This is a genomic window from Erythrobacter crassostreae (assembly GCF_019204045.1).
GTDB classification, from domain to species: domain Bacteria; phylum Pseudomonadota; class Alphaproteobacteria; order Sphingomonadales; family Sphingomonadaceae; genus Erythrobacter; species Erythrobacter crassostreae.
In genome coordinates, this window is the sequence record NZ_JAGSPC010000001.1 from 1,299,206 (window position 1) to 1,356,444 (window position 57,239).

The 57,239-nt window shown below is 57.1% G+C and carries 52 protein-coding genes and 1 other RNA gene (1 of these 53 cut by a window edge); 35 read left to right on the plus strand and 18 right to left on the minus strand.

The annotated features are described in order from the left end of the window. The first annotated feature begins 34 nt into the window (after positions 1 to 34). The 6 genes from KCG46_RS12620 (at position 35) to KCG46_RS06375 (ending at position 4,445) form a co-directional block, all read left to right on the plus strand. Complete coding sequence (locus KCG46_RS12620) at positions 35 to 736, plus strand: Mov34/MPN/PAD-1 family protein (protein WP_255551804.1); 702 nt, start codon at positions 35 to 37, stop codon at positions 734 to 736. A gap of 195 nt (positions 737 to 931) precedes the next feature. Continuing rightward, positions 932 to 1,585 (plus strand): histidine phosphotransferase family protein, encoded by a 654-nt coding sequence (locus KCG46_RS06355; RefSeq protein ID WP_218404440.1) that lies wholly within the window; start codon positions 932 to 934, stop codon positions 1,583 to 1,585. After that, positions 1,582 to 2,301: an N-acetylmuramoyl-L-alanine amidase gene (locus KCG46_RS06360; protein WP_218404441.1), complete on the plus strand. Its 720-nt coding sequence runs from the start codon at positions 1,582 to 1,584 to the stop codon at positions 2,299 to 2,301. The genes KCG46_RS06355 and KCG46_RS06360 overlap by 4 nt, the downstream gene beginning before the upstream one ends. Before the next feature lie 82 nt (positions 2,302 to 2,383). Next, positions 2,384 to 3,097, plus strand: a complete 714-nt coding sequence (gene aqpZ / locus KCG46_RS06365; RefSeq protein ID WP_218404442.1) for an aquaporin Z — start codon at positions 2,384 to 2,386, stop codon at positions 3,095 to 3,097. A 72-nt stretch (positions 3,098 to 3,169) separates the two neighbouring features. Beyond that, positions 3,170 to 3,593: RNase P RNA component class A (gene rnpB, locus KCG46_RS06370), an RNA gene on the plus strand. 63 nt (positions 3,594 to 3,656) lie between these two features. Beyond that, complete coding sequence (locus tag KCG46_RS06375) at positions 3,657 to 4,445, plus strand: TspO-related membrane protein (protein ID WP_218404443.1); 789 nt, start codon at positions 3,657 to 3,659, stop codon at positions 4,443 to 4,445. A gap of 14 nt (positions 4,446 to 4,459) precedes the next feature. Here the strand turns inward: KCG46_RS06375 and KCG46_RS06380 are convergent, their stop codons facing one another. After that, positions 4,460 to 5,944 carry an FMN-binding glutamate synthase family protein gene (locus KCG46_RS06380; RefSeq protein WP_218404444.1) on the minus strand — a complete coding sequence of 495 codons (1,485 nt, stop codon included), beginning with the start codon at positions 5,942 to 5,944 and terminating at the stop codon, positions 4,460 to 4,462. Positions 5,945 to 6,042: 98 nt separating this feature from the next. Further along, positions 6,043 to 6,846, minus strand: a complete 804-nt coding sequence (locus KCG46_RS06385) for a metallophosphoesterase family protein (protein WP_218404445.1) — start codon at positions 6,844 to 6,846, stop codon at positions 6,043 to 6,045. 316 nt (positions 6,847 to 7,162) lie between these two features. Between KCG46_RS06385 and KCG46_RS06390 the strand changes: the two genes are divergently transcribed. Next, entirely contained in the window at positions 7,163 to 8,086 is a 924-nt protein-coding gene (locus tag KCG46_RS06390; protein WP_218404446.1) for a TorF family putative porin, read from the plus strand. A gap of 102 nt (positions 8,087 to 8,188) precedes the next feature. Here KCG46_RS06390 and KCG46_RS06395 read toward each other — a convergent pair whose 3' ends face one another. Beyond that, positions 8,189 to 8,839 carry an SIMPL domain-containing protein gene (locus KCG46_RS06395; RefSeq protein ID WP_255551926.1) on the minus strand — a complete coding sequence of 217 codons (651 nt, stop codon included), beginning with the start codon at positions 8,837 to 8,839 and terminating at the stop codon, positions 8,189 to 8,191. 214 nt (positions 8,840 to 9,053) lie between these two features. Between KCG46_RS06395 and KCG46_RS06400 the strand changes: the two genes are divergently transcribed. Then, positions 9,054 to 9,491: a VOC family protein gene (locus KCG46_RS06400; protein WP_218404447.1), complete on the plus strand. Its 438-nt coding sequence runs from the start codon at positions 9,054 to 9,056 to the stop codon at positions 9,489 to 9,491. Between the two features lie 49 nt (positions 9,492 to 9,540). Here KCG46_RS06400 and nhaA read toward each other — a convergent pair whose 3' ends face one another. Continuing rightward, positions 9,541 to 10,797, minus strand: coding sequence for a Na+/H+ antiporter NhaA (gene nhaA / locus KCG46_RS06405; RefSeq protein ID WP_218404448.1), 1,257 nt, complete (start codon positions 10,795 to 10,797; stop codon positions 9,541 to 9,543). A gap of 89 nt (positions 10,798 to 10,886) precedes the next feature. On the opposite strand from nhaA, the gene KCG46_RS06410 reads away from it, so the two are divergent. From KCG46_RS06410 to KCG46_RS06430, 5 genes are all read left to right on the plus strand, one after another. Then, positions 10,887 to 12,296: a glycosyl transferase family protein gene (locus tag KCG46_RS06410; RefSeq protein WP_218404449.1), complete on the plus strand. Its 1,410-nt coding sequence runs from the start codon at positions 10,887 to 10,889 to the stop codon at positions 12,294 to 12,296. Positions 12,297 to 12,337: 41 nt separating this feature from the next. Next, positions 12,338 to 13,429, plus strand: coding sequence for a hypothetical protein (locus KCG46_RS06415; RefSeq protein ID WP_218404450.1), 1,092 nt, complete (start codon positions 12,338 to 12,340; stop codon positions 13,427 to 13,429). 64 nt (positions 13,430 to 13,493) lie between these two features. Beyond that, a complete protein-coding gene (locus KCG46_RS06420; RefSeq protein ID WP_218404451.1) occupies positions 13,494 to 14,408 on the plus strand; it encodes a sulfite exporter TauE/SafE family protein in 915 nt (304 codons plus the stop codon). Beyond that, on the plus strand, positions 14,408 to 15,184 hold the full coding sequence (locus KCG46_RS06425) for a TIGR02186 family protein (protein WP_218404452.1): 777 nt from the start codon (positions 14,408 to 14,410) through the stop codon (positions 15,182 to 15,184). Before KCG46_RS06420 ends, KCG46_RS06425 begins: the two co-directional genes overlap by 1 nt. Positions 15,185 to 15,316: 132 nt before the next feature. Further along, a complete protein-coding gene (locus KCG46_RS06430) occupies positions 15,317 to 16,993 on the plus strand; it encodes an ATP-binding protein (protein ID WP_439648834.1) in 1,677 nt (558 codons plus the stop codon). 153 nt (positions 16,994 to 17,146) lie between these two features. Here the strand turns inward: KCG46_RS06430 and KCG46_RS06435 are convergent, their stop codons facing one another. The 4 genes from KCG46_RS06435 to KCG46_RS06450 all read right to left on the minus strand — a co-directional run bounded on the left by KCG46_RS06435 (position 17,147) and on the right by KCG46_RS06450 (position 22,431). Continuing rightward, on the minus strand, positions 17,147 to 17,881 hold the full coding sequence (locus tag KCG46_RS06435; RefSeq protein ID WP_218404454.1) for a 7-carboxy-7-deazaguanine synthase QueE: 735 nt from the start codon (positions 17,879 to 17,881) through the stop codon (positions 17,147 to 17,149). A 217-nt stretch (positions 17,882 to 18,098) separates the two neighbouring features. Then, positions 18,099 to 18,914: a M90 family metallopeptidase gene (locus tag KCG46_RS06440; protein ID WP_218404455.1), complete on the minus strand. Its 816-nt coding sequence runs from the start codon at positions 18,912 to 18,914 to the stop codon at positions 18,099 to 18,101. A 98-nt stretch (positions 18,915 to 19,012) separates the two neighbouring features. Next, on the minus strand, positions 19,013 to 19,447 hold the full coding sequence (locus tag KCG46_RS06445) for a hypothetical protein (protein WP_218404456.1): 435 nt from the start codon (positions 19,445 to 19,447) through the stop codon (positions 19,013 to 19,015). A gap of 113 nt (positions 19,448 to 19,560) precedes the next feature. Further along, positions 19,561 to 22,431 carry a valine--tRNA ligase gene (locus KCG46_RS06450; protein ID WP_218404457.1) on the minus strand — a complete coding sequence of 957 codons (2,871 nt, stop codon included), beginning with the start codon at positions 22,429 to 22,431 and terminating at the stop codon, positions 19,561 to 19,563. Positions 22,432 to 22,583: 152 nt separating this feature from the next. On the opposite strand from KCG46_RS06450, the gene KCG46_RS06455 reads away from it, so the two are divergent. Genes KCG46_RS06455 through KCG46_RS06470 form a run of 4 tightly spaced genes read left to right on the plus strand, consistent with a single transcriptional unit; the run spans position 22,584 to position 26,143 of the window. Then, positions 22,584 to 23,696, plus strand: a complete 1,113-nt coding sequence (locus tag KCG46_RS06455) for an ABC transporter permease (RefSeq protein ID WP_218404458.1) — start codon at positions 22,584 to 22,586, stop codon at positions 23,694 to 23,696. Positions 23,697 to 23,699: 3 nt separating this feature from the next. Beyond that, entirely contained in the window at positions 23,700 to 24,509 is an 810-nt protein-coding gene (locus KCG46_RS06460) for an ABC transporter ATP-binding protein (protein WP_218404459.1), read from the plus strand. Positions 24,510 to 24,564: 55 nt separating this feature from the next. After that, on the plus strand, positions 24,565 to 25,512 hold the full coding sequence (locus KCG46_RS06465) for an MlaD family protein (RefSeq protein WP_218404460.1): 948 nt from the start codon (positions 24,565 to 24,567) through the stop codon (positions 25,510 to 25,512). 10 nt (positions 25,513 to 25,522) lie between these two features. Next, on the plus strand, positions 25,523 to 26,143 hold the full coding sequence (locus KCG46_RS06470; protein WP_218404461.1) for an ABC-type transport auxiliary lipoprotein family protein: 621 nt from the start codon (positions 25,523 to 25,525) through the stop codon (positions 26,141 to 26,143). A gap of 9 nt (positions 26,144 to 26,152) precedes the next feature. On the opposite strand, the gene KCG46_RS06475 is transcribed toward KCG46_RS06470, so the two are convergent. The 6 genes from KCG46_RS06475 to crcB are packed head-to-tail and all read right to left on the minus strand — an operon-like array spanning position 26,153 to position 29,978. Continuing rightward, positions 26,153 to 26,854: an ATP12 family chaperone protein gene (locus KCG46_RS06475; protein WP_369410173.1), complete on the minus strand. Its 702-nt coding sequence runs from the start codon at positions 26,852 to 26,854 to the stop codon at positions 26,153 to 26,155. After that, positions 26,851 to 27,102, minus strand: a complete 252-nt coding sequence (locus KCG46_RS12625; protein ID WP_255551805.1) for a hypothetical protein — start codon at positions 27,100 to 27,102, stop codon at positions 26,851 to 26,853. Before KCG46_RS12625 ends, KCG46_RS06475 begins: the two co-directional genes overlap by 4 nt. Beyond that, positions 27,099 to 27,755: an HAD-IA family hydrolase gene (locus tag KCG46_RS06480; RefSeq protein ID WP_218404463.1), complete on the minus strand. Its 657-nt coding sequence runs from the start codon at positions 27,753 to 27,755 to the stop codon at positions 27,099 to 27,101. The genes KCG46_RS12625 and KCG46_RS06480 overlap by 4 nt, the downstream gene beginning before the upstream one ends. After that, positions 27,752 to 28,351 (minus strand): FMN-binding negative transcriptional regulator, encoded by a 600-nt coding sequence (locus tag KCG46_RS06485; RefSeq protein ID WP_218404464.1) that lies wholly within the window; start codon positions 28,349 to 28,351, stop codon positions 27,752 to 27,754. Before KCG46_RS06485 ends, KCG46_RS06480 begins: the two co-directional genes overlap by 4 nt. After that, positions 28,351 to 29,574 (minus strand): RluA family pseudouridine synthase, encoded by a 1,224-nt coding sequence (locus KCG46_RS06490; protein ID WP_218404465.1) that lies wholly within the window; start codon positions 29,572 to 29,574, stop codon positions 28,351 to 28,353. Before KCG46_RS06490 ends, KCG46_RS06485 begins: the two co-directional genes overlap by 1 nt. Beyond that, complete coding sequence (gene crcB / locus KCG46_RS06495; RefSeq protein WP_218404466.1) at positions 29,571 to 29,978, minus strand: fluoride efflux transporter CrcB; 408 nt, start codon at positions 29,976 to 29,978, stop codon at positions 29,571 to 29,573. The genes KCG46_RS06490 and crcB overlap by 4 nt, the downstream gene beginning before the upstream one ends. Positions 29,979 to 30,226: 248 nt before the next feature. Here crcB and rpsU point away from each other — a divergent pair, with 248 nt between their 5' ends. From rpsU to KCG46_RS06565, 14 genes are all read left to right on the plus strand, one after another. Next, complete coding sequence (gene rpsU, locus KCG46_RS06500) at positions 30,227 to 30,433, plus strand: 30S ribosomal protein S21 (protein WP_006834591.1); 207 nt, start codon at positions 30,227 to 30,229, stop codon at positions 30,431 to 30,433. 127 nt (positions 30,434 to 30,560) lie between these two features. Then, positions 30,561 to 31,181, plus strand: a complete 621-nt coding sequence (locus tag KCG46_RS06505) for an FKBP-type peptidyl-prolyl cis-trans isomerase (protein ID WP_218404467.1) — start codon at positions 30,561 to 30,563, stop codon at positions 31,179 to 31,181. A 29-nt stretch (positions 31,182 to 31,210) separates the two neighbouring features. Further along, complete coding sequence (gene gatC / locus KCG46_RS06510; protein WP_218404468.1) at positions 31,211 to 31,513, plus strand: Asp-tRNA(Asn)/Glu-tRNA(Gln) amidotransferase subunit GatC; 303 nt, start codon at positions 31,211 to 31,213, stop codon at positions 31,511 to 31,513. A gap of 107 nt (positions 31,514 to 31,620) precedes the next feature. Next, positions 31,621 to 33,105: an Asp-tRNA(Asn)/Glu-tRNA(Gln) amidotransferase subunit GatA gene (gene gatA, locus KCG46_RS06515; protein WP_218404469.1), complete on the plus strand. Its 1,485-nt coding sequence runs from the start codon at positions 31,621 to 31,623 to the stop codon at positions 33,103 to 33,105. Continuing rightward, a complete protein-coding gene (locus tag KCG46_RS06520; RefSeq protein WP_218404470.1) occupies positions 33,102 to 33,242 on the plus strand; it encodes a hypothetical protein in 141 nt (46 codons plus the stop codon). Before gatA ends, KCG46_RS06520 begins: the two co-directional genes overlap by 4 nt. A 112-nt stretch (positions 33,243 to 33,354) precedes the next feature. Next, the gene (locus KCG46_RS06525) at positions 33,355 to 34,026 is read left to right on the plus strand and encodes a hypothetical protein (RefSeq protein WP_218404471.1); all 672 of its coding nucleotides are present in this window, start codon (positions 33,355 to 33,357) and stop codon (positions 34,024 to 34,026) included. Between the two features lie 85 nt (positions 34,027 to 34,111). After that, a complete protein-coding gene (locus KCG46_RS06530; RefSeq protein ID WP_218404472.1) occupies positions 34,112 to 34,324 on the plus strand; it encodes a hypothetical protein in 213 nt (70 codons plus the stop codon). Next, positions 34,317 to 35,816 (plus strand): Asp-tRNA(Asn)/Glu-tRNA(Gln) amidotransferase subunit GatB, encoded by a 1,500-nt coding sequence (gene gatB, locus KCG46_RS06535; protein WP_218404473.1) that lies wholly within the window; start codon positions 34,317 to 34,319, stop codon positions 35,814 to 35,816. The genes KCG46_RS06530 and gatB overlap by 8 nt, the downstream gene beginning before the upstream one ends. Before the next feature lies 1 nt (position 35,817). Further along, on the plus strand, positions 35,818 to 36,375 hold the full coding sequence (locus tag KCG46_RS06540; protein ID WP_218404474.1) for a hypothetical protein: 558 nt from the start codon (positions 35,818 to 35,820) through the stop codon (positions 36,373 to 36,375). Further along, complete coding sequence (locus KCG46_RS06545) at positions 36,372 to 37,175, plus strand: hypothetical protein (RefSeq protein WP_218404475.1); 804 nt, start codon at positions 36,372 to 36,374, stop codon at positions 37,173 to 37,175. Before KCG46_RS06540 ends, KCG46_RS06545 begins: the two co-directional genes overlap by 4 nt. 185 nt (positions 37,176 to 37,360) lie before the next feature. Further along, a complete protein-coding gene (locus KCG46_RS06550) occupies positions 37,361 to 38,089 on the plus strand; it encodes a hypothetical protein (RefSeq protein ID WP_255551806.1) in 729 nt (242 codons plus the stop codon). Further along, positions 38,089 to 39,255, plus strand: coding sequence for a M48 family metallopeptidase (locus KCG46_RS06555; protein WP_218404476.1), 1,167 nt, complete (start codon positions 38,089 to 38,091; stop codon positions 39,253 to 39,255). The genes KCG46_RS06550 and KCG46_RS06555 overlap by 1 nt, the downstream gene beginning before the upstream one ends. 5 nt (positions 39,256 to 39,260) lie before the next feature. Next, entirely contained in the window at positions 39,261 to 39,860 is a 600-nt protein-coding gene (locus KCG46_RS06560; protein WP_218404477.1) for a hypothetical protein, read from the plus strand. Between the two features lie 177 nt (positions 39,861 to 40,037). Next, positions 40,038 to 40,841, plus strand: coding sequence for an SDR family NAD(P)-dependent oxidoreductase (locus KCG46_RS06565; RefSeq protein WP_218404478.1), 804 nt, complete (start codon positions 40,038 to 40,040; stop codon positions 40,839 to 40,841). A 72-nt stretch (positions 40,842 to 40,913) separates the two neighbouring features. On the opposite strand, the gene KCG46_RS06570 is transcribed toward KCG46_RS06565, so the two are convergent. From KCG46_RS06570 to KCG46_RS06580, 3 genes are all read right to left on the minus strand, one after another. Further along, positions 40,914 to 41,216: a hypothetical protein gene (locus KCG46_RS06570; RefSeq protein ID WP_218404479.1), complete on the minus strand. Its 303-nt coding sequence runs from the start codon at positions 41,214 to 41,216 to the stop codon at positions 40,914 to 40,916. Positions 41,217 to 41,438: 222 nt separating this feature from the next. Next, a complete protein-coding gene (locus tag KCG46_RS06575; RefSeq protein WP_218404480.1) occupies positions 41,439 to 44,312 on the minus strand; it encodes a M16 family metallopeptidase in 2,874 nt (957 codons plus the stop codon). 69 nt (positions 44,313 to 44,381) lie between these two features. Further along, a complete protein-coding gene (locus KCG46_RS06580) occupies positions 44,382 to 46,613 on the minus strand; it encodes an acylase (protein WP_218405347.1) in 2,232 nt (743 codons plus the stop codon). Between the two features lie 185 nt (positions 46,614 to 46,798). On the opposite strand from KCG46_RS06580, the gene clpB reads away from it, so the two are divergent. From clpB to KCG46_RS06595, 3 genes are all read left to right on the plus strand, one after another. Next, a complete protein-coding gene (gene clpB / locus KCG46_RS06585; RefSeq protein WP_218404481.1) occupies positions 46,799 to 49,378 on the plus strand; it encodes an ATP-dependent chaperone ClpB in 2,580 nt (859 codons plus the stop codon). A gap of 339 nt (positions 49,379 to 49,717) precedes the next feature. Beyond that, positions 49,718 to 53,143: a TonB-dependent receptor domain-containing protein gene (locus tag KCG46_RS06590; RefSeq protein ID WP_218404482.1), complete on the plus strand. Its 3,426-nt coding sequence runs from the start codon at positions 49,718 to 49,720 to the stop codon at positions 53,141 to 53,143. Between the two features lie 153 nt (positions 53,144 to 53,296). Then, positions 53,297 to 55,291, plus strand: a complete 1,995-nt coding sequence (locus KCG46_RS06595; protein WP_218404483.1) for an alpha/beta hydrolase family protein — start codon at positions 53,297 to 53,299, stop codon at positions 55,289 to 55,291. Between the two features lie 96 nt (positions 55,292 to 55,387). Here the strand turns inward: KCG46_RS06595 and KCG46_RS06600 are convergent, their stop codons facing one another. Beyond that, positions 55,388 to 55,936 (minus strand): type VI secretion protein, encoded by a 549-nt coding sequence (locus KCG46_RS06600; RefSeq protein ID WP_218404484.1) that lies wholly within the window; start codon positions 55,934 to 55,936, stop codon positions 55,388 to 55,390. 275 nt (positions 55,937 to 56,211) lie between these two features. Between KCG46_RS06600 and KCG46_RS06605 the strand changes: the two genes are divergently transcribed. After that, positions 56,212 to 57,239: the 5' end (the start) of a TonB-dependent receptor domain-containing protein gene (locus tag KCG46_RS06605; protein WP_218404485.1), read on the plus strand. 1,897 nt of this gene lie beyond the right edge of the window; only the first 1,028 of its 2,925 coding nucleotides appear in the window; the start codon lies at positions 56,212 to 56,214; its stop codon lies beyond the right edge, outside the window.

The following is a 57,239-nucleotide window of genomic DNA, read 5'->3' on the forward strand; positions in this document are numbered from 1 at the left end:
TTGTCGAAGGACGAAACTGCGCTACGGTTCGGCCATGCCGTTCTACACCTACATGCTGCATTGCTCGGATGGGTCATATTACACCGGTCATACGGATGATCTCGAACGGAGAATTTCTCAGCACCACACCGGACATCTCGGTGGGTATACCAATTCTCGGCGGCCTGTGCGCCTCGTCTGGTCACAGGAATTCAGTGAACGATATGAAGCGTTGAACGCCGAAAGACAAATCAAAGGGTGGAGCCGAGCGAAGAAAGAAGCCCTTATCGATCGACGCTGGGATGAGTTAAGCCGATTGGCGCGCTCGCGGACGCAATCCACCCTTCGACAGGCTCAGGGTGAACGGGTTTCTGTCGTCGCAGATGTTCTTGAAGCGATGCAGTCAGCCGCCAAAGCCGCCCACCCGCTTGAATGCTGCGGGATATTGTTGGGCGAGGGGGGCTGCATCACCGGCGTCATCGAAACGCTCAATGTACATCCGACCCCGCAAACCCATTTCGAGATTGATCCGCAGGCTTTGATTGATGCGCACAAAGCAGAACGCAAGGGCGGTTTGCGCCTGATGGGATATTTCCACTCTCACCCAACGGGCGATGCGTACCCGTCTGAAACGGACAAAAAGATGGCGACGCATGATGGCAAAGTATGGGCAATCATCGCAGGAGGCGGCATGATGTTCTGGACGGACGACAAAGACGGGTTCCATGCGCTTTCCTACGATGTTGGAAGCCGCTAAGGTTTGTAAAATCAGAGGGTGCATACAGGCGATTTATTTGCTCTAGTTGCCTCTCTCAGCGCTAAAGTCACACTTGGTGCCGGTGGATTTGATGGGATTATAGCGATAACAATGACTTATCATTCATCGGCGACCAATTGGCGGCTGCGTTCTGTGTCACCCACCCCCTACAAAATTGTCCATGAGATTTCTTGAATGACCTCGCAAACCGATCTCGCTGCACTGCTGTGTTCGCGCCTCTGCCATGATATGCTTTCGCCTGTTGGTGCGCTTGCCAACGGTCTTGAATTGCTCGCTGACGAACAAGACCCTGAAATGCGCGCTCGCTGCGTCGAATTGCTTGAGCAAAGCGCCAAGATCAGCACCGATAAACTCAAATTCTTCCGCCTCGCATTCGGGGCGGCTGGTGGTTTCGGCGAAAACGTACCTGTCGAAGAAGCGCAGGATGTTGTGAACGCACTCGCCGCTGACAAAAAGCGGGTCGAGCTCAACTGGGCGCTTAATGACAGCAGCCTCCCAAAACCAGCTGTCAAAGTGATGTTGAACCTTTCGCAAATCGCGCTCGAGGCGTTGGTGCGCGGCGGGACGCTGGATATCGGTGCGGAAAAACGCGACGGGAATATTGAAATTGTGGCCCGTGCGACGGGACCCAAGATCGCATTTGACGAAGTGATCGGCAAAGCGCTGCAGGGCGACGTTACTGCGCCTGAAATCACCAGTCGCACGGCTGCGGCGCATATGATTGCGTTGCTTGCCGAAGAGATTGGCGGCGGTCTGCAATATGCCGTGACTGACGAGGCGCTGGTGCTGGGCGCTGTCTTACCGGAGCCAGAGGGCATGATTGGATGAGCGGAATGGAGATAAACGAGCTTGTTCATGCGGTGAGAGCATCACCGAATTTCAATGAGCGTGCGTCTCCGATTACGATGTTGGTGTTGCATTACACCGAAATGAAGCCGGTCGAGACTGCGCTAGACCGTTTGACCGATCCCGATGCGGGCGTTTCCGCACACTACCTGATCAGTGAAGAGGGTATCGTCACCCAGTTGGTGCCCGAAGAAAAACGCGCTTGGCATGCAGGCGTGTCGTTTTGGCGGGGCACAAAAGATGTGAATTCCGCCAGTATCGGGATCGAGCTGGATCATCCCGGCCATGCAGGCGGGTACCGTGAGTTTACCGACGCGCAGTTTGAGGCGCTTGTGCCCCTCGTCGCGCGGATTGTGAAAGAATACGATATTCCGCGGGCCAACGTCGTAGCGCATTCCGATGTCGCGCCATTGCGGAAGATTGATCCAGGCGAACTGTTCCCGTGGGACCGGCTCGCTGAATATGGCCTGTGTTTGCCCAAGCCGGAGAAGATCGAACAGGTCGATCCGTTCCACAATGAGGGCGCGTTTATCCTCGCGCTGGAACGCTATGGATACGATATTACCGAAGGCCGCAAGACGATCGAAGCGTTTGAAAGGCGCTGGCGGCCGGAAAAGATCGAAGGCCGCTATGACGCACAACTGGGCGCGATCCTGTGGCATTTGCTACTTGAACGGGACCGGGGGGCGGCGCGTTAGAGAGGAATTTACAGGTCTTTTCAGCAGGTGCGGAAGAAATGTGCTTTGATGATCGCCGGACGACCAGAGGGAGGGGTCTGCAATGATGAGAAAACTTGGAGCCGAATTTATCGGCACGTTTTGGCTGGTGTTTGGAGGTTGCGGTTCCGCAGTTCTCGCAGCAGCCTATCCCGAGCTGGGGATTGGTTTTGCCGGCGTTTCGCTGGCGTTTGGTCTCACCGTCTTGACCATGGCTTATGCTGTTGGAGGGATTTCTGGCGGGCACTTTAATCCGGCAGTTTCGCTTGGTCTTGCGTTGGGCGGACGATTTAGCTGGGGCGAGCTGGTTCCATATTGGATCGCGCAGTTGCTCGGCTCATTCACTGCTGCCGGTATGCTTTATCTGGTCGCGAGCGGCGTTTCCGATTTCCAAGCAGACGGTTTCGCTTCTAACGGATACGGCGAATTGTCGCCCGGCGGATTTTCGATGACGGCAGCGCTGATCATTGAAATCGTCCTTACGGCAGGGTTCCTTATCGTGATCCTCGGATCGACATCATCGAAAGCGCCGGCTGGATTCGCGCCGATCGCGATTGGTCTTGCGCTTACGCTGATCCACCTGATCTCGATTCCGGTGACAAACACTTCGGTTAACCCGGCGCGTTCGACCAGCGTGGCGTTTTATGCCGACACGGCGGCAGTTCCGCAGCTTTGGTTGTTCTGGGTCGCACCGCTGATCGGCGCGGCCATTGGCGCGATCATCTGGAAAATGATCTCGCCCGATGAGCCGATCGATAACATTGGCGGTCAAGAATAGGCCGAACCAAATATCGCAATAGTGAAGGGCCGGCTTTCCTAAAGCCGGCCCTTTCTGTATGCGCGGGCTGGTCAGGGGGCCGAGGCAGCCGCGAGCGTTCTCGTTCGAGGAAAGTCCGGGCTCCACGAAGCAAAGGTGGCGGGTAACGCCCGCCGAGTGCCCGCTTTCGGGCGGGCATTTAGGGAAAGTGCCACAGAGAGTGTACCGCCGATGGACCTAACGGTCACAGGCAAGGGTGAAAGGGTGCGGTAAAAGCGCACCGGGGCTGCTGGTAACAGCGTCCGCATGGTAAACCCCACCTGGAGCAAGGCCAAATAGGGGTCTCGCGCCTTTTAGGCAGGAGTGCATCGCTCCGAGAGATCCGGGTTGGCTGCTTGAGCCGTTCGGCAACGGACGGCCTAGACGAATGGCTGCCACCGCGCGGCCGGTCCCCCGAAGAGATTTGGGCGGATACCGCGTGCGGACACAGAACCCGGCTTATGAAGCCCCCTGACATTTCTTTTCTGTCTCGTGATGCAATGTAGATGGAACGGCCCATGCTCGGGATCGTTGAACGGCTATGCAAACTATACGCTCTGACGAACGAAGTATTCTGCAACGCGCTGCCCCGATCCTCGCGGTTATCTGTCAGGTTGGCTCGACATTCCTGCCTGCGCTCGGTTTCGGCGAACAGATTGGAGAGCGATCCGACTCGGTCAGGACACTTATCACGCCATCCGGCTGGGCTTTTTCTATTTGGGGCCCGCTCTTCTTAGGGTGTTTGATCTTTGCAATCTGGCAGGCGCTTCCAGCGCAGCGTTTCAACGCGCTCCTCAATCGCATCTGCTGGCCCGCATCTATTGCTCTCGCCGCGCAAGGAGTTTGGGCGGCATACACCCAGTTTAACAATCTGACGGTGGTCTCCGCTATCATCATTTTCGTTTCGCTGATAGGACTCCTGATGGTCCTTCGGACGTTGGTGAAACACACGGAATTCACGGCGAAAGAACGGTGGCTTGTTGCATTGGTCTTCAGCTCTCTCGCAGCTTGGTTGACCGCGGCGAGCATCGTCAACGTATCCGCCACCTTGCGCTATATCGGCGTGAGCGGAGAAATGACCTACCCGCTGGTCACTGCAGCAATGGTCGCAATTGGCGGTGTGATCGCGGCCCTTGCGACGGTGCGAAGCAGGGGCAACCCTTGGTATGCCCTCGTATTTTGCTGGGCGCTTACCGCGATATATTTTCGCGGAGGTCAGGAAGAAGGCATGATCGCTTTGGCATGCATCGCATCAGGCCTGCTTGTGGCGCTCGCGGCTCTGATTGGTATCGCTAACCCTCACAACCGTCGGCATTGGTTAGGAATTTGATCGCTTTGGCTGTCTTAGGCGGCTTGGGATACGAAGGTTGGGTACAGTTCATCAAGCGGGCGTGAACGGCCATCGGCGCAGACCAAGCGAACATGGTATCGCTTCATCCCGCGCGGATTTGTGACGCCAACTGAATGCGCAATCACACCAACTTCCTTGCGCATCTGCTTTACGAAATTGGCAACGCGCACAGCTTTGTTAGCTGGATCAAGGCCGCGTTGCAGGCTTGGATCGTGGGTTGTGATACCAGTCGGGCAGGTGTTCTTGTTGCACTTCATCGCCTGAATACAGCCGAGCGCGAACATGAAACCGCGTGCAGAAATGGTGAAATCTGCGCCAGCGCATAGCGCCCAAGCAACTTCGCTTGGGGTCACCAGTTTGCCGCTTGCAACGATACGAATGCGGTCTTTCAGGCCAGCCTTGTCACGCAGATCAACCAGCATGGGCAGCGCCTCTCTGAGGGTAAGTCCGACATTGTCGATAAGGGGCATTGGCGCGGCACCGGTCCCGCCATCGCCGCTGTCGACAGTTATGAAATCCGGCGCGCTTTGCGGACCGCGTTTGTTGATCTTAGCGAACAGGTCCTCCAGCCAGCCATAAGCCCCGATCACGGTTTTGAACCCGACCGGCTTTCCGGTGACTTCGCGGATGTGGGCGATCATATCGAGCAGTTCTTCGGTGCTGCCGATATCCGTATGACGATTAGGCGAAATCGAGGCCTCGCCCTCGGGAATACCGCGTATTTCAGCGATCTCTGCGTTGACCTTTGCTGCTGGCAGAATTCCGCCTTTGCCAGGCTTTGCGCCTTGCGACAGTTTCAATTCGAACATGCGGACTTGTTCGTGCGCTGCAACTTCGCGCAGTTTTGCGTCAGACAGGTTTCCATCCTCGTCGCGCACGCCATATTTTGCGGTGCCGATCTGGAAGACAATGTCGCAGCCGCCTTCGAGATGATATGGTGAAAGACCGCCCTCACCAGTGTTCATCCAGCAACCAGCCTTGGCCGCGCCATTCGATAATGCGCGTACGGCCGGTGTAGAAAGCGCACCGTAGCTCATACCGGAGATATTGAAGACCGAAGGCGCGTCATAAGGGATACGCGCCGCGCCTCCGCCGATCGGCATCGGGGGAGCCTTCACAGCATCACGCTCCAGTGTCGGCCAAGGGCAATTTACAAAAATAGGTGTGCCAACCGGATCCAAATTTCGGGTCGAGCCGAACGCAACATTGGTGGATTTGGCTTTCGACGCATCATCGACCCAATCACGCTGGGCCCGGTTGAACGGCATCTCTTCGCGATCCATGGCAAAGAAATACTGCCGGAAGAACTCGCCCAGCTCGGACAAGACGTGCCGCATCCGGCCAATCACGGGATAGTTCCGTCGGACTGTGTCGGCTGTCTGATAGCGATCGATCACGAACAACACGATCAATGAGAGGACCACTAGCCCTACGGCAAAAATGAATAGGCTGGTTAGCCCGTCAAGAACGGCGGTCATCGTGTTTCCTCCCAAAAGAACCTGTGAGCAGACGTTCGCTCACTGGAACTGAGTGGTTACACTATTGCCTCGCATGGGCCTGTCCACCTGCAAGTGGCTCAGCGCGTGCTTTCCGCAGATTGCACCGTGATCTGATCGCCCTCGGTCGCTGTCTGGATAATCCGGCGTTCGTCTCCTTCGAGAACAAGCGCGGTAAGGACGCCTGAGCGGAACGCTCCTGTATCGACGCCAATTCGGTTACCGCAATCCATAACGGTGTCGAAGATTGTGTGGCCGTGCACCACCACCTTTTCCAAGGGGCCTTCGTGGCTGAGGAAGCGGTCACGGATCCAGAACAGATCGCTGCGCTTTTGTGCATCCAGCGGCTGCGATGGATCGATTCCAGCATGCACGAAAACATAATCGCCAGCGATGATCATCTCTTCAAAAGATTCGATATAGTCCCGCTCGGACTGGGGCACGATCTGGGGAAGCAATGCGTGCATCTCGTCCAGCGTCATGGCGTTGAACTGTTTCTTGGATATCCCGTAGCTCAGGATGGTTTCGCGTCCGCCATGCTTTAAGAAATGCCGCAGGATATCCGGCTTTTCGAAAGACTGCAGAAACATCTCTTCATGATTGCCTGCAAGAACGCGAACATTGCGCTTCTTCTGCCATTTGCGAGTGCGCTCAATAACACCTGCACTATCAGGGCCGCGGTCGACCAAATCGCCCAGCAGAACGACGCGCGTATCCGCCGGTTTCGCGCCAGCGTCGTCTTCCTCGATCGCATCGATCAAAGCTGTGTACTGATCCAGGCAGCCATGGATGTCGCCAATCACATAATACCGCGTGCCATCGGGAACGCTGGGTAGCTGCGGGCGAGAACGCGGTGCGAAGATTTTGCTAAGTTTGTTCAGCATGACTCGGTTTTTGAATTGGCACAGCCATCATCGCCATAAGGATGTGACCGACCGAAATAGAGCGACCTTTGGTATTTCGAGATTTGCCCTCGACATAGACACGGCTCGGCTGAACCGCAAATGACGTATTTAGGCCGCCGAAACTGATGCAGAAATCACACAATCACGCGGTCCATAGTTCGGCGACGTAATTTCTCTTGTGCGCTGCATCAAATTTGTGCACGATTGTTTCGCATTTGGATGAGATCATCGACTAAAATGATGACCAGCGAATGTGCAGGTGGGACGAGGCAACAACAAAACTAAGGAAGTTGTAATGCTCACGTCCATCCGCGGTCTAACGGCCGCTACTCTCTCTGCGGGTATCCTCCTCTCTGCGGCACCCGCGCTCGCCTCTGACACAGTTTCTGATGAGGCAAACACTTTAATCGAACCCAGTGACGTTGAATTCAGTGATGAGCTGCTTGCGGCTGCTGCTGAACTGGATGTAGCCGAAACTGGTCTTGTTCTGACCCCTGCAACTGAACGCGCTAGCGCTCCAATTGCAGAAGGCGAAATCAGCAACATTCAAGGCGGAGAAGATGCGTCAAGTCCGCTGACGTTCTCTGCCAATGTGGCTTTCGCTATTGAATACCGTTTCCGCGGTGTTGCGCTGACTGATGGCAACTTTGCTGTACAAGGCGGCTTTGACCTCGCACATGACTCAGGCCTCTATGTCGGTACTTGGGCATCGAACCTTGACGAACAAACGGTTGGATATGGTTCAACCGAAGTCGACCTTTATGGCGGTTGGAGCGGTGATCTTACCGACGGCATCTCTGCTGATGTTGGCGGTATCTTCTACCTTTACCCTGATGCTGGCACCGGTGATTTCGATTATTACGAATTCTATGGCTCGCTTAGCTTCGGCCTCGGCCCGGCTTCTGTAACCGGCGGTGTCGCATACGCGCCCGATCAAGATTCGCTGGGCGGAACCGACAATCTGTACATTTATGGCGATGTCAGTTTCGGTATTCCGGACACTCCGATCACATTGAACGGCCATGTTGGTTATACTGACGGTTTCCTGACCTTCACGACCGATAGCGAAGCAATCGATTGGTCGGTTAGCGCAGATTTGGCGGTTGGCCCGGTCACGTTCAGCGCGGCCTATGTCGGTGTTGAAGGCGATGTTCTCGTCGATCCGACTGGCACGTTCACCGACGATGCATTCGTCGCTACTGTGAGCGCCAGCTTCTAAACAGTTGCACCGTCGCAGGAGCGAACGCCCTATCCGCGCATAAGCGGAATAGCGGGACCTCTAAAGAGACGCGGGATCGGAAACGGTCCCGCGTCTTTTCTTTTAGTCGAGGCTGAAATTGACGGTCGTGACGACGCGGACCTTTTTATACGGGCTGTCTGACTTGCCCCAACCGCCGCCATCACCGTCACGTGCCTCGATCGAGAAATAACCTTGCGTGGCATCCTTGATCGCGCCGACACCTGCGCCGGAATCCTGCGCAAATTGCTGCGCCGATGCGCGCGCATTTTTCGTCGCCTCTGCGACCATTTCCGGTTTGATGTCGTTGAGGCCTGTGAAGGTGTAACTCATCCCCGAGCCTTCTTCGAGGAACACACCGCGGCTCACCAGATCGAATTGCTGGGCAACTGCTTTTTGGGCCCGTTCTATATCTTGAGTTCTGAGCGAAAGCCGCTGGCGGACGGTGTAGGTCGTAACACCGCGATTGGTATAGCTAGCGACGTTTGCGCCCGTCGGTTGCAGCGCATCGTCGGGAAAGCCGAGGCCGTCGAAGAACGCTTCAATCGCTTGGGTATCGCTGCGGACCTTGCCTTGGGCCTCGCCCAGATCAGTGGCGCTCGCGGAATACGAAATCGTCCATGTTGCCAGATCGGCGGTGACATCACGCTCTGCCAATCCGCGCACGGTCACTGATCGTTCTGCTTCCTTCGCGCGAAGCAAGCCATCGCCCAGCAAATAACCGCCAACGATCATACCGATAGAGGCAATTGCGGCCGTGCCGAACCAGCGTGTCGTTGTCGCGCTAAGACTGCTCTTGCGTGATGGTGCCACGGGCTCCATGTCTGATTGTGTAGTTGTAGTGTCTCCGTTCATCACATCCTCCTAGTCGCTAAACCTACGATGAGTTGTGTGTCTCTGTCGATGAACCGAGTTTGAATTGCTGCGAGATGAACCCGAGGAAGTACAAATGGTCAAATATCTTCACACAATGATCCGTGTGACCGATCCCGATGCGACGGTGGATTTTTTCAAACTGATCGGTTTGGAAGAAGTGCGCCGATTTGATGTCGAAGCGGGGCGCTTCACACTTATTTTTCTCGCCGCTCCCGGACAGGATGGAGTCGCAGAGGTTGAGTTGACATATAACTGGCCGCCTGAAGATGGCAGTGCGCCAGAAACCTATGATGGTGGGCGTAATTTTGGCCATCTCGCTTACCGTGTCGACAATATATATGACACTTGCCAGAGGCTTTCCGATGCGGGCCACATCATCCACCGCCCGCCGCGCGATGGTCATATGGCGTTCGTCAAATCACCAGATGGGATTTCGATCGAATTGCTTCAGGAAGGCAATCTTGAACCGAAAAAACCATGGGCCAGCATGGAAAACACTGGCAGCTGGTAAGCCTCTTATAGCTGTGAACTGACGAAAAAGGGCGAAAGCCCGTTTTCGATCAGCGCAGCGGATCATCGGGATAGGGATCGATCGGCTGATCGCCTTGGTCGTCGCATTCTTCATCGGGATGCGTTGTCGTCAGCCTAAGGATAACAAAGCCGAGGATCGCGGAGATCGCGGACCCAAGCAGGATGCCAATTTTTGCTTCTTCGACGAAAGCGGGTTGATCCGGGAATGCCAGGCCACCGATGAAAATGCTCATGGTGAAACCGATGCCGCACAGGATCGAAACCCCCCATATTTCCGGCCAGCTCGCGCCTTCAGGGCGTTTGGCAAAGCCTGTCTTGTCGGCAATCCAAACCACCGTGAATATGCCAAGCTGCTTGCCGACAACAAGTCCAGCAGCCACAGCGAGCGGCAGCGCCGCGATCAATGCCTCTGGCCCCATACCGGCAAGCGATACGCCCGCATTTGCAAACCCGAATACGGGCACAATCAAATAGGCGCTCCATGGTGCAATGCTATGTTCGAGCCGTTCGAGCATCGAGTTGCCGTCTTTGCGGTGAAGCGGGATAGTGAGCGCGGCAACAACGCCTGCAATCGTGGCGTGGACGCCGGAGTTGAGAGCGCAATACCAAAGCGCTACTGCGAGCAAGATATAAGGCCAGAAAACCGACACCCGCATTCGGTTTAGTGCGAACATCAGACCGAAGACGACAAGCCCGGCCAGAAGCCATTCGGCATATAGAGACTTTGTGTAAAACAAAGCGATGACAACCACGGCCCCGATGTCATCAACGATAGCGACGGTTAGCAAAAACAGTCTCAGCGAAGCGGGAACGCGGCTGCCCAGCAGACCGAGCACGCCCATCGCAAAAGCAATATCGGTGGCAGCAGGAATTGCCCAGCCGCCGGTATATTCGCCGCCGCCGGTCACGGCCATGTAAACACCCGCTGGAACCAGCATGCCCGCCGCTGCGGCGAGCATCGGCAGGCGCCGGGCCGCAGGATCGGCAAGCTGGCCAGAAACAACCTCGCGTTTCACTTCCAATCCGACGACAAAGAAGAAAATCGCCATCAAACCGTCATTGATCCAATAGTGCAGATCTTTCAGTTTTGCGATCGGGGTCCACGACAGCTCTCCGTAGAACAGCTCACGATATTCGTTCGCATATGCGGAGTTCGCCGCGAGCATTGCTGCGGCAGCCACAATGATCAACAAGATGCCGGCAGACGCATCGCCAACGAAAAGCGCGCGGACCGGGGCAAAGATTCTGCGAAACGGTTTTGCGAGTGGAGGATTAGTATCAGACATGTTGCGCGTTCTCTTTGAGAAAACTTGAACCGGTTGCAAGGCCTATCAGAGCGCGTTAGTCTCTTTTTCTATCTGGGGTGGGGGTCGCCTTGACAGTATTTGGGTTTGATGCGTGGCAATGGCTGGCTTTGTTTCAGCTGGAATTGCTGTTGTTTGCCGGGGTCTTCTTTCTGATTGGTGCGGCGGACGACCTCGCTATTGATCTGACATGGATATGGCTGAAGCTGACGGGCCGTGCGAAAACCCGCGAAGTCGACCGGGCCGCGATGCAAGCGAAAAAGCTGCATGGATCAGCGGCTATCTTTATTCCTGCATGGCACGAGGCCAATGTAATCGGCGATACGATACGCCACGCTCTGTTAAGCTGGCCGCAGAAAAATCTGCGATTGTATGTTGGCTGTTACCGCAATGATCCGGCAACGATCACTGCAGCGATGGCGGCAGCGCAAGGCGACGCTCGGTTCAGGATTGTCATCCATGATCGGTCCGGGCCCAGCACAAAAGCCGATTGCCTGAACCGGTTGCACGAAGCCATGCGCGATGATGAACGGCGCAGCGGTACGCGCTTTTCGTTGGCCGTATTCCATGATGCGGAAGACCTGGTCGATCCGGCCGGACTGGCTCTGCTAGATCAGGCAATCGCCAAAGGCGCAGATTTCGCGCAATTGCCGGTTGAAGCTCTCCCGCAAGAACAGAGCCGCTGGCTGGGTAGCCACTATTGCGAAGAATTTGCCGAAGCCCATGCAAAGTCCATGGTGGTGCGCGATGCATTGGGTGCAGCGCTACCCGCGGCCGGGGTTGGCTGTGCCGTGTCGCGCAAGGCATTGTCCGAACTTTCACGCGGCCGGGTCGGAGCGAAGCCTTTCCGCGAAGATTCGCTGACGGAGGATTATGAACTGGGCCTCGCAGTCGCTCAATCGGGAGGCACATGCCGGTTTGTCCGCGCTCGCGGGAGCGACGGTCTCTTGATCGCAACTCGCGCCTATTTCCCTGCCAAGCTTGACGAGGTTGTTCGGCAAAAGACCCGCTGGGTGCACGGTATTGCTTTGCAAGGTTGGGACCGGATCGGCTGGGGAAGCAGTCTGATCGAGGTGTGGATGCGCGCTCGTGACCGCCGCGGACCAATGACGGCTTTCCTGCTCCTGATTGGCTACACGGTGCTTGCGCTAACGGCGCTTGGATGGGCTGCTATTGGACTCGGATATGGCGAGCCAGTGGCTCTCTCTCCAGTTCTGAAATGGCTTTTGATCGCCAACTTTGCCGCGTTTCTTTGGCGGGCCCTATCGCGGTTTGCCTTTACAGCGCGCGAGTACGGGGTGGCGGAGGGCCTACGAGCGCTTTTGCGTATCCCGCTGACTAATATCATCTCTATCATGGCGGGGCGCAGGGCGATATTTGCCTATGCGAAGACTTTGATGGGAAGCGCGATTGTGTGGGACAAAACACCGCACACAACGCATCCTGCGCGAATGCCTCCTGCTGGATCGGGTCTACAATGATTGCGCGCAGCGAACCGACGAGCCGCGGAGCCCCGCTGGCAATGCTGGTACTTGTCCTAGCGGTTTGGGCCGGAGGCAGGGCGATGAGCTGGGAGAATCCATTCCCTGCGATCAAAGACCTCACTGGATCGGATAGCTTTCTCGCGAAGAATGACGCGTCGGACGGACAAAGCGAAGAAGCAAACTCCTCTGCATATACGCCAGATGCGTTGTCGAGCTCTCAGCAACTTACGCGACCACTGACCCAAGAAACTGCGCCCTTCTTTGCGGTCTTGGGAACTGCCACCGCTGCGCCGCGAGACTGGCTGAAGCCGCGCCAGGCTTTCGGGCACCAGACTTTGTGGGCGCAGGCCATGTCTACGCGGCTGTCTTATCGCCAAGAGGCTGCATATACCCGCCAAAGGCCAATGCGGATATCGGGTGTTACTCCGCTTTCGCCGCCGCTTGACGATGCGAAACCTCTAGGGCGGTGGAGTTTCGATACGTGGGGGTTTTGGCGGCAAGGGTCCGGCTCAACCGCGATCTCTCAAGGCCGCGTACCGATTTATGGTGCCAGCCAAATCGGCGCCAATCTTCAATACCGGATCGCGCCATCGTCCAGCCACGACCCACGTCTTTATGCGAGGGCTTACCGCGCTCTCGTTACCAATGGGGAAACCGAGTTCGCTGTCGGTGCCTCGGCTAGGCCAATCGGCTCTCTCCCAATCCGTTTCGCTGCAGAATGGCGCGTAACCGAAAGACTGTCTGGTGCTGAGCTTCGTCCGGCAGTTTTGGCAACAACCGAGCTGCCGCCTCAAAAGCTGCCAGCGAATTTCCGCCTCGAAGCTTACGGCGGGGCTGGCTATGTCGGCGGCGATGGAGCGACAGCGTTCGTAGACGGTCAGGCGGCTGTGACCCGCGAACTTGTGAAGTTCGAAGGGCCATCTGACACGGGCGCACGGCTCAGCGTCGGTGCAGGCGCTTGGGGCGGGGCGCAGAACGATGCGAGCCGGGTTGATGTCGGCCCGACAATGCGGCTCGATTTAACCTTGGGCGAAGTGCCAGCGCGCCTGTCGGTCGACTGGCGCGAGCGCGTTGGCGGGGATGCTTCGCCAGATTCAGGAATTGCTGCGACTCTTTCGACACGTTTCTGATTGACGGGGATCACCGGAGAACTGCGTCTATCATCAAAGCCCCGCGTGGAGTAACGCTGCGAGTATGGACGTTTATCTACCCATTGCGAATCTATCGGTGAACGGATTGTTCATCGTGCTGCTGGGCGGATTGACGGGTATTTTGTCCGGATTGTTCGGAGTGGGCGGCGGGTTTCTGACGACGCCCCTGCTCATTTTTTATGGCATTCCCCCCACTGTTGCAGCGGCCTCTGCAGCGACACAGGTGACCGGAGCAAGCGTTTCCGGTGTGCTCGCCCATTCCAAAAGAAACGGTGTCGATTACCGGATGGGGGCCGTGATGGTCGGCGGCGGCATCGTGGGCGCATTGATCGGTGCATTGCTGTTCAACGTGCTGGAGGCGCTAGGCCAGATCGATGTCGTCATTAGCATTCTCTACGTCGTACTGCTTGGATCAATCGGAACGCTAATGATGCGCGAAGCGGCTACTGCCCTGCGGCCAGGCGCGGAGACCGCCGGTTCCCAGCCGCGCAAGCGCCGCCATCACCCACTCGTAGCCGGCCTTCCTTTCCGGTGGCGCTTCTACCGTTCGGGACTGTATATTTCGCCGCTCGCGCCTTTGATCCTTGGTACTCTTGTAGGTGTCCTCACGATGTTGATGGGCGTCGGAGGCGGCTTCTTGCTCGTTCCAGCGATGCTGTACCTTCTCGGCATGAGCGGCAATGTTGTCGTTGGTACATCCCTGTTCCAAATCCTGTTTGTGACGATGGTCACGACGATGACCCACGCTTTGACGACCAAAGCGGTTGATATTGTTTTGGCGGGCTTGTTGCTGCTGGGGTCTGTGTTAGGCGCACAGTTCGGTACGCAGATTGCGATGAAGGCGCGGCCCGAAGTTCTGCGGCTTGTGCTTGCCGCAATCGTGCTCTTGGTCGCGCTGCGGATGCTTTACGGGTTGGGCGTACAGCCTGATGAAATCTACACAGTCAGTCCGCTGTGATGCACAGTCCGTTTGAGCGCGCTCTGAAATTTGGGTTTCTCGGTCTCGCGGTGCTTTCGCTTTCCGCGCAGCGAGAACCAGTTTTGGTGCCCGAAGTTAGCCAGTCGCGGATCGAAGTGCGTCAAGGTTTCACCGGTGCAAACCTGCTTCTTTACGGAGCTGTGATTGATCCGGTGGGCGGTCGTGAACGAACGCAATATGACATTGTCGTGGTCCTGAAAGGCCCTGCGGAACCGGTCCGTCTTCGCGAGAAAGATCGAATTGCAGGTATCTGGATGAATGCTGGATCCAGCGATTTTCGATCTGTGCCTTCCTTTTTCGCGGTCGCTTCTTCACGGCCGGTTGACGAAATCGTCGATGAAAGGACAGCGGCGATTTATGAACTCGGCACAGACTTCATCCAGCTCAGCCCGAGCGGAGAGATCGAACCCGAAGAACAAAATCGATTTGCCGCTGGTTTGGTCGATATGCGCCAGCGGGCGGGGCTCTACAAAGTTGATCCTGATGGAGTGCGCATAAGCGAAGGTGTGCTCTATCAGGCAAGGATCGCATTGCCCTCCAATGTGATCACAGGTCCGTACACAGCCGAAACTTTTGCCATTGCCGAAGGGCGTGTGCTTGCCAGTGCGACTGCCGAGATTGAGGTCGCAAAAGTTGGGCTGGAGGGACAGGTTGTGAACGCGGCGGAGCGCTCCTCCTTGCTGTATGGTCTTGTGGCGATCATCCTGTCTTTGGGCATGGGGTTAATTGCAGGCCGCTATTTTAATAGGTCGTGATTCAGTCCTGTGCGGGTTCGTTGACGCGAAATTAACCGAGCATCGGTATTCACCCGACTTCATAATTCTGCCGGAAATTTGACGTTTTCGGCGCGCGATTTTGTAGTCAGGGAAACGCCGACAATGAACGACATGGCCAACCAGAATTTTGCCAACGGCGCATCAGGTGCTTCTCCGAGCGCGAATTCTGCGCATGTTGACGAGACTGACAATTCGCGCTTGCCAATCGGCGTGGTGCTGGAAATTTCCGGCTCTGGCTCGCAAATTGCCCTCGATCTGCCGCGCCTTAACGAATGTATGGAAGACGATGATCCGTCTATCCAACTCGCGGGCCAGGTTGGCAGCCAGATCAAAATTCGTGTTGGCAATGCCTGGCTGCTTGCCAGCGTTCGTGACCAGCGCAAGGATCGCCGCAGCGAAAGCGGCATCATCGCGCATATCGACTTTCTTGGCGAGGGCAGCGAGGAAAAGCTTACCGGTCGCATCAACGGTTTCAAACGCGGTGTGACCCGCTATCCGGTCCCTGGTGCGATGGTTTATCCGGCTAGTACGCAAGACCTCGAACAAATCTACGCCAGCGATGGCCGTGCCAATATCACCATCGGGAAAGTCTTTCCGACCAAAGACATCCGCGCGGGCCTTTATATCGATGCGATGCTGGGTAAGCATTTTGCGCTGCTCGGATCGACCGGTACCGGTAAATCGACCAGCGCCTCGCTGATCCTTCACCGTATTTGCGAAGCCGCGCCAAACGGCCACATTGTCATGATCGATCCGCACGGCGAGTATTCCGCCGCATTTCGTCAAACGGGTCAGATTCTAGACGTTTCGAACCTGCAAATGCCGTATTGGCTGATGAATTTCGAAGAACACTGCGAAGTGCTGCTCTCGGGTTCCGGCGATGAGCGTCAGACGGATTCCGATATCCTCGCCAAATGTCTGCTCGCCGCGCGTGCCAAGAACCGTCTGGCGGAAACCATGGGCAAGATTACCGTGGACTCGCCGATCCCGTATCTCCTTTCCGATCTTTCCAACATTATTCAGGATCAGATGGGCAAGCTGGACAAGGCGACATCCTCTGCGCCGTTTATGCGGATCAAGGGTAAGCTCGACGAGATGAAGGCCGATCCGCGCTATCAATTCATGTTCTCCGGCATGCTTGTCGGCGATACGATGGCTGATTTTATCTCGAAGGTCTTCCGGATGCCGGGCGATGGTAAGCCGATCTCGATCATCGACGTTTCGGGCGTTCCATCAGACATCACCTCGACCGTCGTTGCTGTCCTTTCTCGGCTCGTGTTCGACTTTGCGATCTGGGGGCGCGAAGAGAGCACCCGTCCGATCCTGCTCGTGTGTGAGGAAGCCCACCGCTACGTGCCGAGCGAGAAGAACGCAGACGGTTCATCAGTCGGCAAAATTCTTAGCCGGATTGCCAAGGAAGGCCGTAAATACGGCATTTCGCTTGGCCTGATTACCCAGCGTCCCTCCGACCTTGCCGAGGGTGTTCTCTCGCAGTGCGGCACCATCATTTCGATGCGTCTCAACAACGAGCGTGACCAAGCGTTTGTGCGGGCCGCGATGCCCGAGGGCGCACGCGGTTTCCTCGATTCAATTCCGGCGCTCCGTAACCGCGAATGCATTGTCTGCGGCGAGGGCGTTGCCATCCCGATCCGTGTGACCTTCGACAACCTCGAGGAGCACAAACGACCAGCGTCTGAAGATCCCAGCTTTGTCGAGCTTTGGAACGGCAGCGGCGGTGAGGAAGAGCGCGTTGAACGCACCGTTCTGCGCTGGCGCAGTCAGGGATAGAGGCTTTGTTTTTCGCACGCCATCCGGCGTGCGATTTCCTCGCATAAGCTCGGGCGCGCGGTCGCGCTTGCGACGCCTGCGGCGTCGATTGCTACAACACTGATTACTTGTTTGCGGAGCTCGGTCGCGCAGCGCCGGATGGCGCGCGCATACTCAACTCCCACGCGTATCGCCATACAGGTGGATATGCATTCGGTCTGACATTCTGAACCCGTGCTCCAGGCACAGGCCGCTGAGCCATTTTTCCCGCTCGCGCAGGGTCTCGCTGTCGGTTCCTTCGGGCATGAGGAACACGCGGCCGGGAATGAACCGGTATGTGCGCTGCAATTTCAGCACTTCTTCGACATCGGATGGCTCGGCGATCACGAATTTGAAATACGCACGCGGGTCGCAGGCGTAGAAATCAAGCCGTTCGGGGATCAGCGCGAGGTCGGCGGCATTGCCGCTATGCGCCAGTTTCGGGCTGACATTGTATTGATCGACGCGGATATCGACGTGGCTTGGCGCTTTCGTTGTGCCGTTGGTTTCAATCTCGACGCTGATATCGGGCAGGTGCCCCAGCATATCGGCGAGCGCGCCGCCTTGCATCAAAGGCTCGCCGCCGGTGATAACGAGCCGGTTCTGTCCCAGAGCCGCGATCCGCTCCGCCGCGTCCTTCGGATCAAGCGATACCTGATTGGCCTTGCGATCAAAGGTAACCCCATCGCGGTGCGCGCGCTCGTCGCCATCAAAGTGCCACGTATAGGCCGTGTCGCACCACGTGCAGGCGAGGTTGCAGCGAGACAGCCGCACAAATGCAACTGGCACACCCGCGCTTGGCCCTTCGCCCTGCAGCGAGGCGAAAATCTCCGGTCCGCCGGTATCGTCAGTGGCGAGGACTAAAGCCATTTTGGCATTCTCCAATTCGAAACGCTGTAGGAGACGGGTGACATATTCTCCAACATGTCATGCGTGTCCTACAGGCCCAAACCCGCAGGAATGAGCCATTTCCGCCATGTAGGGCACACCTGACAACTCTCCAACTTTTTCGCGGTTTTGCATGGCCCAACATTACCCCGCCTTAGAACGAAGCGCGGAAGTAGGAAATCGCCGCGCGCACAAGATGCTAAGCCCAGCCCGCCGGATCAAGCGCGAGCAGCTTTGCCAGCTCGCGATAGAGCGCCGGCTTTTCGCGCTTTAGCTTTTTGGGCTTTTCGAAGAACGTCACGATTGCCTCGGCGAAAAACTCTTCATGATTTGTCGCGCCATAGGGATCGATCAACGTGTCGCTCCCGACTTCGACGCTTTCCACATGGTCGTGATAGGAATCCAGCATGACTCGCTCCCAACCGGCATAGGCCTGCCCCTTGCGCAGGATCGGGATGCCGTTGGTTTGGCCGGAGAGACCGTCCAGTTGGTGCGCGAATTCGTGGATCACCACATTGTGCCCGTCCTCCGCATCTAGGCCGCCATGCAGGGCATGGTCCCATGACAGTATGACCGGCCCGCGCGCCCAACTTTCGCCAAGCGTCACGTTTCTGTTCTGATTGACGATATAGCCATCATGGTTGTCGCGGTGGGTGAGGAAGGCGGACGGATAGATCAGCACATTGCGCAGCGTATCGTACCAGACCGGGCTGTTGACGATCAGAAGACACGCCTGAGCCGCAATGGAAAGCCGCATCGCCTCACTGACTTCAACACCGTTCTGTCCGCGAAAGGTGACTTGATCGAGGAACAGGTTGATCTTCCCCTCCAGCGATTTGCGCAGATCATCGGGTAACCGGCGGACCAGCGGGACCAGCCGTTCCACCACCGCGCGCTGTTCTGGTGTAAGCGGCGTCGCGAGAAGCGCAGCGCGTTTTTGGTGCTTCGCGCGGCGGCGATACAGAAACCACGCCGTTATTGTGAGCGGGATTATGAGAACGAGCCAAAGCGTCATGACTTAAAGGTAAGATCGAGTGCTGCGTTTTGGTAGGGTGCGCTGTGAGGTGAAAATCGGACCGTTGGCTAACGACCCAATTGTTGACATGGGACAGCTCAAAAGAAGCGGCTGTCCTGCAGGTAAATCGCGTCGACGATTGAAAATACCTGCTTAGCTAGAGGTGAGCCTATTACATCGCGTCGCGGCGCCCTTCTAGCGACCAAGTCAACATCGGCGAACCTGTCATCCGCATCAATGACCATCAGTGAAGGCGTGGTGTCTTCGAGTTGGCGATGAATCAATGCGACGCCCAACCGATCATTTGGGCCGGTACCATCGCCCCATTCACCGAGAACGAGGTCGAGATTTGCTCCCGGCTCCCCAAGATGCCCGACGGCCCAATGCATCCAGTATGCTGCGACGCTAGGGCCACCATGTTGATGAACCATACCCCAGACGCAACGGCTTTCGTTTCCACAACAATCGCAATGGCCGCTACTTTCGCCCATCGTTTCAACTTCTAACGCGGTGAGGTCGGCATTAGACATCATAACTTGGAACGTAACCTCGCCGATGTCAGCTTTCTACCCCAAATTCGGTCGTCGTAGGACAACCCTGCCTCACACCAAAGCTGACGCTTGGCGTGCGTAGTCAGAATTGAAACCTAGCCCAACCGTTTCAGCGCCCCCTCCAGTCGCCCGACTTCGGCCGAATGATGCGCAAAGTCGGCTTTGGCTTTCTCCACCGCCTCTGGCTTGGCCCGTTCGACGAAGTTCGCATTGCTTAGGCGCCCTTCAAGCGATTTCGCCTCTTTCTGCGAAGCGGTGAGGGCTTTTTCCAGACGGGCCTTTTCTTCGGCGATGTCGATGATGCCTTCGAGCGGGACGATGAACACGTCGCTGCCTCCTGTTGCTTGGGCTGTGACCTGCATGGCAGGGCCATCAGGCGCTTCACCCATGGTCACCGGCGTCAGGCGCGCGAGCCGTTCAATCGCGGCGCTGCTGCGTCCGATTGTGCTGCTCGCAAGGTCTGATGCGGCTGGCAGGAACGCGGCGAGTTTCGCGCCCGGCGCAATGCCAAGCTCGTTTTTCGCGCTGCGGACATTGGTGGTGAGGTCGATCACCCAATCAATCGCGTCGGTGGCTTCCTTGGAAACTTCGGCGCGCGGGCTGGGCCAGCTGGCGGTGATGAGATCGTATTTGCGCGTCCCCTGCGCGTGCCACAGCTCTTCCGTGATAAACGGCATGAACGGGTGCAGCATGACGAGGATCTGGTCGAGCGCCCATCCGGCAACCTCGCGGGTTTCCACCGCAGGCATGGCATCCGGATCGCCGGCAAAGACCGGCTTGATCAGCTCAAGATACCAGTCGCAGAATTTGCTCCAAGTGAACTGGTAAATCGCGTTCGCCGCCGCATCGAAGCGGAGGTCTGCCATAGCCTGTTCGATCTCGGCGCAGACTTGCTGTACTTCGCCGATGATCCATTGGTTCGCCGCAAGACGGGCGGTCGGAGCTTTGATCGTAGTGCTTTTGCCAATGCCGTTGGACTGGCAGAAACGCGTCGCATTCCAGAGCTTTGTGGCGAAGTTGCGGTAACCCTCGACCCGCTTTTCATCCATCTTGATGTCGCGGCCCTGGCTTTCCATCGCCGCCATAAAGAACCGCAGCGCATCTGCGCCGTATTGGTCGATCAGGCCAAGCGGATCGACAACATTGCCCTTGGACTTGGACATTTTTGCGCCGTCGGCTGCGCGCACGAGGCCGTGCAGATACAGCTTGGGCCAAGGCGCCGTGCCCATATTGTACTGACCCATCATCATCATCCGCGCATCCCAGAAGAAGAGGATGTCAAAGCCGGAGATTAGCAGATTGTTCGGGAAGTGTTTCTTGACCAGATCGGTCTCGTTCGGCCAGCCGAGCGTCGCAAACGGCCACAGTGCGGAAGAGAACCATGTGTCGAGGACGTCTTGGTCGCGCCAGAGCGCAGGTAGCAAATCCTTATGGGCTTCGGTCTGGGTATCGTGAACTCGTACAGTTCCACCTTCTGGAAGATACCGAGCATATCGCTCATTTGCGATCTGGATCGCTTCTTCTTCGGTTGTCGCAACAATCGGATCTGGGGCAAAATTCTTATTAGAAAATTCGCTACCACTCGACATTTCGAGCGCCCCATCATGGAGTTTCGGTCCGAACCAAGCCGGAATCCGGTGTCCCCACCATAGCTGGCGAGACACACACCATGGCTGGATGTTTTCCATCCAGTTGAAGAACGTCTTTTCCCATGTCTGGGGCACGATTTCGATGGTGCCGTCTTTAACCTGTTCAATCGGTTTAGCAGCGAGCTTTTCAGCGTCGACATACCATTGATCGGTCAGCCATGGCTCGATCACCACGCCGCCGCGATCACCGAATGGCGTTGCGATTTGACGCGGTTCGGCGTCGTGTTCGACTTCCTCGCCCTTTTTCGTCTTGGCGATGTGCGGGATCAAATATCGGTCTGCTTTCAGACGCGCGACCACGGCTTCGCGGGCACCATCTTTGCCGTCACGTTTGAAGCGGTGCAGGCCGAGGAACTCCTCCGGCACCAGACCGTCCGATGTCTGACAAACATTCGCATCGCTTGTCAGCATGTTGAGCATCTCACCCGCGACAAAGCCCGCGCGCTTGCCAACCTCGAAATCGTTGAAATCGTGACCCGGCGTAATTTTCACCGCGCCGCTGCCCAGCTCGGGATCGGCGTGTTCGTCGGCGACGATTGGAATGCGGCGGCCCGTGATCGGCAGCACAACATGTTTACCGACAACGCTGGCATAGCGTTCGTCTGATGGGTGAACCGCAACTGCCATATCGGCGAGCATCGTTTCGGGCCGCGTGGTCGCAACCTCGATGTAATCGCGTCCATCAGAAAGCGTCACACCGTCTTCCAGCGGGTACTTAAAGTGCCAGAAACTGCCCGCTATAGTCTGCGTTTCGACCTCAAGGTCGGAAATCGCGGTCTTCAGTTTTGGGTCCCAGTTTACCAGCCGTTTATCGCGGTAAATCAGACCATCATTGTAGAGATCGACGAACGTCTTGAGCACGGCTTTGGTGAAGTGCTCGTCCATCGTAAACTGCTCTCGCGACCAGTCCATTGAACAGCCCAAGCGGCGCAATTGCGTGGTGATGGTCCCGCCGCTTGTCGCTTTCCATTCCCAGACCTTATCAACGAAGTCTTCGCGTGAATAATTGGTGCGCTTGTCTTGGGCGGCCTCCATCTGGCGTTCGACCACCATTTGCGTCGCGATGCCCGCGTGATCGGTTCCGACCACCCACAAAGCATCTTTGCCGCGCATGCGTTCATACCGGATTACGATATCCTGCAACGTGTTATCGAGCGCGTGGCCGATGTGCAGCGATCCGGTCACGTTCGGCGGAGGGTTCACAATGGTATAGGGCTCGGCATCAGGGCGCTCTGGGCGGAAACCGCCGGTCTCTTCCCAATGTTTGTACCAGCGCGCCTCAATCGAGGCGGGATCGAATGTTGTGTCGAGTGTCATTGTATGTCTCACGGTCAGAGCGGCTGGTGCCGCCCAACAAGTTGTAAGCCCTCCATTACAGCGCCGATTGTGCGACGCAACGGAGAGTTTTGCGTGCCAGCCCAACTGGCGGCTTGTTTGCGCCGCGATTTATCCGCATAGCTGGGCGCGTTATGGATGGGGCTGCGCAATTCACACTCGACGAAGATGAGGCAGGACGCACCAGGCTTTCTGTCGAGGGCCCGCTGTTGGTATCCAGCGTCGGCCCGCTTGATCGCGATTTAGAAGAATTGAACGCCGATCTGGGCGTGATTGACCTGTCGGGTGTCGATGCCATCGACACAATCGGCGCGTGGGTCATGTGCCGCCTTGCCGCACGTCACGAGGCAGAGATTACCGGTGCTGGCGAGCGTGCAAAACGATTGCTCGATGCCGTTGAAGGCGCGGGCAACGATGCAGAGATGGACCCGCCGCGTGATCCTGTCTGGCTGCGCGTGCCGAAAGCGATCGGCGAACTGGTGTTCGATATGCGCGGCGGCATCATAGGCGTGGTCGGGTTTCTTGGCCGTATCTTGATCGGGTTGGGCAGGCTGATCCGCCGCCCGAGCACTTTCCCGATGAAGGCGATGGTGCGCCAGATGGAGCTGGTCGGCGTGTCGGCTCTGCCCATTATCGGCCTGATGAGTTTTCTGATCGGGATTGTCATCGCGCAGCAAGGCGCGGTGCAGCTTGAACAGTTTGGCGCAGAGGCGCTGACGGTGAACCTTGTCGGGCGGATCACCTTGCGTGAGCTTGGCGTGTTGATGACGGCAATCATGGTCGCAGGCCGATCCGGCAGCGCTTTCGCCGCGCAAATCGGCACGATGAAACTCACCGAAGAGGTCGATGCGATGCGCACTATCGGCATCTCCCCTGCCGAACGGCTGGTGATCCCGCGGGTCCTTGCCTGCACATTCATGATGGTGCTGCTCGGCTTCTATGCCTCGGTCGTGGCGATTGTTGGCGGCGCCGTGGTTGGCCAAGTCGCGCTTGGCATCCCGTTTTTCACCTTCCTTGAACGGATTCAGGAAGTTGTGCCGATCCACGATGTCTGGGTGGGTCTGATCAAGGCGCCTGTCTTTGGCCTGATCATCGGTCTCGCGGGTTGCTATCACGGCATGCGGGTTGAGGGGAATTCGGAGCAAGTCGGGCTTCGTACTACCATGGCGGTGGTCTCTGCGATCTTCGCCGTAATCGTGCTTGATGCGTTTTTCGCGGTGTTCTTTACCGAGATCGGGTGGGGCTGAGCCATGGATGACGAACTTCACGCCCGTTACAGCGGAAAGCCGCCGATTGTGGTCGACGGGCTGACCAATCGTTTTGGCGATTTCGCGGTGCATGATGATCTCTCCATGGAAGTGCGCGAAGGCGAAATTCTGGGTGTGGTAGGGGGATCGGGCACCGGCAAATCGGTGCTGATGCGCTCTATCATCGGATTGCAGACGCCGAGCGATGGCCACATTTCCGTGTTTGGCCGTACGATCACGGGTATCGACCCGGATCAGGATTTGGGCGTGCGATGCCGCTGGGGTGTGATGTTTCAGGGCGGGGCGCTGTTTTCGACACTGACCGTGGGCGAGAATGTCGAGGTTCCCCTCAAGCAATTCTATCCCGATATCGCGCCGGAGCTGCGCCGCGAGATCGCGCGCTATAAAGTGCTCCTGTCGGGTCTGCCCGAAGATGCGATCAACAAATTCCCTTCCGAACTTTCCGGCGGGATGAAGAAACGCGCAGGTCTTGCCCGTGCGCTCGCGCTTGATCCGGAACTGCTGTTTTTGGATGAGCCAACGGCAGGTCTCGATCCGATTGGGGCGGCTGCCTTCGATAGTCTGACAAAAGAACTGAAAGAGACGCTGGGCCTGACGGTGTTCCTCATCACACACGATCTCGACACGCTTTACGAGATTTGTGACCGGGTGGCGGTGATCGCCGATAAACAGGTCGTCGCGGTGGGTACGATCCCCGAGCTGATCGAAACCGGTCATCCGTGGATACAGGAATATTTCGGCGGGCCGCGCGGCCGCGCTGCGCATGCTGCACACGAGCGCTCAAATGAGTAGAGCGGCTAACAAGGCAATAGACACGAGCGGCCAAGGGCGTTCATAGGGAAGCGACATGGAAACAAGAGCTAACCATCTTTGGGTCGGTGCGGTCACGCTGGTTCTCCTGCTGGGCCTTGCGGCGGCAATCGTGTGGATTGCGCGTCTGGGGCAGGGGCAGCAAAACGAATACGACATCTTCTATGCGCAGTCCGTTTCCGGCCTCGCGAATGGCAGTCAGGTTGCCTATGCGGGCGTGCCCGTGGGCCAAGTGGTCGATATTTCGCTTTCCGAAGAAGACCCCGAATTCGTCCGTGTCCGTGTGAAAGTGAAAGAGGATGTTCCGATTTTGATCGGGACGACGGCGACCATTCAGGCGAGCTTTACCGGTGTATCGAGCATCCTACTGGATGGTGCTCGCGGCGGAGCACCGGCGATCACCTGCGAAACGACGGCTTGCCCAGAGGGCGCTCCTGTTATCCCGCCTAAAGATGGCGGCATCAACGCGCTGCTTAACAACGCGCCGCTTTTGCTGGAGCGGTTGGCGACGCTGACCGAGAATCTCAACATTCTGCTGGGCGCGGACAATCAGGAACAGCTTGCGGGTATCCTGCGCAATTCCAACGAATTGACCGAGCAACTGGCCCGCACTGCGCCGCAACTTGAAGGGACGTTCACCGAGCTACAATTCGCTTTGAAAGAAGCGGGCGAGGCGTTGAATGCGTTTGAACAAGCGACGGCGACGACTGACGAACTTCTCAACAAAGAAGGGCCTGCGCTGGCCGAAGAACTTCGCGGAACGTTGAGATCAGCCAATTCGGCGGCGGCATCTTTGGCGGCGACACTGGAAGATACACGCCCTGCCGCGCGGCAATTGCGTGAAACGACTTTACCGACAGCCGAAGCCACTTTGCAGGATCTGCGTGTGACCAGCCGGGCGCTGCGCGCGCTGACCGAAAAGCTCGACAATCAGGGCGTCGGCGCGCTGGTGCAGGGCCAATCGCTGCCCGATTATGAGCCATAAGGATTTGCGTATGTTGAACCGCATCACATTAGCACCCATCCGGACTGGCCTGATCGGCGCCGCCGCTCTCGCCCTTTCGGGCTGTGTCAGTTTTGAGGCCGATCTTCCGACCAGTCTGCTAACGCTCCAGTCCACTGCGAACGCCCCTGTTGGATCGGGCGCACAGGCGGGCGGCGAGGGCGGGGCCGGATCCATCGCTGTGCTGACGCCGGAGACGCCTGCAAAACTGGATGTGGTTCGCGTTCCGGTTAATGTGAGCCAGACCGAAATTGCCTATCTTCAAGACGCGGTTTGGGTTGAAAAGCCCGCGCGGCTGTTCCGCCGACTGCTCGGCGAAACGCTGCGAACGCGCAGCCCTGCTTTGATCGTAGACAGCGATGACACGCCGACATTGGCGGCCAAAACTGTGCGCGGCACGCTGCTCGAAATGGGATATGATGCGAGCGCTTCGTCCGTCATCATCCGCTATGAAGCGATTGTGACCGACGCAGATGGCAAAGCGGTTTCGCGCCGGTTCGAAGGACGCGAAAGCGGGGTTCTTCCCGAATCTGGATCGGTCGGTCCCGCGCTTAACCGGGTTGCGAATACTGTCGCCGGTGAAGTGGCCGATTGGGTTGTGGCCGGCGCGTAGTTGCTCGGCCTAAATCCGCGCGGCGCGGATAAATTCCCACGCTTTCAGAAAATCGCTTTGGCGTTTGGTGCGGCGGTCCTCCGCCTCCAGATCGCGGCCCCACAAATCGGCCTGCCATTCCTCTTCGAGGCTGGCTGCGCGCCATAACTCGATCGCTTCGGCCTCTGTGCCTGCATCCGCTGCGGAAAGCGCAATGATCAGCGATGCGGTGAGCGAGGTCATGCTTTCCAGTCCCGCCAGTTCAAATCCGCTCATTCCTTCAAGCCGTGTGCGCAGCTTGTCCAAGCTTTCGCCTGACTGTGCCTTGTGAATGATCCCGCTAACACGAACCATCGTGATGCCTTCGCGGGCTTCAAATGCTGTGACCAGCGGCTCCCACACCTCCTGCTGCTTCGCATAGAGATGCTCGTCCGGATCGGCGCGGTATAGCAGCGTATCAGTGTCACCGAATGCGACCACTTTTTCGGCCTGAGCGGCGATATCGGCGGTGACCACATCAATGGCATAGTCTGTCGTGTCGCGCAGAGGGAACAGTGCCGGATCAAGCTTTTCACCCTGAACATCCCATTCGGCGGCGAGCTTTTTGGCAAGAGCAGCAGAGGGAACGATTTGCTGCGCCCCTTTGACTGTTTTCAAGCGGCGTCCATCGAGTGTGACCTGCCAGCCGCCTTCCACCTGCCCGAACGCAACTGTATCGTAAAACCGTTTCACTGGCTGCCGTCTCCGGATGAAGATTGGCTGTCGGACTTCCACTTTCTGGCAAGCGAGCGCGGACCAAAATAGAACGCCAGCAAGCCGCCAACCGCCAAGGCCACGCCAATCGGATAGGGCGCGTCGATTACAGAGCGTGCAATGGCAAGGCCAACGAGCAAGGCACCGAGCGAACCGATCCGGATCGCGTTCAATATCATGTACCGCTTTCTTGCGAGCGTATCGTCGATATCGTGCGGGGTGTTCACGATGGCTGCTCCAATACGGCATGAAGGTTGGGGACCTGGTCCACGACTTGCTCCGCGCCCGTTGCGAGCAGTTCCTCGGGTGGATGATAGCCCCAAGCGACGCCAATCGAGCGCACGCCAGCGGCGCGGCCCATCTGCATGTCGAAACTGGTGTCGCCGATCATCACGGCCTGCGCGGGCCGCGCGCCGGCTTCGAACAGAGCCGCTTCGAGCATTGCCGGATGCGGTTTGGAAGGATGGCGGTCGGCGGTTTGCAGTGAAACGAACAGATCGGTCAGCCCATGCGCAGCAAGAACCGATTGCAGGCCGCGATCCGATTTTCCGGTCGCAACCGCAAGCGTCCATCCATCCGCCCCCAGCGCGTGGAGCAGATCGGTGATGCCATCATAAAGCGGTTCGTTCAGCAACCCTTCCTGACGGCGGGCGAAATAGCCGCTCTTGTAATATTCAACGACCTGACGGGAGGCATCCTCATCCAGATCCGGAGCGAGATGACGGATGGCAACGGGCAGGCTCAGCCCGACGATCCGCCGCACATCATTGGCATCAGGTGGAGCGAGCTTTGCACGCTCGAACGCTTGCACCATGGTCTGACAGATATCCGCCTGCCCATCGACCAGCGTTCCATCGCAATCAAACACGGCAAGCTTCATCGGGCGATACCCATCATAAATTCGGCCAGATCACCCGAGCCGTTTTCTGCATGGCCATTTGCAATGCGCTGCCGCTCTTCAGGTGACTTTTTCTGGGAGAGCTTCAAGGTGGGGCGCAATGCGGTAATCGTCATCTCAAATCCCGTGATGCCTTTGGCCAGCCGGTCCCACAATTGCGCGTTTGTTTCGGTGGCTTCCCACCGCTCGCCTGCAATGCGCTCTTCGTGCTTTTCAATGACAGCGTGGAGGAATTGTTCCAATTCCGCATACGTCATCGCGCGCACGTTTCCTTCGATCTCCACCGCGGCGTAATCCCATGTCGGTACTGTATCGCGGTTGTCGTACCAGCGCGGACTGACATAGCCATCTGGCCCGTTCACGGTGACTAGCGCCTGTGCGCCGTCCAGATGCGGGCTCAGCGCGTTGTGCCGGGCAAGGTGGAACTGCAGTCTGTTGTCCGAGGTCATCAAGATCGGTGTGTGGGCAACACGCGGTCCGTCGGGGATTGTTAGAAAAACCATTCCGAACCCGACCTGCTCGACCAGTCTTTCGATCAGAGCGCGATCCTCGGTCCGAAACAGCGGGTTGGGATGCATTAGCGGCGTCTCCTTGGCGCGCCTTTACCCTTACCCTGCGCTTTGGCTGCGGCTTTCTTTTTCTTGTTCGTTGTTACTGCAGAAGTCGTACGCGATTTGCGCTCACCGCGCCGGTCTTTGCGATATTGTTTGGCAAAGCGGCGCGCGGCCTGCTTCTTTTCGGCTGGCGTGCGCTCTGGCGCTTCGTCGCGGACCGGGGAAGCGTCGGAAAGCTTCTCGTCAAAGCCCAGCGCTTCCATGCTGGCAGCGAAATGTTCGGGAAGCTCTGCCGTCACATCCAGTTTGCCGCCGCCGGTCGCGCCGCCCGCAGAATCGTTGTTCGGCTGCGAAATGATAAGTCGCCGCGCATGCAAATGCATCTTGCGGCTGATTGCGCCGGTCAGGAATGCATCCTGTCCGCCATATTTGCCATCGCCCACAATCGGGTGGCCAATGGCCGCCATATGGACGCGCAATTGGTGTGTACGGCCCGTCAGCGGCTCCAGTTCGACCCAGGCGGCGCGCATACCGGCGCGTTCCACCACACGGTAACGCGTCTTCGCCATCGCGCCGTTTTCTTCATCGACATGCATTTTTTCGCCGCCGGTGCCCGGCTGTTTGGCGAGCGGAGCATCGATTGTGCCTTCGCGGGTTTCGGGCAAGCCAACGACAAGCGCCCAGTAAATCTTGCGCGCGCTGCGTCCGGCAAAGCGGCGCGAGAATGCCGCCGCGCTGCCCGGTGTGCGCGCGACCAGCAGCACGCCGGAGGTGTCTTTATCGAGCCGGTGGACTAGGCGCGGACGGGGCGTTTTTTCATCGGTAACAAATGCATCGAGCAAACCGTCTACGTGCTTGGTCGTCTTGCTACCGCCTTGCGTCGCAAGACCCGGGGGTTTGTTGAAGACAATCGCGCTCGGAGTCTCGCGGATCACCATGGCGTGGGCCTGAGCCACTTCTTCCTCGGTCAATTCGCGCTTCGGCTTTGGCGCTTTGTGCTTGGCCTCGCCGCCGGGCGGCACGCGCAGCGTCTGCCCTTCTTCAAGCCGATCTTCGGGCTTGGCACGTTTGCCATCGACCCGGATCTGGCCTGTGCGCGCCCAGCGCGACACGGTGGCAAAACCGATCTGCGGCAGGTTCCGTTTGAACCAGCGGTCCAACCGGATACCGTCATCGTCTTCGCTGACAGTGAACTGACGAACGTCTTTGCTTTCGCTTTTGTTGTCGCTGTTGTTGTCGGCAGTCATGCCGCACCTCGCATGATTAAGAGCCCGATATAGAGTGCGGCGAGGCCCGCCAGCACCGATATTGCAGCATAAAGAACCGCGAGTCCCACTGATCCGCGCTCTATCAAGAGCAGCATTTCGAGGCTGAACGCGCTGAATGTAGTGAACCCGCCAAGCAAGCCGACGCCAAGGAACAGGCGCATAGTGTCGCTTGCTCCGCCATGGCGGGCGAGCCAGCCGAACAACAGGCCCATGGCAAGGCTGCCGATCACATTTGCGGCCAAGGTCGGCCATGGGAATCCGCTGCCCACGCCGACATAGTGCGTAACGGCGCGCCCCAATTGATACCGTCCGACAGCACCAATGGCGCCGCCAATGGCAACAGTGGCCGATGCGGCCATGGGAGAGAGAGCGAGCGATGTCATTTGCATGCCCCTTAGCGTTCAGTGCGCCCGCTGCATAGCACTCCATCAAGCAAGCAGCGGCTTCAGGGCGATTTGAGGCACTGAATACCTTGCCATTTTTACCATGTAGGCCTATGAGGGCACCAGTTAAGGCGCGTTCCGGGCCCGTAAGTGGCGGGAAACGTGCCGTTTTTAGCGTCAAATTTACGCGTTTGCCCCGCGAATCATGAGCGGGCTTTCGTGCTTTTGGAATGAGGTAATAGTCGTTTATGCAAATCATGGTTCGCGATAACAATGTCGATCAGGCCCTACGCGCGCTTAAGAAAAAGCTGCAGCGCGAAGGCGTTTATCGCGAAATGAAGCTGCGTCGCCACTACGAAAAGCCCAGCGAAAAGCGCGCCCGCGAAAAGGCAGCAGCCGTTCGCCGCGCCCGTAAGCTGGAGCGTAAGCGCATGGAGCGTGACGGCATCAAGTAATATGCCGGTATTTGAGCGCAAAGACGCTTGAATACACACAATGGATAAGCCATCAGGGCGCGGTATCATTCCGCGCCCTTTTGCTATCTGAATTCCGCAAAATCGCGCATCCGATCAGGGAATTGAAATGACCGAAGTTACCCGTGTTCCAATCCAGCCTATCGCCAAGGGCTCGCTCACCAAATTATGGCTGGGCGTTATCGTCGCGATTGCGCTGGGGGCTGGCCTCGCCTGGTCTGCCACGCCAAAGACATTCACCATCGACACACTGGTTGCCGGTGAGGGTGATACGCCAAATGTCGGCGACGTCGCTTTTGTGAAATACAAAGGCAAAACCGCGGCAGACGGCGAAGTGTTTGATGAATCGCAGGACATTCCGCTGCCGGTTCAGGGCTTGTTCCCAGAAGGCACGCCGTTCCCGATCGAAGAAGGCGCGACGATCGACGGGTTTTTCAACGCGCTGCAGAAAATGCAGAAGGGCGGCCAATACGAAGTCTACATCCCGTCCGAGCAAGCATATGGTGCAGAGCCTCCTCCCGGCGCGCCCATTGGCCCCAATGCCGATTTGATTTTCGAGATCGAGCTGGTCGATTTCATGACCAAGGATACATTCGACCGAAACCTTGGCATTCTGCAGCAGACTATGCAGCAGCAAGCCCCCCAGGGTCCTGGTGGACCCGGCGGGCCGGGCGGCGGCGCACCTGGTGGTCCGAACTCCGTGCCAATCACGCCTCCTCCGGGGCAGTAATCCAGACAACCCCTGCAAGGGAAACAGCCATGTCGGTAGACAAACAAACCGTTGCCAAGATCGCGAGCCTCGCTCGTATCAAGATGGGCGACGAGCAACTTGAGACGATGGTGCCAGAGCTGAACAACATCCTTGAATGGGTGGAGCAGCTTGGCGAGGTAAATGTGGACGGGGTCGAGCCGATGAGCGCGGTGATTCCGAATGAACTGCGTTTGCGCGATGATGTGATTGACGCAGATCCGAAAACTGCCGGCGGACGCCGCGACGATGTGCTCGCGAATGCGCCCGCTGCCGAACACGGATTTTTCGGCGTGCCTAAGGTGATCGAATAGCCGGAATACTATAGTGTAAACCCGCTCGTGCTGAGCTTGTCGAAGCGCGAGTGTGGCCTGGACCGAAAGGTTCGCCCTTCGACAGGCTCAGGACGAACGGAAGAGAAGTGAGCACAGAACTTACAAAACTTGGTGTCAAAGCCATCCGTGATGGTGTGCGCGGCGGAGATTTCACCGCGCGCGAAGTCGCGGAAAGCTTCAACGCAGCTGTGGCCGAAGCCGCTGCGCTCAACGCCTTTATCGTGACCACGCCCGACCACGCACTGGACGCAGCGGACGCCGCCGACAAAGCGCGCGCCGATGGCAAAGAATTGGCCGCGATGGCGGGTGTGCCCATCGGCATGAAGGATCTGTTCGCGACCAAAGGTGTGCAGACCACGGCTGCGTCGCACATCCTCGAAGGGTTCACGCCGCAGTACGAAAGCACTGTCTCACAAAACCTGTGGGATGCGGGCGCGGGCATGCTGGGTAAGCTGAACCTTGATCAGTTCGCGATGGGTTCATCGAATGAGACGAGTTTCTTTGGCAACGTCTCATCGCCATGGCAGAAATCGGGCAGCAATGCTGCGATGTCGCCAGGTGGTTCGTCTGGCGGTTCTTCGTCTGCCGTCGCAGCGCGGATTGCGCCTGCGGCTACCGGCACCGACACGGGCGGCTCGATCCGCCAGCCTGCCGCCTTTACCGGCATTTGCGGGATCAAGCCTACCTATGGCCGCTGTTCACGCTGGGGCGTGGTGGCGTTCGCTTCCTCGCTCGACCAAGCCGGTCCGATGGCGCGCTCTGTTGAAGACTGCGCGATTATGCTCGGCGCGATGGCAGGTTTCGATCCGAAAGACGCGACATCGCTGAAAATGGACGTTCCCGACTGGGAGGCCGCGCTGAATGCCGACCTTAAAGGTAAGAAAGTCGGCATTCCTAAAGAATACACGATGGATGGCACCGATTCTGCGATCCTCGATAGCTGGGAGCAGGGCAAAGCGTGGCTGAAAGATGCTGGTGCTCAGATCGTTGATATCTCGCTGCCGCATACGAAATACGCTCTGCCAGCATACTACATTATCGCACCAGCCGAAGCGTCATCCAACCTCGCGCGCTATGACGGTGTGCGTTACGGCCTGCGCGATCTGCCCGAGGGCGCTGGACTGCAGGATATGTATGCCGAGACCCGCGCCGCTGGTTTCGGTGACGAGGTAAAGCGCCGCATTCTGATCGGCACCTATGTGCTTTCAGCAGGTTTCTACGATGCGTATTACACGCAGGCGCAGAAGATCCGCACGCTGGTTGCGCAGGACTTTGAGAAGGCTTGGGCACATTGCGATGTAATCCTCGCCCCGACAACGCCAACGGCCAGCTTCCCGCTCGGCAGCTTGAACGATGATCCGCTGACGATGTATCTGAACGATGTGTTCGCCGTTCCGGCATCGCTCGCGGGCCTCCCCGCGATGAGCGTGCCTGCGACGATCAATTCGGATGGCTTGCCACTCGGCCTTCAGCTTGTTGGCAAACCGTTTGACGAGCAGATGGTGCTGAACGCAGGCCTCGCGATCCAGCAACGCAGCGGGTTTGATCACGCGCCGGCGAAATGGTGGTGAGCTGGGAAACCATCGGCATAGTGGCGATGATAGCTGTCTTTGCCGCAATCGGTTACGTTGAGCGTCGCCGGTTTTTTGGCGAAGCGCGCTTCGACAGCAAGACCGGCAAACGTATCGAAGATAAGAAGCAAGATTAATGCGCTACGTTAGCTTCTTCGTGAGCGCACTTGTGCTGAACGCAGGCCTCGTGATCCGGCAGCGCGCCGATTTTGTTCACCCCCTTGCTAAGTGGTGGTAAACAAAGCCGGATTGCAACTCAAATTGCGCGCCGCGCTCGGGCGTTTTTCGGAAGCCTATATTGCGATCCAGAGAGTGCGCTATCGCCTGCCGTTTGATGGCGGGCCCAACAAACTCGGTCTCTTTCGACTTTTGAACGATGAGACTGAGATTGTGATCGAGGGTTTCCCGCGCTCTGCCAACAGCTGGACCCTGCGCCTGTTTCGCCACTGGCAAGGACGGCGCATGCATATCGCCGAGCATCAGCATTCCGAGGCGCATATCCTCGCAGGCGCAAAGCGCGGTTTGCCAGTGATCGTGCTGATCCGATGGCCTCAAGACGCGATCCGAAGCTGGGCGCAGCACGATAGCGGGCTGGATTTGGTGTGGGCTCTACGGCGCTGGATTGGGTTTTATCAGGCTGTCGAGACAGTTTCGGACAAAGTCGTGATCGCGACATTCGAACAGGCCACTCAAACTTTTGGCGAAGTGGTCGAGCGAACCAACGAAAAGTTTGGCTCCAATTTCAAAGGCGGTGTCATCGATGACAAACTGCGCGAGGAAATCACGAGCCAGATGGCCGTCACCGGGTATCCAGATCCCGAACGCCGCGCGCGGTTAAAAGACGTTGCTGATCGGCTTGATCCAAAGACGCTGGAAGGCGCGATGGAGATTTACGAGACACTCGCAGCAAAGGCGCATTGATAATGTTGAACAGCGCCGCTGCAGCGGGTAAATACATTCGTACAATGATCCAGGATTTTGCCACAGGAAAAGAGGACATCGCGTAATGCTGTTCGCGACCATTTTCATGATGGCGTTCGTGCTGCTCGGCGGATTGGTGCTTTATCTCTCCAAAACGATTGACCACGGCGAAGCTCGGTTCGATAGCAGCGGTAAAGAAATCAAGGACAAGCCCGACGCGGCCGATGGCGATGCAAAGCCCGCGCAAAGGCTCGATACAAACACCACACCAGATCAGGTGAAAGACAACCATGAGTAAGTACATAGTTCAGGGGCAGACCGGCGATTGGGAGGTTGTAATCGGCCTCGAAGTGCACGCGCAGGTCACTTCCAATTCCAAGCTGTTCAGCGGCGCTTCGACCACGTTTGGTGCAGAACCGAACTCGCAGGTCAGCCTCGTCGATGCGGCGATGCCCGGCATGCTCCCTGTGCCGAACGCGGAATGCATCCGTCAGGCTGTGCGTACCGGCATGGCGATCGAGGCGGAAATCCACAAATGGAGCCGGTTCGACCGCAAGAACTATTTCTACGCCGATCTGCCGCAGGGCTATCAGATCAGCCAGCTTTACCACCCGATCGTGGGCGAAGGGCAGCTCCTGATTGATGCTGACGACAAAGGCGGGATTCCCGAAGACAAAGTCATCGGGATCGAGCGGATTCACGTTGAGCAGGATGCGGGCAAGCTGATGCATGATCAGCACCCGACCATGTCCTATGTCGATCTAAACCGCAGCGGTGTCGCTCTGATGGAAATCGTGTCCAAGCCTGACATGACCTCGCCAGCAGAGGCGGGCGCTTATGTCCGCAAACTGCGGAGCATCCTGCGTTATGTCGGATCGTGCGATGGCAACATGGAAGAAGGCTCCATGCGCGCCGACGTCAATGTCTCTGTGCGCAAGGTTGGCGATACAGAGCTGGGCACCCGCACCGAGACCAAGAACGTGAACTCCGTTCGTTTCGTCATGCAAGTCATCGAATATGAGGCCAGCCGTCAGGTTGATGTGCTGGAAAGCGGCGGCAGCGTCGATCAGGAAACACGCCTGTTTGATGTCGCGACCGGAACCACGCGGACTATGCGTTCTAAAGAAGACGCGCATGATTACCGCTACTTCCCGGACCCCGATCTGCTTCCGGTGGTGCTTGAGGATGATTTCCTGGCCGATTGCCGCGCCAGCCTGCCGGAATTGCCCGATGCCAAGCGCACCCGTTATACGGAAGAGCTTGGCCTGACGCCTTACAATGCGCGTGAGCTGACTGCCGAGGTGGAAACCTTTGCACGGTTCGAAACGCTGCTTTCGGTTGCGGCCACGAAAATCGGCAAGTCAGAGGCAAAGGTCGCGACGCAGGTTGCGAACTGGGCGTTGTCGGTTGGTCCGGGCGTGATCAAGGGGCTTGGCGATGAAGCCAATCTCGCCAATTCCACACCGGAAGCTCAGGCAACAATCCTTGCGATGCAGGATAGGGGCGAGATTTCGGGCAGTCAGGCCAAAGAGATTTATGAAATCGTTTTGAAGACTGGCCGCGATCCGGAAGAAATCGCCGATGCCGAAGGGCTCAAACAGGTCAGCGACACCGGCGCGATTGAAGCAGCCATTGATGAAATCCTCGCCAATAACGGGGACAAGGTCGAGCAGTATAAGGGCGGTAAGGATAAGCTGTTCGGCTTCTTCGTCGGCCAAACGATGAAAGCGATGCAGGGCAAAGCCAATCCGGGCGTCGTGAACCAGATATTGAAAGACAAACTGGGCTAAGATGCGAAGACGCGCCATTCTGCTCGCCCTCGGCACGCTGTCGATGCCTCTTGCGGCGCAGGAGGCTCCTCAGGCGCAGAGGCCGCAGGAAATGGCAAAGGCCGAGGTACCCGAGCCGCCGCCCATTCCCGACCTTTCGAGTCCCGAAGGCAAGCTCGGCGATGCGCGAAAATATGTGGTCTTCCATAAGGCGGATACCACTTACGAAGCGGCGCTTTCCGATGTGAAAGAATGCGCCGCGCATTCCGGTCGGCTAGTCCAGCGAAAAGCCAACACTTTCGTCCCTTGGGGACGCGATGATGCCGGCAACGCTGTCGCATATGACGGCGGTCAATTCGGCTTAGTAGGCTTTGCCATCGCGTCGATCATCGATGGCCCGATTGAACGTTCGATCCGGCAATCGAGTATGATCCGCTGCATGACGCCGCGCGGATATGTCCGTTACCGGGCCAACAAGGATCAGTGGCAGGAACTGTTCGAGACCGGTGAGAATGGATCAGAATTGCTTGCAGCGATTGCTGCTGGCCCTGTGCCGCCAACGCCGGAGGCCAAGCCATGATCGGGCGTTTCATCACAGCCTGCGCGCTCGCACTTACCCTGCCTGTATCCGCTCTCGCCAAAGACGACACCAGCTTTGCCCAATTGCGCAAGGAAGAGGCCGTCACGGTCAATCCTGAAAAAGCCTATTTCCTTTTCCGGGTGCCCGACGCTGCCAATTCCATATTCTTCCTGCGCGTCCCGTCGAAGGCTGATCTGGCGGCCTATGAAACGGCAAAGCGCGCCGAATATGATCGCAAGAAGCGCAAGATGCCTTACGAAGAATTTGTCTTCGATTGGGAAGAGGTGCCAAACCTGTTTGAAGTGCGGCCCAAGCGCAAATATGTTGAAATTGGCGACAAATTGCGGGTCCAGATCGTCGAAGCGCCGGCTGGCGAATATGTCGTCTACGGTGTCGGCTACAACGGCTATATGTATCAATGCAATTGCATGGGTACGGTCGGTTTCGTAGCGGAGCCAGGCAAAGTGACGGACTTGGGCACGTATCTCGTTTCAAATGCGTGGGACCCTTCGCCGCATCCCGAGCTCAAAGATGAAAGCGGGCTTGGCCGTGTCGCGCGGATGGATTTCGGCATGTTCGCATTTGGTATCCGGCCGGTTGAGGGCGAGGCGTTTGTACCGGCACAATTGGCGGGTTCTGAAATCGTGCCCGCGCCGTATCGCGCAATCGGACCATGGGTAGATCGGCGGCGCATTCACGCAAACCGGCTCGCTGCCATTCCTGGCGTGCTCGAATATCGCGAAGGCATACCCTTCGACCCAGTGACCGGTGACGAGCTGCGCTTGTCGCTGCATAACTAGGGCAGTTTAGCTACGCCTGCCTTTTTGCGCGATGTGTTCAAATGTCGCTCTGATACAATCCCGCCTGTCAGCTTTCTGGCTATGCCCCGCGCTTAAAGGTGCAGAGTGGAGAACCGGCTATTTTAGGGTTGCAACTCAGCATCATGGGGCTAGCTTCAGCGCAGGGATTTTCAAGGGGGTCATTCATGACATTCGCAGCTATGCGAGCATTCGTCGCTTGCGTTCTTTCAGCGAGCCTTTTGCTCGTTTCAACACCATCGATGGCATCGGAAAAAGCGGGCGTGCGGCCGGGCTTTGAAGAGAGCCAGATTGCCAATGAGAAAATCGTTCTTTTCCGGCCGGCTGTGAAAGTCGGAGAAAAGTCGATGGCTGGTATTTTCGAGCCGCGCGCCGAATGGACGGATGAAGCGCGCAAATTGATGGATGCGGAACTTATCCGCGCTCAATCGCGCCTGTCGAACGAGCTTACGCCACTCGGTGATATGGTTGGCGATGACGCAGAAATGGTCGCGGAATACGAGGCGCTGTTTGCCTCGGTTGCGAACTCGATCATGTTCCACCAATTCTTTGTCGGCAACCGTTTGCCGACCCAAAAAAAGGGCGATTTTGACTGGACACTGGGCGGAGAGACCAAGCGTCTCGCCGAAATGACGGGCGCGAATTATGGCCTGTTTATCTACACCGAAGATCACTATTCTTCGGGCGGTAACAAGGCGATGCGGATCATTTTCGGTGTCGGCGCACCGCCGCTCCACATCGGATACGCGGGCCTCGTTGACTTGAATACGGGCCATGTTCTGTGGCTCAATGCCGATGCGCAAATGGGCGGAGATGTTCGCAATGCAGAAGGCATGGAAAAGCGGGTCCGCCAATTGCTTGAAGACTTCCCCGGTTCTGTCGCAGAAGAAGGCTGATGCCTTTTCTAGACAAAGCCGCGCTGGCTGCGCTTTGCATTGGAATTGCAGGACCTGCTCTCGCTCAAGATGCGGAGCAGCCCGCAGAGTTCCCGCCTTACTCGGTGTCGTATGAACCGACGGATATTGACGAACGCGGTCTGTGGCAGAGTTTTGATGAGGTGGAGCGCCGGGTTAAGACCAGCAAAGACCTTATCCGGGATGAGGGGCTCAATTCCTATCTGAAGCAAGTCCTATGCGATTCTGTGGGTAGCGATCGCTGCGATGCAGTGCGGATTTATATTGTTCGCGATAGCTCGTTCAATGCCAGCATGGCCCCGAACGGGATGATGATCGTGAATTCCGGCCTGCTTTTGCGGATGCGGAACGAGGCAGAGCTTGCTTCGGTTCTGGGTCACGAATTTGCCCATTTTGAACAACGCCACTCGCTGCGTATTTTCCAGAAATTGCGCGGCAGCACGGACATAATGGCAGTCGTCTCCGGCGTGGTCGGGGTTCCGATTGGCAGTCTGTTCCTGCTCGATGTCTTCAGTTTCAACCGCGATATGGAGGTGGAGGCCGATTTGCTCTCTGCCGAATACCTCGCAGCGTCAGCCTATCCCAGTCAGGCGTCGGCAGATCTCTGGGTCCGGATGATTGACGAGGACGAGGTGCGCGCAGTCGAACGCAAACGCCGGAGCCGCAATCGCCGCGGTGCGTGGTTTGATAGCCATCCTGCGCCGAAAGAACGTTCAGTCTATCTGGCGGAAGCAGCGGCTGAATATGCTGATGTCGGTGATTTCCGGGTGGGGCCCTATGCCTCCGCGCTGGATACACACCTGCTGACTTTTTACGAAGATCAATTGCAGCGCAACGATTTCGCTGCGTCCGAATTTATCCTTGATGAAGTGGCCGGCGATAACTGGCGCGCGATCCACTATGTGATGGAGGGTGAGCTTCATCGCAAACGAGGCGAGCCAAGCGATCTGGTGACAGCGGAAGATGCCTACCGCGAAGCAATTTTTCGCGGCACGGAACTGCCCGCCGCATGGAGGGGGCTTGGCCTGACTCTGATGCGCGCAAGGCGCAAGCAAGAGGGCGCTGATGTCCTCGCAACCTATCTGGAAAAGGCGCCTGATGCGCCTGATGCACCAATGATGCAGATGATGATTAAAGGATCGCAATGATGCTGATGAAATCTTCGAAATACGCTCTGGCCCTCGCGGTCGCGACAGTCGCCATTACGCCGGCACCTGCGGATGCGCGCTGGAAATTGGTCAAGGTTGAACGGGTCGAAGCAGGTAAGGGCGCGCTGATCGTCACACCGCAGACCGAATGGAACCGCCGCAATCGGCGTCCCTCAAAGAATGGCGAGATTTGGACCAAAGACGGCTTCGGCCTGAACCAACTGCACCTGATCGGGCGTGTTGGCGATGGTGAAACTCTTTTCAAGGACAGGAAGAAGAAAACCCGCCCGATGCCAAAGGTGCAAAGCGATATGCTGATCACCGATCTGGCCGAATTGTTTGAGGCGAGCTTCTCGATTGAATATGATGTGACGCAGTTTGACGTGACCTCGCTGGAGCCGTCAACACTTGGCGGTGAGGACGCGATCCTGATGCGCTATGAATATGCGCTACCCAACGACGCTTTGGTCCGCGTTGGCGAAGCACGGCTTGCGTGGAACAACGGCGAAGTTTACCTGATCAATTTTTCCGCACCTGAGCTGCACTATTTTGGTGCCTCAATTGAGGAAGTTCGCGCGATTATGGACAGCGCTTCGCTGAACTAGCAGGCAGGCCCCTGCGGAGGCGTCGCACAGAGATTTGAAAAGCCGCCGGTGCATATCGCTCCGGCGGCTTTTTCGTGGCGTTATCCATTTGTGCCCTGGCCGAACAATCGGTGCGCTCTTGTGATGCAGGTTGGACCACCCACTTGGTGCAGCAACAACCAATAGAAAGGGCATGCAATGGCCACCATTCTTATCACCGGCGCGACCGATGGTATTGGGCTGGAGACTGCGAAAAAATTCGCGGGCAAGGGCCACACCCTGCTGCTGCACGGACGCAGCGCGGACAAATTGAAAGCGGCGGTATCGGCGGTCCATCAGGCTGCACCCGATGCGCAGGTACAAACATACCGCGCTGACTTTGCCGATCTGAAGCAGGTTTCCGCCATGGCGCAGCAGATCGTTAAGGGTCACGCCGCGATTGATGTGCTGATCAACAATGCGGGTGTGCTGAAACTGCCGGAGCCGGTGCTGCCCAGTGGGCACGATACGCGCTTTGTTGTGAACACGTTTGCCGTTGACGTGCTTACACGCGGTTTGCTTCCGATCATTGGTGAACAGGGCAGGGTGGTCACTTTGTCTTCCGCTGCGCAGTCACCTGTCGATATCGACGTGATGACTGGACGCAAAGCCAGCGGGCAAGCGATGGATGCCTACGCTCAAAGCAAATTGGCGGTCACCATGTGGTCACGGGCGATGGCCCTGACGCATCCGAAGGGGCCAGCCTTCATCGCAGTCAACCCAGGCTCTCTGCTCGCCAGCAAAATGGTACGAGAGGGGTTCGGCGTTGCAGGCAAGGATCTATCGATTGGCGCGGATATCCTTGTCCGCGCGGCAGAAGATGCGGAACTCGTGGACGCAAGCGGACGCTATTTTGACAATGATGCGCGCGATTGGGGGCGCCCTCATAGCCATGCGGAGGATGACGACCGATCGGCAAAGATGGCGCAGCTTATCACGGAAACTGCGCAAGGCTTGATCTAGGCCGCGCAAACGGAAGGGCCGCCGGAGCATGTCGCTCCGGCGGCCCTTTCTGACTTGCTCTGAAATCGCGGCTTACGCGGTTTTCGTGCCTGTTACCGGCATCGCGCCAAATGCGCCTGCGTTCACATTGCCAGCGAGCGTTTCGCCTTCGATGGTTGCTTCGCAATCGAGCGTCATCGGCATTGGAACGGTCATGTTCATTTTCCAGGTGAGGGTGTTGCCATCAACCTTGCCGTCTTCGACATCCATTGAACCCATTCCGCCGGCCATGTTGCCGCTGAATGTGCCGTCGCCGTTGTCAACAACGGTGAAAGTGCCAGCTTGATCGCCCATCGGGCTTTTGACTGTGGTGCTGTAAGAACCGGAAAGTGACATCGTGTTTCTCCTTGCGTGTCGGGGGTAATCATTCACCCCATCATTGATTTCGAGCGTAGTCCTGCGTGGTTGCGCAGCGAAACTCTTGATCCGTTGTTTACACGTGTGTCAGTGCCATTCAACCGGATTCCGGCTTGATTGAGAGGCGCAAAACAAAGGGCGGAGGCCGCTTTCGCATGCCTCCGCCCTTGGTATTCATTCAAAGCCCTGTAGGCCGTAGCGTCACTCTTCGGTTGGAAGTTCGCGAACTTCCAATGGCAGGCCGAGTTCTTCGAGCTGGCCTTGTACCTGACTGGCATCGCCCACGACGACCCAGACGAAGTTTTCTACGTCCAGCGCTTCACGTGCGGCTGCATCTAGGCTGCCTGCGGTCTGGCTTTGATACTTCTCAACCAGTGTTTCGTAATAGTCGTCCGAACGGTTGTAGAGAGCGTTGCTGCGCATCGCCCCCAGTACCGCTGGCGACGTTTCGAACCGGCCCGGCAATTCGCCGACTTCCGCTGCGACGTTGCGCTCCAGTTCCTCAGGTGTGACACCGGATGTGGTGAGGAATTCTGAAGTCTCACGGATCATCTCCGCGACGCTTGGGCCAGTCTTGTCGGCCTGAACACCGCCGGAGATCGCATAGACAACCGCGTTTTCCTGAGCCTGTGGCCCGCCGCGAACACCATAACTCCAACCCTTTGTCTCGCGCAGGTTCATATTGAGCCGCGCGAGGAAGTTTCCGCCAAGCGAATTGTTGGCGTTGGTGAAGTCGATGTAATTCGCGTCGCTTGCGTCAAGTCCGGTCAGCTGAGCGCCAACAATCACGCTTTGCGGCGAGTTCGGACGGTTGATCAGGATGACACGGTTGCCCGCTGTTGCCTGACCGGTGCTTGCAAATGACTTTGTGCCTTTTGCCGCTGTCGGAGCAGACCAATCACCGAACACGGCGTTCAGAGCGTCTGCCACTTCGGCCATCGGACGGTCGGAGATAACGAACACTTCGCCATTGTCGGGACGGATCCAGCTGTCCTTAAAGCCGAACAGATCATCGCGGGAAATTGAAGAGACACTCTCTACGGTGCTGCTTGCACCATAGGGGTGATCGTTACCGAAGATTTCCGGGCCGATTGCGCGGCGCGCGATGCCTTGCGGTGATTTAAGCTGCTGCTTGATGCCGGTAATGGTCTGGGTGCGCACACGCTCCAGATCGGCTTCGGCAAAAGCAGGCTCGCGGATGATGGAGCTCATCAGTTCCAGCGAAGGCGTCAGGTTCGAAGACAGCGCGGAAAGCGTGAAAGTCGAACGGTCTGCGCCGCCGCCAGTACCGATAGTCAGGCCAAGACGCTCTCGCTCTTCGGCGATTTCTTGGCTCGACATGTCGGCGGTGCCTTCATCGAACAGCGACATGGTGAGGTCTTCGAGACCGCGCATATTGGACGGATCAGCCGCACTGCCCGCGTTGAAGGACATTGTGACGTAAGTCGCTGGAACGGCGTCACGCTGGGCGTAAGTCATCTTCATCCCGTTCGCGAGCGTGGTGCGCTCGATGTCCGGAAAATCGAGGGTCGCAAGTGAGCCAATCGGCGGTGCAGGACGCTCCACTGAAACAGCGATAGTGTTGTCCGCAGGTGCCGCTTCTTCTGCGCCTTCCTCGGTTTCGACACTGGCTGCTTCCTCGTATGTCGCATCGCGCTCACCCGGTTCGAGTACCAGGGTGAAGGACGGACGCGTCATCCAATTCTGCATCGCGGCTTTCACATCTGCCGGCGTCAGTTTGGCGAGAACATCGAAGTTCTTCTTGTAGTTTGCCGGATCACCGGCGAGCACTTCACCGCGAGCAAGCGTAACGGCCTTGCCGCCAAACCCGCCTACCTGTTCAAGACCGCGAATGGTTCCGGCCAGCTGGCTGGTGGCCGCACGGCGGACTTCGTCTTCGTTGGGACCTTCTGCGATGTATTCCGCGATCAGTTGATCAAGGCGGGCTTCAAGCTCGGCCAGATCACCGCCCGGTTTCAGAGTGGCACTTACGGACAAAATTCCGACGCGCTGGAAATCGAAATTGCCGGCAGAAACGCCGACAGCCAGTTGTTCATCACGGACAAGGATTTCGTCGAGACGGCTGGATGCCAGCCCGCCAAACACGCTCGCACCGATGTTGAGCGCAGTTAGCTCGTCACTTGTGATGCCCGGCACTGGCCAGTATTTCGTGATCGTGGTCGCTGCGACCTGATCTTTCATCACGCTGCGGATATCTTCGGGAAGAACCGGAATTTCGGCCTGCGCCGGATTGTTCACCGGACCTCGCGCAATCGGGCCGAACCATTTTTCCATCATTGGCCGCGCTTCGGCTGCCGAGATGTCACCGGCCAGAACGACGGTCGCATTGTTGGGGCCGTATTTGTCGCGGAACCAGTTGCGCACATCGTCCATCGATGCGCTGTCGAGGTCGGCCATCGAACCGATGACCGAGTGGCCATAGGGGTGGCCTTCGGGGAACATCTTGTCGAGGATTTCATAGAATACGAGGCCGCCGGGCCGGTTATCGCCCTGACGTTTTTCGTTCTGGACAACGCCGCGCTGGTTATCGAGCTTTTCCTGCGTCACCGCGCCGAGCAGATAGCCCATGCGGTCGCTTTCCAGCCACAGCGCGCGTTCGAGCGCAGGGCGGGGCACGGTCTGGAAGTAGTTCGTACGGTCGAAATTGGTGGTGCCGTTGTAATCGGTCGCGCCCATTTCCTGCAGATACTGGAAGTAGTCGGCAGGCGCGTTTTCCGAACCGTTGAACATCAAATGCTCGAACAGGTGGGCAAATCCGGTTTTGCCGGTTGGCTCGTCTTTGGAGCCGACATTGTACCAGACCGCTACGCCGACGACGGGTGCTTTGCGGTCTTCGTGAACGATCACAGTCAGGCCGTTCTCGAGCTCAAATTCTTCATAAGGGATGCCAACCTGCGCAACGAGATCGGTAAGATCGCCGCCCTTCGCCATATCGCCATGCGCGTGGTCCCCGTGGCCATCAGCCAATGCCGGGGTGATCGGTGCGACAGTTGCCAGCGCGATCGCGGCGAAACTGGTGGTGGCCAGGCGCGTGCCTGTTTTTAGAACGGACATAGGTATTCTCCCCAAGAAGCTTCGATTGACCTAAACGTGGGTGTTAGGCCGGTGTATTGCAACGGTAAATCAGTCCCCGTTGCTTACAGTGTAGCGTTGCTTTGCGTTAGCGATCACATCTTCGCGCCAGAAGTAGACCGGCTTCAATTTGTGATCGACGAACAGCTGCATCTGGTCGGTGTGATGCGGACTTTCTGGCCGCGTGATTGCAGCACCAAAGGGCTGGATGGAGCGCGAGAACACGGGCTCCCCGTCATTCCATTCAACCCATTGGATAAAGCTATCCCCATGGACGAGGCTTAAACGGCCATCATCATGCACTTCCCAAGTGGTCGATGCGCGCAATGTGTCAGAACCTCCATCGAGCGGCAGATCAACATCGCCCTGACGCAGGCGGAGAAGGTCGCTCATTGGTGGATCAATCCGGCCAAAATGCTCCATCAAATGGTCGACGGCCTTTTGCAGATGCTCTTTCACGTCAGGCGCGCTGCCTCTGTTTTGATATTCGGCGGACATAAAGTCGCGGATCATCAGCAAAGCAAGCGCATCGGCTGGACCTTCATTGTCTGCAGTGAAATCCCATTCGAGCAGCAGGTCGCGCGCACGTTCCAATTCAAACTGGCCTGTGTCCTTCATCCGAGGCGGGAATTCCATCGCTTCCAGACCGGCGAACATATCTGCGACGTAGCCTTCGCGTTCGTAAGCCGTGTCATACTTGATCCGCTCCAGATTCGCGCGGTCGAGCAGACTGGATTCGGACAACAGTTTGTAAGCGCGGCGCGAACGGTTTGTCTGTTTTAGCTCGACGCCGAGAATGGGCGAGATGCTTTCTGGATCAATGTCATCAGAAGCGCCTGCCGCTGTGAAAGGCTCGTTGTTCGCGTTGTACAGCCAACCCGAAGATGGATTGATGACCTTTGGAATCTCTTCGTAATCGACAGAGCCTTCCCAGATCAGATCGCTGCGATTGCCATCAAGCACGCTGCGCCAGTTGGCCTCGACATCCTCGGGCCGGTCAGGGATCGCTGCGTTATAGAGGTAGGCGATATTGCCCGTTTCATCCGCGTAGATGAAGTTGGTCGACGGGATCGCCATACGGGCCATCTGTGTCTGCCATTCTTCAAAATTGGTCGCTTTGTTGATGCGGTAATAGGCATCAAGTTGATCGACGCTGTCCATTCCGCCGTAGCGCACCGCGAAAAACCCGTTGTCGTTTTCGATCACTGGCCCGTGAATGCTGCGGTGAATCTTACGCGGGATCGGCAGCACAACCGGCCCCATACGCACAGGTAGGAACACGGTCTTCGTCTCCAGATCGCGCCATTCCCCGTCTAGCCTATACTGATCGCTCGCCTCGTTCATCTCCAGCTTGTAAATGTCGGCCATGTCTGGGCGATTGACGGTGTTGGTCCAACCGAGATGACGGTTGTGGCCTAGAAACGGGAACGGCGATCCGGGGAAGTTTGCTCCGGTAAAGTGCCAGCCTTCCTCGCTTTCAACGGTCAGTTCATACCACGCCACTCCGCCGCGCAGCGGCTGGTGAGAATTTGAGATCAGCGTAGTTGGCCCGCCTGATTTGTCTGGCGATACAGCCCATGCGTTGGAACCCAGCATGCCGGCATCATCGCCCCATGGCAGCGGGTGAACGCCATTCATGGCCATATGTTCGGTGCCCGCCTCTTTCGCAGGCTCCGATCCATCGCGCGGGAAGCCGGGAATGTCGGGGCCGAATTCTTTGCGCAGATCGTCCCCTGCAACCAACGGACCGACAACATTGGAAAGGCCATAGAAAAACGGCTGACGAAGCACGAAACCGGCGGCTACATCTTCACCGTTGACCGGGAAAAGATTGGTTAGTTTGACCTCGTCAGGATGTTCCTCTGCATATTGGTTGAGGCCAGCGGCGAACGCTTCAAACAGAGCGCGGCTGTCTTCGGGCAGTTTGGGATATTCGCGTGTCGCCGTGCCGCGCGCGTCCAGCAGGTGGTAGACATAATCAAACGTCGCGCCTTCTTCGCCAGCGATTGCGCCGTAACGCCCGCGGCTCATCGCGACGACATCTTGCAAGGTGAAGAAGTCGTCTTCCGCCTGAGCCATGGCCACGCCAAATGCGACATCTGCATCGGTTTTGCCGTAAATCTTTGGTACGCCGAATTCATCGCGGATAATCTCTGCCGAATATGTGCGATCCGGCGGAGCCTTACCGCTGCCTGCCGCAATCGGCTCCCACGTCGCCAGAATGACGAACGCGACAATCAACAACACGACCAGCGTAAAGGCGCTGCGTTTCACCCATGACATATTCGAAATCTCTCCAAATCTCTCTTGGATGAGAGCATTGCCTTCGGGCAGGGTAACGTCAAGCATGTTGCAGATGAGGCAGGCCACTTGCAAAACTGGCGATTTGAACCCACCTATTCGAGTAACACACCTCGCGGGTTCGAAAGCGCGGGTCGGAAGAATTTAGGCAAAGGGAACAGGCACCCATGAATCTCGAAAAGTTCACAGATCGCGCCAAAGGCTTTCTGCAAAGCGCTCAGACTGTCGCGATCCGGATGAACCATCAGCGAATTACCCCGATGCACTTGCTTAAGGCGCTGCTCGAAGATGAAGAGGGCATGGCCGCCGGTTTGATCCAGCGTGCAGGCGGTGAAGCGGCTTTGGCTGTTAGCGCGGTTGATGCAGGGCTTGGCAAGATCGCCGCTGTCACCGGCGGCGGTGCGCAGCAAACGCCGGGTCTGGACAATGATGCCGTGCGCGCGCTCGATCAAGCAGAGCAGATCGCGGAGAAAGCGGGCGACAGCTATGTCACTGTTGAAATGCTGCTCGTTGCCTTGGCGCTTGCTCCGGGTGCGACGGGCGAGGCCATGAAAGCCGCGAGCGTGACGCCGCAGAGCCTGAATTCGGCAATCGATCAACTGCGCGGCGGCAAGAAGGCCGATAGCTCGAATGCTGAGGCAACCTATGATGCCATGAAAAAATTCGCCCGCGATCTGACGCAAGCGGCGCGTGACGGTAAACTGGATCCGGTGATTGGCCGCGATGAGGAAATCCGCCGGACAATCCAAATTCTCGCCCGTCGCACCAAGAATAACCCTGCCGTGATCGGTGAGCCGGGCACGGGTAAGACAGCCATTGCCGAAGGACTCGCGCTGCGTATTGCCAATGGTGATGTGCCCGACAGCCTCAAAGGGCGCACGCTGATGTCGCTCGACATGGGGTCTTTGATCGCAGGCGCGAAATATCGCGGCGAGTTTGAGGAGCGGCTCAAAAGCGTTCTCGACGAAGTGAAGAACGCCGATGGACAGATCATTCTGTTCATTGACGAGATGCACACCCTGATCGGGGCGGGCGCTTCTGAAGGGTCTATGGATGCCTCCAACCTGCTGAAGCCTGCTCTCTCGCGCGGCGAGCTGCATTGTATCGGTGCAACCACGCTCGATGAGTATCAGAAATATGTCGAGAAAGACCCTGCGCTTCAACGCCGTTTCCAGCCGGTCTATATCGAAGAGCCGAGCGTCGAGGATACAATCAGCATCCTGCGCGGCATCAAAGATAAATATGAGCTGCACCACGGCGTGCGGATCACCGATAGCTCGATTGTGGCAGCCGCCAAGCTGTCCGACCGGTACATTCAAAACCGCTTCCTGCCAGACAAAGCCATCGATCTGATGGACGAGGCCGCGAGCCGGATCCGCATGGAAGTCGAGTCGAAGCCCGAAGAGATCGATGAGCTCGACCGCCGGATTATCCAGCTCAAGATCGAAGAGAGCGCGCTCGCCAAAGAAGAGGATGCGGCTTCGCGTGAACGGCTCAAGGCGCTGCTCGAAGAGCTTGCCAATCTGGAGCAGGAATCCGCCGAACTAACCACCCGCTGGCAGAACGAGCGCGACAAGATTGAAGCCGAAGGCAAGATCATGGAGCAGCTTGATGCCGCGCGGCTGGAATTGGAACAGGCGCAGCGCACGGGCGATCTCGCGAAAGCGGGCGAGCTGTCTTACGGCACGATCCCTGAGTTGGAGAAGCGGCTGGAAGCGGCCGAAGACCTGACCGATGACGCGCTCCTGCGTGAAGAAGTGACCGAAGAAGACATCGCCAGCGTCGTTGCGCGATGGACCGGCATCCCGATGGAGCGGATGATGGAAGGCGAGCGCGAAAAGCTGCTCGATATGGAAAATATCCTGGGCAAGCGGGTGATCGGCCAGAGCGATGCGATCACTGCGGTGTCCAAAGCCGTGCGCCGCGCGCGGGCAGGGCTTCAAGATCCCGGCCGGCCGCTCGGCAGCTTCCTGTTCCTCGGCCCAACCGGTGTCGGCAAGACGGAACTGACCAAGGCGCTTGCCGGGTTCCTGTTTGACGATGATCAGGCGATGGTTCGCATCGACATGAGCGAATTTATGGAGAAGCATTCGGTCGCTCGCCTGATCGGCGCGCCTCCGGGCTATGTTGGCTATGACGAAGGCGGTGTGCTGACAGAAAGCGTGCGCCGCCGCCCGTATCAGGTGGTGTTGTTTGACGAAGTCGAAAAAGCGCACACCGATGTGTTCAATGTACTGCTGCAAGTGCTCGATGATGGCCGCCTGACGGACGGGCAGGGCCGCGTCGTCGATTTCTCGAACACGCTGATCATCCTGACATCAAACCTTGGCAGCCAGTTCCTCTCTAACCTTGGCGATGATCAAAAGGTCGCCGATGTTGAAGATCAGGTCATGGATCAGGTGCGCGGACATTTCCGCCCGGAATTCCTGAACCGCCTGGACGAGATTATCCTGTTCCATCGCCTCGCGATGGAGCACATGGCACCCATCGTCGCGATTCAGGTGAAGCGCGTGCAGAAGCTGCTGGATGATCGCAAGATCACGCTCGACCTGACGGAAGCTGCGCTCAGGTGGCTTGGCAGGGTTGGATACGATCCCGTTTATGGTGCACGGCCATTGAAACGAGCCGTTCAGCGTTACCTTCAAGATCCCCTCGCCGAAAAGCTCCTGGATGGCACCGTCACGGATGGAACGACTCTTAAAGTGGATGAAGGTGACGGCGAGCTGATCATGACCGCGGCTGAGTGAGTCGCGGCGAGAAACTTGCTTTCGCAAATTTAGCATAAATGCATAGAGGGTGGATTGTTTCGTGCGAGCCGCTCTCTTTTGTATTTATCGCAAAGCTATAATCGCACAAAATTACGAGACTGGATTCTGTCTGTGGGATTAACGCAACACAGGGTTTAAAAGTTGTGAAGCTGCTGCGCCTTCTTTGACATCAAACAGTCACTATTGCACACCTCTACCACCGCAGGGGCTTTGTTGCGGCGCGAGCAGGGGATTCGCACATCATGTTTGGGTAAGACGTGATCTGCGAAATGTGTTCGTCCGCAAAGCAAAGTTCCAGTTGTCGCAACTGGAGTTATCATGAAAAAGTTTCACAGCAATTCCGTGAAGGCATTGGCGTTTTCGGCTTCGGCCCTCGCATTTGTCGTCGCAGGTCCCGCATATGCGCAGGACGAAGGTCAAGAGCAGTCTGAAGACGAAGAAGAGCAGGTCGATGTAACGTCGGACGAGCCAGAGAGTCAGGATCAGGGCCGTATCACGGTTACCGGCTCACGTATTGTTCGCGATACGTACAGCTCGATCTCGCCGCTTCAGGTTCTCACCACCGAAGCATCGCAGGAAGCCGGTCTTTTCGATCCTTCGCAAATTCTCCAGCGTTCTGAGAGCGCCTCTGGTCAGCAGATCGACGCGACCTTCCAGGGCTTCGTTCTCGACAACGGCCCGGGTTCGGTAACACTGAACCTTCGCGGCCTTGGTGCTGACCGTACGCTTTTGATGATCAACGGCCGCCGCCTCGCACCTGCTGGTGTTGAAGGCGCTCCTACCGTGCCATCGCTCAACCTGCTTCCAGGTTCACTGATCGACCGTTATGACCTGCTGCTTGACGGCGCGTCTTCGGTTTACGGTTCAGACGCTGTTGCCGGTGTTGGTAACGTGATCCTTCGTAAAGACTTTGACGGCCTCGAGCTGTTCGGTCGCGGCGAGATTAACCCGCAAGGTTCTGGCGAAGACTACTCTATCAGCGCCGCTTGGGGCTTTAACACTGACCGTGCCTTCTTCGGCATTGGCGCAGAATATGATCATCGTGATGCGCTCCGTCTGAGCGACCGTGACTTCTTCCAGGGTTGCAACACCCAGTTGGAGCTTACATCGACCGGCGAAATCCGCCGTCTCGGCATCAACAACCAAGCGAACGCTCTGGCCGATTCGGGTGGCACAATCACCACTTCGACCAGCGAATGTGCGCAAAACGGCTTTAACGGCCGGATCAGCATTCCGTTTACAAGCGTCGGTTCGGTGTATTTCACCGAAGGCGCCAGCAACAGCGGTATTCCTAACTTCAACGAATCGTTCTTCGCTGGTTCGCCAGTCGATGGAAACGGTGATGGAATCCAGGATGTTGACTTCCTCAACGAGCAGAACCTGAACGGCATCAACCCCGAGCAGATTTTCCTGAGCGAGCAGAACCTGTTCAACGTGATGGCTTACGGTGAGTACACCTTCCCGGGTGAGGCGAACATCACGCCTTACTTCGAAGCGCTGTATTCGCGTGCTGAAATCTCGGCGGACAACGAATTCTTCGCCCAGATATTCCCGTTCGTTCCGGATGATAACCAGTTCAACCCTTGTAACACTGCAGTGACCGGCGTTGATTGCCGTGCCGATACCGAGGCTTCGCTGCCTGGTTCCGGCCGTAGCGCACTTGGCCCGATCTCGGTTCGTCCGATTTTTGCGATCCAAGGCGACCGTAACAACACCGATGTTGTTCAAGAGCAGTATCGCGGTGTTCTCGGTGTTCGCGGCGATCTGCCGTTCATCGGTTCAAGCTGGACCTTCGATGTGGCAGGCGTTTACTCGCGCGCAGAAGGTACTTCGAACGTTCGCGGTATCCGTGAAGATAAGCTCGCTTTTGCACTCGGCATCGATCCTACCCAGGATTTCGATGGCGACGGCATCTTTGACAACAATGGTGATGGCATTGCCGATGACTACATCTCGGGCCAGACATTCGGTACCGGTCTGATTTCTCAGATCGTTGGCGATCCAGCGTCGATCACTCCTTGTGATGCAACGGCACTGGCTAACCCAGATGCAGCACTTTCTGATCTGACCCAGGGCTGTGTTCCGGTTAACCTGTTCGCACCTAGCGTACTCGGTGTCGGTCTTGGTGATTTCGAAACGGCGGCAGAGCGCGATTACGTGTTTGGCGACCGGTCTTTTGACACCACTTACGAGCAAGTCACACTGAACGCATTTGCGACTGGTGATCTGTTCGAACTTCCTGCTGGCCCAGTTGGCGCAGTGGTTGGTGTTGAATATCGTTTTGACCGTATCGCATCGAACGCGAACTCGGTTGCGTCTAACGGCCTCTTCTTCGGCTTCTTCGCCGATAGCGGTGCTGTTGGTTCGAAGCGTATCTTTGAAGCATTCGGTGAAATCGACGTTCCGTTGATGGCCGGTAAGCCACTGGTTGAAGAGCTCAACGTAAACCTCTCGGGTCGTGTAACGAACGAGCAGTTCTACGGCACGAACTTCACCTACGCGATCAAAGGCGGCTGGCGTCCGATTTCGGAACTGCTGGTGAAGCTCAGCTACGGTACTTCGTTCCGTGCGCCGAACCTTCGTGAGAACTTCCTCGGATCGCAAACAGGCTTTAACACCCTGTTTGACCCGTGCGCCGTTCCTGACGATGCGTTTAACGACGTAACTGGCACGTATGATGCGACACAGGATGATCGTGAAGACTTCATCCTCGCAAACTGCGTTCGCGAAGGCCGTGATCCAACATCGGCTGGTCTGCAAGACGATCCAGCTGGCGGCGGTTCGCTTCCTCCGATCCAGAACCCGAGTGTTGAGATTGCTCGTGGCGGTAGCCTCGACATCAATCCTGAAACATCGCGTTCGATCACTGCGGGTATGGCGTATGAAGATACCTGGGGTAGCGATTTCGACGTTAGCCTCGGCATCAACTACTTCGACATCAAACTCGAAGATTCGATCATCTCACCAAACGGTCAGTTCATTCTGAACGATTGCTATGGCCGTGATGATGGTACTGTCAGCCCGTTTTGTGATCGTATCTCGGTCTCGACAACTGGCACGCAGTTGGTTTCGGACATCTTCGCCGGGTTTATCAACCTGAACGAAGAGAATGTTCGTGGTCTCGATTTCAACGCCACCATGGGCAAAGAAGTCATGATCGGCGGCACAAGCGTCGATTTTGGCCTTAACGTCCGTGCTAACCACCTGATCGAGCGTAGCACGCTCTTCATCAACGATGATGGTTCGCCAACATTTGATGATGATGCAGGCGAGTTCAGCCTTCCGAAGTGGACCGGTACGGCCACGTTCACAGCTGACATCGACGATCTGCGTTTCACTTGGCAGACCCGTTACACCGGCGCTGTTGAGCAAGACGCTGATGGTATCGATGATTTCTCTGATGCATTCGGCTTCGGTCCTGACGGCACAGCAACCGGCTTCGTCGGCAACACCTGCCTCGGCGGTGGTTCGCGTGACGCAAACGGTGTTCCAGACGGCATCGTTGCTGGTGACGGCGTATTCTGCCGTGACGTAGGTTTCGCAGACGAAATCTTCTACCACACTGCATCGCTGCGCTACCGTGCTGATAACTTCACGGTTATCCTCGGTGTCGACAACATCTTCGACACATCACCGCCACAGGTTGACGGCGGCGAAGTGCTCGCGATTGCCAACACCGCGATCGGTAACGGCTACGATTACGACGGACGCGAGTTCTTCGGTTCGATCCGTTTCGAATTCTAAGGCCTAGCCTGGGAATTTAACGAAAAAGAGCGGCCCCTCGCACTTGCCGAGGGGCCGCTTTTTTGTTTTACTGTGTTTGTTCGAGCCGCTGGACGGGAGGCCAGGCGACTCATCAAGGACATACATTCTTTTCAAACTGGAAGAGTTCAAACCATGAAGCTTTTAAAAGCACCCCTGATGGCCGCGATGGTCGGCGTATCGGCGCTCGGTCTCAGCGTCTCCGCCCCCAGCGAGACACAAGCGCAAGCCAGCGTTCCAATCGACGTTTGGGCATTGCGCGATGTCGTCAACGCGGTTCAGGTTTCGCCTGACGGTAAGCATGTGCTGGTGCACATCAACCCAAGCCGTGATGGCGACTACCTGTTGCAGGTCTTCAAAACCGATGATCTCACCAAACCGTTCCGCACGATCAACGCAGATCCAATGGAAATCATCGGTGCGCGCTGGGTCAGCAACGAGTTCATCTTTGGCACCGCATGGCAAGTGCGCCGCGAGCAGGTGAAGCGTCCAGAGCAGGACATCCGCGATTACCTCGCGTTTTCGTACAACCCGATTTCGAACAAGATCAATAAGGTCGAGGGCGATTTCAGCATCGTGAACACGCTGCCGACGGATCCGGACAAAGTCTTGATCGGTACAGGCAACGCTATTCCTGATACAAGCGGCGTTGACCCATTCGCAGCGTTCCGTCCGCGTGCGTATTACAAGTTCGATCTGAAGAAGGGCAGTAAATCCCTGATTCTGAAGGGGAACAGCAAATTCCCACAGGTCCAGCTTTGGGATAATGAGGGCAACCCTCGTTACACTTCAGTCCTCGATCGCGGTGATGGCATGCTCAAAGAGTATTACCGCAAGCCAGGCGATGGCTCGTGGACGCAATTCCAGGAAACCGACATGAACGAGCAGGGCAACCTGTATCGTATTCTTGGCGGCTTCCACGGTCTTGCGGGTTTGGATCCGAATGATCCGAACAAAGGCTATTTCATCGACAACCGCAATGGCGAAGACAAAGCGGCGCTTTACCACTTTGACTTCAACACGGGCACCGTTGGTGAGAAGATTTTCCAGGCGGAAGATGCCGACATCACTCGCATTCAGACCCACTCGATCCCTGGCAATGATAAACTTGTCGCCGCTCGGTACTCGGGTGCGAAGGGTGAACGCCATTGGTTCGACGAAGACGAGAAGGCGCTTCACGAGGCACTTGAGAAGCAAATTCCGTATGCCCACGACATCGGCATTTCCAGCCGGTCGCTTGATGGCCGCACCATGGTCGTCCAGAACCGCGGTCCAAAGGATCCCGGCTCGTTCTGGCTGGTCAAAGACGGCAAGCTTGCAAAGCTTGGCAGCCGTAACCCGCTGATCAATCCTGATCAGCTCTCGGAAGTGAAATACATTCGCTACAAGGCACGCGATGGCCTCGAAATCCCTGGTTACATCACCGTGCCAAAGGGCAAAGGTCCATTCCCGCTCGTGGTTCAGCATAATGGCGGACCACACGTGAATGGCCGTGTCAGCTACGATGAGTGGGGCCAAATGCTCGCGAATGCGGGTTATATGGTGTTCCACCCTGAAAACCGTATTTCGACCGGTTGGGGTCAAAAGCACTTTGATGCCGGTTATGGCGAGCACGGCGGCCGTATGCAGGATGATAAAGATGACGGTGTTATGCACCTGATCGAACAGGGTCTTGTCGATCCTGATCGTGTTGCGTTCTTCGGCTGGTCTTACGGCGGACAGGCTGCGCTTTACACGCTTTCACGCGATCCGCAGCTGTATCAATGTGCTATCGCTGGCGCAGCGGTTGCCGATGCTGAAAAGCAGTATATGGGCCGGCGCGACACCTCGCTCAAAGCTCTCGATGCGTGGTCGAAACGCCGCGGCATGATTGGCGTCAACCCGATCAATGAAGTCTCGAAGGTCAACATCCCGCTTCTGATGATGCATCCTGAACAGGATCGCCGCGTGATGTATTATCACTTCAAAGACTATAAGAAGGCGTTCGAAGCTGCAGGCAAAGATGGTCAGTTTGTCACCATCGAAGGCGCAGACCACTTCTACAACACGCACATGTACACTCACCAGCAGCAGATCATGACGAAAATCCTCGATTTTCTCGCAAATGACTGTGGTCCGGGCGGTCTCTGATCGCTCTCTGAAGAGATATGCATAAGAAAAAGGCCCGTCCTGCAGTTTGCAGGGCGGGCCTTTTCCGTTCTGTAAGCTGCGAAGAAGCGGCGTGGATTATTCGACCCGTTTGCCCCGTACGCCAAGCTGTCCGTTGATGCGGACAAAGAATGTCCCCATTGATGCCTGCTTGAAGACGGCTTTATCGCCTGGCTCAATCCGCTGTAGACGACGCGGCACGTCCTTCATTTCCCAAACGGCCCCCTCAGCGGTGGTAAAGCGAAGTTTCTTACCCGAAAGATAGCGAGCGCTGGTGATTGTTGTCTCGAACAGCTCGTCTTTCTCTTCAACATCTCCGCCGAACAAGCCGATGTCAGGCAATGTGAAGCCAAACAGGCTGCGGCGCGTTTTCTCGGCGTCTTCCCTATCGATAACTGTCAGTTCGCCCGTTTCGGTTGCTGTGACAATTGCGCCGACAGCCTTGTCGAAACAGGCCAAGCGCTCGTTATCGCTCGCTATTTGCTGGCATGCCTTGAGACCATCGAGATTGTCTTCAGATGACGCTACGTCGTCAGATTGCGCGGCAGCGCCAGCCGAACCCAATGCAGCGGCCACACCAACGGCCAAAACCCGCATTCCAGCCTTAGTTCTCAATGAAATACGCATTCGAAATCCTCCGCGCGAACATGTTATCTAAAAGCCGCGCTTACACCAATTCGAGGTTATCGGTTAGCGCCAAATGCCCCTCCAAACCCACGGAATAATGCGACATCTTGATGTGTAGCGTGAATGTCACAGGTTGTAACCAACCTTCATTAAGCACGCTTGTTGCGATTGCGAAAAAGGGTCCGCGTGTCTTAAGGCCGCCAAATCCGGGTTACTGCCCGCGATTTTAGCCAAATGCGCACCAATCCAGGTCGCAAACTCCTAAGGGGACTAAAATGAACCGTTTTAGCAAAGGCAATCTGCTTGCGGGTACTATCATGGCTGGTGCCATGGTTGCTACGCCAGCATATGCCCAGGACCAAGAAGAGCCGGTAACCGTCGGCACCGATGGTTCGGCCGACGCCGGTGGTGAGAACTTAATCACTGTCACTGGCTCGCGCATTCAGCGCCGCAACGTTGAAACAGCTGCTCCAGTCGCAGTTGTTGATTCAGAAGAATTCGCACTTTCTGGTACGGTCAACGTTGAAAACGTAATCAACACCCTGCCGCAAGTTGTTCCGGGCACGACCTCGTTCTCGAACAACCCAGGTAACGGTACTGCCTCGCTGAACCTTCGTGGTCTCGGCGCGACACGTACCATGCTGCTGGTCAATGGCCGCCGCTGGATGTTCTATGATACCAACCAGATCACCGACTTGAACACCATCCCGCAGTTCCTTCTGGAATCTGTTGATGTTGTGACCGGCGGTGCTTCCGCTGTTTACGGTTCTGACGCCCTCGCAGGTGTTGTGAACTTCCGTCTTCGTGAAGTTGACGGCGTGGAAATCGGTGGTCAGTACGGTCTGACTGAGCGCGGCGATGGCCGTCGCTATCAGATCCACGGTGCGATCGGCTCAAGCTTCGACGATGGTCGTGGTAACGTCACAGTATTCGGTGAGTACTTCAATCGTGACGAAATCTTCCAGGGCGATCGTACGTTCTCGAACTTCGCTCTTGGTGGTTCGCCGCTTCAGCAGCTTGGTTCTTCGCTTCCACCAGAAACACGTCTTCGCTACGATGGTGACGGTGATGTAACTGGTACTTCTTTCGAAGCTAACAGCGACCTTGCGATCTTCGGTACACCAGGTTCGCTTCGTGCGTACGAAACACCACGCGATCTGTATAACTACGCGCCGGTCAACTATCTGCAGCTTCCGCAAGAGCGGTATCTGCTTGGTGGTAACGCCAGCTACGAAGTTTCGGACGCTCTCGAATTCTACACGGAAGTTGCATACACCAACAACCGCGTCGATGCTGAGCTCGC

Excerpts from the sequence above, each read along its gene's own strand:
- KCG46_RS12620 (WP_255551804.1), top strand. The coding sequence starts at position 35 with ATGCCGTTCTACACCTACATGCTGCATTGCTCGGATGGGTCATATTAC.
- KCG46_RS06355 (WP_218404440.1), top strand. The coding sequence starts at position 932 with ATGACCTCGCAAACCGATCTCGCTGCACTGCTGTGTTCGCGCCTCTGC.
- KCG46_RS06360 (WP_218404441.1), top strand. The coding sequence starts at position 1,582 with ATGAGCGGAATGGAGATAAACGAGCTTGTTCATGCGGTGAGAGCATCA.
- aqpZ (WP_218404442.1), top strand. The coding sequence starts at position 2,384 with ATGATGAGAAAACTTGGAGCCGAATTTATCGGCACGTTTTGGCTGGTG.
- KCG46_RS06375 (WP_218404443.1), top strand. The coding sequence starts at position 3,657 with ATGCAAACTATACGCTCTGACGAACGAAGTATTCTGCAACGCGCTGCC.
- KCG46_RS06380 (WP_218404444.1), bottom strand. The coding sequence starts at position 5,944 with ATGACCGCCGTTCTTGACGGGCTAACCAGCCTATTCATTTTTGCCGTA.
- KCG46_RS06385 (WP_218404445.1), bottom strand. The coding sequence starts at position 6,846 with ATGCTGAACAAACTTAGCAAAATCTTCGCACCGCGTTCTCGCCCGCAG.
- KCG46_RS06390 (WP_218404446.1), top strand. The coding sequence starts at position 7,163 with ATGCTCACGTCCATCCGCGGTCTAACGGCCGCTACTCTCTCTGCGGGT.
- KCG46_RS06395 (WP_255551926.1), bottom strand. The coding sequence starts at position 8,839 with ATGATCGTTGGCGGTTATTTGCTGGGCGATGGCTTGCTTCGCGCGAAG.
- KCG46_RS06400 (WP_218404447.1), top strand. The coding sequence starts at position 9,054 with ATGGTCAAATATCTTCACACAATGATCCGTGTGACCGATCCCGATGCG.
- nhaA (WP_218404448.1), bottom strand. The coding sequence starts at position 10,797 with ATGTCTGATACTAATCCTCCACTCGCAAAACCGTTTCGCAGAATCTTT.
- KCG46_RS06415 (WP_218404450.1), top strand. The coding sequence starts at position 12,338 with ATGCTGGTACTTGTCCTAGCGGTTTGGGCCGGAGGCAGGGCGATGAGC.
- KCG46_RS06420 (WP_218404451.1), top strand. The coding sequence starts at position 13,494 with ATGGACGTTTATCTACCCATTGCGAATCTATCGGTGAACGGATTGTTC.
- KCG46_RS06425 (WP_218404452.1), top strand. The coding sequence starts at position 14,408 with ATGCACAGTCCGTTTGAGCGCGCTCTGAAATTTGGGTTTCTCGGTCTC.
- KCG46_RS06430 (WP_439648834.1), top strand. The coding sequence starts at position 15,317 with ATGGCCAACCAGAATTTTGCCAACGGCGCATCAGGTGCTTCTCCGAGC.
- KCG46_RS06435 (WP_218404454.1), bottom strand. The coding sequence starts at position 17,881 with ATGGCTTTAGTCCTCGCCACTGACGATACCGGCGGACCGGAGATTTTC.
- KCG46_RS06440 (WP_218404455.1), bottom strand. The coding sequence starts at position 18,914 with ATGACGCTTTGGCTCGTTCTCATAATCCCGCTCACAATAACGGCGTGG.
- KCG46_RS06445 (WP_218404456.1), bottom strand. The coding sequence starts at position 19,447 with ATGATGTCTAATGCCGACCTCACCGCGTTAGAAGTTGAAACGATGGGC.
- KCG46_RS06450 (WP_218404457.1), bottom strand. The coding sequence starts at position 22,431 with ATGACACTCGACACAACATTCGATCCCGCCTCGATTGAGGCGCGCTGG.
- KCG46_RS06455 (WP_218404458.1), top strand. The coding sequence starts at position 22,584 with ATGGATGGGGCTGCGCAATTCACACTCGACGAAGATGAGGCAGGACGC.
- KCG46_RS06460 (WP_218404459.1), top strand. The coding sequence starts at position 23,700 with ATGGATGACGAACTTCACGCCCGTTACAGCGGAAAGCCGCCGATTGTG.
- KCG46_RS06465 (WP_218404460.1), top strand. The coding sequence starts at position 24,565 with ATGGAAACAAGAGCTAACCATCTTTGGGTCGGTGCGGTCACGCTGGTT.
- KCG46_RS06470 (WP_218404461.1), top strand. The coding sequence starts at position 25,523 with ATGTTGAACCGCATCACATTAGCACCCATCCGGACTGGCCTGATCGGC.
- KCG46_RS06480 (WP_218404463.1), bottom strand. The coding sequence starts at position 27,755 with ATGAAGCTTGCCGTGTTTGATTGCGATGGAACGCTGGTCGATGGGCAG.
- KCG46_RS06485 (WP_218404464.1), bottom strand. The coding sequence starts at position 28,351 with ATGCATCCCAACCCGCTGTTTCGGACCGAGGATCGCGCTCTGATCGAA.
- KCG46_RS06490 (WP_218404465.1), bottom strand. The coding sequence starts at position 29,574 with ATGACTGCCGACAACAACAGCGACAACAAAAGCGAAAGCAAAGACGTT.
- crcB (WP_218404466.1), bottom strand. The coding sequence starts at position 29,978 with ATGACATCGCTCGCTCTCTCTCCCATGGCCGCATCGGCCACTGTTGCC.
- rpsU (WP_006834591.1), top strand. The coding sequence starts at position 30,227 with ATGCAAATCATGGTTCGCGATAACAATGTCGATCAGGCCCTACGCGCG.
- KCG46_RS06505 (WP_218404467.1), top strand. The coding sequence starts at position 30,561 with ATGACCGAAGTTACCCGTGTTCCAATCCAGCCTATCGCCAAGGGCTCG.
- gatC (WP_218404468.1), top strand. The coding sequence starts at position 31,211 with ATGTCGGTAGACAAACAAACCGTTGCCAAGATCGCGAGCCTCGCTCGT.
- KCG46_RS06530 (WP_218404472.1), top strand. The coding sequence starts at position 34,112 with ATGCTGTTCGCGACCATTTTCATGATGGCGTTCGTGCTGCTCGGCGGA.
- gatB (WP_218404473.1), top strand. The coding sequence starts at position 34,317 with ATGAGTAAGTACATAGTTCAGGGGCAGACCGGCGATTGGGAGGTTGTA.
- KCG46_RS06540 (WP_218404474.1), top strand. The coding sequence starts at position 35,818 with ATGCGAAGACGCGCCATTCTGCTCGCCCTCGGCACGCTGTCGATGCCT.
- KCG46_RS06545 (WP_218404475.1), top strand. The coding sequence starts at position 36,372 with ATGATCGGGCGTTTCATCACAGCCTGCGCGCTCGCACTTACCCTGCCT.
- KCG46_RS06550 (WP_255551806.1), top strand. The coding sequence starts at position 37,361 with ATGACATTCGCAGCTATGCGAGCATTCGTCGCTTGCGTTCTTTCAGCG.
- KCG46_RS06555 (WP_218404476.1), top strand. The coding sequence starts at position 38,089 with ATGCCTTTTCTAGACAAAGCCGCGCTGGCTGCGCTTTGCATTGGAATT.
- KCG46_RS06560 (WP_218404477.1), top strand. The coding sequence starts at position 39,261 with ATGAAATCTTCGAAATACGCTCTGGCCCTCGCGGTCGCGACAGTCGCC.
- KCG46_RS06565 (WP_218404478.1), top strand. The coding sequence starts at position 40,038 with ATGGCCACCATTCTTATCACCGGCGCGACCGATGGTATTGGGCTGGAG.
- KCG46_RS06570 (WP_218404479.1), bottom strand. The coding sequence starts at position 41,216 with ATGTCACTTTCCGGTTCTTACAGCACCACAGTCAAAAGCCCGATGGGC.
- KCG46_RS06575 (WP_218404480.1), bottom strand. The coding sequence starts at position 44,312 with ATGTCCGTTCTAAAAACAGGCACGCGCCTGGCCACCACCAGTTTCGCC.
- KCG46_RS06580 (WP_218405347.1), bottom strand. The coding sequence starts at position 46,613 with ATGTCATGGGTGAAACGCAGCGCCTTTACGCTGGTCGTGTTGTTGATT.
- clpB (WP_218404481.1), top strand. The coding sequence starts at position 46,799 with ATGAATCTCGAAAAGTTCACAGATCGCGCCAAAGGCTTTCTGCAAAGC.
- KCG46_RS06590 (WP_218404482.1), top strand. The coding sequence starts at position 49,718 with ATGAAAAAGTTTCACAGCAATTCCGTGAAGGCATTGGCGTTTTCGGCT.
- KCG46_RS06595 (WP_218404483.1), top strand. The coding sequence starts at position 53,297 with ATGAAGCTTTTAAAAGCACCCCTGATGGCCGCGATGGTCGGCGTATCG.
- KCG46_RS06600 (WP_218404484.1), bottom strand. The coding sequence starts at position 55,936 with ATGCGTATTTCATTGAGAACTAAGGCTGGAATGCGGGTTTTGGCCGTT.